We start from the raw sequence: 41594 nt of genomic DNA, 5'->3' as shown, positions 1-41594 counted from the left end.
GAGCCCACGGAAAGCGGAGTATTCTGCCGGAGCGGTATCTCAGCACTCCTTATGAAAAGAATGGAGGACAGTCTCTTTGGAAAAAATTCACTAGTACGCAGTTTGTATCTACTGTGTAAAATATCATTAAATCTGGAGAGGTGATTGGTTTGGTTAAGGGTAAATATATCTATTGAATGCAAAAAGAAGAGCCGATGACATATCTCATCGGCCAAAAGAAAAAGGGGCTATCATTTTGTGAGAAAGCAATCTTTGCAGCATTGCTCAATTTTAACACTTTTAATATATCAAATAAATGAAAAGCTGGTGTTAAGTATCAGTTAAGATCATGTAAAGTTTTTCCTGAATCTATGATAAATCGTTATAATGTTAGATAATAGTTTTAGAGGAGGAGTTAACATGAAGACAGTTTCGATTTGTGTAACAAGTGATGTGCATGGTCATATCATGCCAACGAATTATCGCAACAATCAAGAAGAACAGCTCGGTCTAGCAAAAGCAGCTACGATTTTGAAAAAAATAAGAGAGAAAAACAATACAATCTTAATAGATAATGGCGATTTTATTCAAGGAAGTCCATTCACCTATTATTTTGCCAAAAAGCAAGCAGATCAACCTAGTCCGATGATTAAGGTTGCCAACCAATTAAACTATGATCTAGCGGTAATTGGTAATCATGAATTTAATTATGGATTGCCATATTTACAAGAAGCTGTCGAAGCTTCTGATTTCCCTTGGCTCTCCGCTAATATAGTAGATAATAGTACGAATCAACCTTTTTTAGGTAAGCCTTATATCATCAAGGAAATTGCGGGAATACGTATTGCTATATTAGGATTAACCACACATTACATACCAAATTGGGAGGATCCCAATCATATTAAAAACCTTACTTTTGACGATGCTTGTAAGACTGCAAAAAAATGGGTAGCAAAAATTCGTGAAACAGAAGTACCAGATGTGATGGTCGTCAGTTATCACGGGGGATTAGAACGTGATCCTCAAACAGGTGAACCGACAGAAGACCTCACAGGAGAAAATCAAGGTTATCAAATTTGTCAGGAAGTAGAAGGAATAGATATCTGTATTACAGGTCATCAACATCGTTATTTAACAGAGAAGATTAATGGAGTAACAGTTGTTCAACCTGGTAATAATGGTCAAGCGATCGCAGAAATAAAGCTAGAATTCGATCAAACGATCCAATCGATTACATCTACTCTGCATCATGTAGATGAACAGACAGAAGTAGATCGCCAAGTGGAATATAGTATACGGGAAGAGGAAAGACAAGTTCAAGCTTTCTTAGATCAAACCATTACTACGGTAAAGGGTGATATGGAAATAAGCGATCCAATGAAAGTACGATTACATGGTCATCCTTTTATTAACTATATTAATCAATTGCAGATGAATGTAGCGGAAGCAGGTATTTCGTGTACCGCATTATTTCATGATCTGTCACCAGGATTTCCACAGCAAATAACAATGAGAGATATTGTATCGAATTATATTTATCCCAATACATTAAAAGTACTGAAATTAACAGGACAAGATATTAAAGACGCATTAGAAAAATCCGCTAGTTTCTTTCAGGTGGAAAATAATCAAATAGAGATTAATCCAGCTTATTTGAACCCAAAACCACAACCTTATAATTATGATATGTGGCAAGGTATTTACTACGAAGTGAAGCTGTCAAATCCAATTGGTGAACGAGTGATAAGGTTGGATTATCAAGGTGAGCCAATTGATTTAAATCAGGAATTTCAAGTCGTTATGAACAATTATCGTGCCAGTGGTGGCGGAGATTATTATATGTTTAAAAATAAAGAAGTGGTGAAAGATATCCCAATAGACATGACAGAATTGATTGCTGACGATCTTTTGAAACGGGACGAACTTGTTCCTGATCAAACTAGTTATTTTCGTATAATCGCATAATGATAGATTAAAAAAATAGTATAAAGATAGAAAAATATTACGAATTGACGTATAAAACATGCCATTGTTGCCCCATAATGACAAATGTGACAAGCATATGTAACATCGTAATTTTTGTTACAGACTCTTAAATTCACTGTAACCACAAAGGGTATTTCGATGTGTTATATTGGTGCTTGTCAACATTGAAAGGAGGCAACTATGATGCGAAGGTTTTTAGTGTCAGTAGGTTTTGTTACAACTAGCTTCTTTTTTGTGCTACCAATTTCGGCAGCAGAATACGAGGTAGAAAAAGGGGATAGTTTGTGGGACATTGCACAAGAACATAACACAACAGTTGCAGATCTAAAGGAGATTAACGAGCTAGATTCAGACTTAATTCTTCCAAAACAAATTTTAGAGATAGATAGAGAAATTAATTACACTGTCGAAAGAGGTGATTCATTAAGCGAAATCGCTCATGAGTATGACGTAACGGTTAGCGATTTAAAAGAATGGAATAACCTCGAAACAGATTTAATTATTATTGATGAAGAATTAATCATCAAGGATGTAAACAAAGAACAGTCTGAAGAACATCAGGATGAGGAAACGAAGGAAGTAAATCAGACAGAAGAAACGCCAGAAGCTACAGAGCCAAAGGTCGAAAAACAAGCGAATACAGCAAAGGAAGAATCTTCTAACGACCAAACTGGTGAAACTATCTCAGTAACAGCAACTGCATATACAGCAGAATGTGATGGTTGTTCAGGTGTTACTTCTACAGGGATTGATTTAATAGAAAATCCTAACATGAAAGTAATTGCAGTAGATCCTAACGTTATTCCACTTGGAAGTAGAGTACATGTAGAAGGTTATGGAGAAGCAATTGCTGGAGATACTGGTGGAGCAATCAAAGGGAACAAAATCGATATTCATGTTCCAACGAAAGACGAAGCCTACGACTGGGGCGTCCGCACTGTCGACGTCACTATATTAGACTAGTAAAGTAATTAGAAACTCTCTCGTTTTAATACGGGGGAGTTTTTTGTTGCTAAGAAAGTATAAAATTAGCACAATGACCGTGTTAAATGAAGATGTCTTGCTCCAAGCCACCAAAAACTAAGATACTTCTCGAAAGAGCCCTACGAAAAGTTATCATCGTTTCGCTTTTCTAACAATTTTGGACAAAAACAAATCAAATCAAAAACAATTAAAAAAAACCACAGATTAAGAGTTGCTATTTCAGGGTAAATATCTTATAATTTTAACAACGTTGTTATTATAAAACTGCAAGCGATTACAAAAATAACATTGGGAGTGTGCGAAGTGAAGAAAAAATATGTTTTAGTTGGAACCGGTGGCCGTGCAGAGTTTTTCTATGGAGCAATGGTGCGTGATTTTCAGGAAACATGTGAATTAGTAGCTTTTTGTGATACCAATCAAACACGATTAGACTATGCCAACAAACTATTAAAAGACAAATATGGAGTTTCAGAAATTAATACGTATACAGCTGATCAATTTGATGAAATGATTGCAACGGAAAAGCCAGACATTGTCATTGTTACCTCAATGGATAGAACGCATCATCGATATATAATCCGTGCAATGGAATTAGGCTGTGATGCGATTACGGAAAAACCGATGACAGTCGATGAAGAGAAAACACAAGCAATTATTGATGCAATTGAACGCACAGGTCAAAATGTTCGTGTTACATTCAATTATCGTTATGCACCACATAATACGAAGATCCGTGAGTTAATTCGCGATGATGTAATTGGTCAGGTTAATTCTGTTCATTTTGAGTGGGCATTGGATACACAGCATGGAGCAGATTATTTCCGTCGTTGGCATCGTGATAAACGTAACAGTGGTGGTTTACTCGTTCACAAATCGACACACCACTTTGACCTGGTTAACTTCTGGCTCAACACAGCACCAGATGTAGTTTATGCAACAGGCGGACTTCGTTTTTACGGAAAAGAAAATGCCGAAGAACGAGGCGTGACGAAATTCTATGAACGAGCACATGGAAGTGAGTATGCAAAAAATGATCCTTTTGCAATTGACTTAGAATCTAATGAACATTTGAAATCGATGTATTTAGATGCTGAAAAAGAAGACGGATATCACCGTGATCAAAGTGTGTTTGGTGATGGAATTAACATTGAAGACACATTAGGTGTAAATGTGACGTACAAAAACAAAGCGATTCTAACTTATTCCTTAAATGCATACTTACCGTGGGAAGGCTTCCAGATTGCCTTTAATGGTACAGAAGGACGAATTGAAGTACAGGTGCGTGAACAATCTTATATTAATTCAGGTGGTAATAAGAGTGATGAGGGAAAACTTAGCGGTAAATCAATCCGCGTATTACCGATGTTTGGTGAACCATATGAAGTAGAAGTGGAAGAAAAAGAAGGTGGCCATGGCGGGGGTGACCCAGAATTATTAAATGATTTATTTGGGGTACCAAAAGAGGATGAATTTAACCGTGCTGCATCACATATTGATGGTGCCATTTCGATTTTAACTGGCATTGCTGGAAATAAATCGTTAGCAACAGGGCAAGCAGTAAAAGTCGATGATCTAGTAGATTTGAAAAGGAAATAATAGATAAAAGGCTGTTGACTACACTTCGTCAACAGCTTTTTATCGATACACTGATCAAAGTCTTACTGTATATTTCTTCTATTGATCTTGCTCCATTTCAATTACATCATCATTTATAGACTGTTCGTTAGTAGAAAATCCAATCACACCGAAGCATGCGATTAATAGAAGAAATAACACTACTAATAATTTTCTCATCTGTTATCCCTCCTAATTTGTAAATCCAATCTATATTGTATATGATAATCGGTATAATAACTATGTAATTTCTGTGGAAAAACGCACAAAATTATGAATGGAGGATAAAAATTGGTAAATAACCTGCAAGAAGCAGAGGTAGTCCGGATAGAGAGTATAGGAGAAGGATCACGGGTCTGTCTAGATTTAGTGGATCATCTTGCCCCGACTGAAGGAATTTTGTTGGGAAATACAGGGCATGGCTACTTTTTAGTATTAGCGGAAAATCGGACAACCGATACATATCCAGCCAGACCATTTCGCATCAATAGTGGAGCCATTCATCATTATGTACTTAAAGAGGATGAAAAGACAGCTTATTTAGCGGAACTGAAACCGGGTGATGTCATCACGGTATATAATGAAAAAGAGGAAATGCGAAAAATTGCCATTGGTCGAGTAAAAATAGAAAAGCGTCCCCTTATGCGAGTGGTTGCAAAAGTTGGCGATACCGAGATTTCAGTGACTCTTCAAGAAGCAGACAGTGTTCATGTATTAACTCCTGAACACAAGGAAAAACCAGCCATCGCACTCCAAGAAGATGAACGAATTCTAGTAAAACTTGATCAACCTGGTCGGCATCTTGGTGAGAAAATAGAGGAAGAGATAATCGAGTTTTAATATTGTGTAAATTTTCCGAAAACTAAAAAGAAAGTTGTTGACAAAATATTAAGAGCGTACTATGATAGTAACAACATTTAAAAACGTGATGGCATTGACGAAGAGAAGTAGCTTATACTCAAGCACTAAAGAGAGCTGATGGTAGGTGCGAATCAGTGTGCAAGATAAGTGAATGGACTTCTGAGCCCCAAACCGAACGATCATCTAGTAGGCTTTGGCGAGATACCCACTCGTTGCAAAAGGGTAGCGTTGATCAGACGTGATAAGTGAGCTGTATGAATGTGCAGCTAATAAAGGTGGTACCACGGGTTTCCTCGTCCTTTTCGGATGTGGAAGCCCTTTTTGTATTGTTGGAAAAGTAAAGTGTCCAGCAAATCACGAAAAGTGTCCAGTAATTGAGTTAAAGTGTCCAGAAAACACCCGAAAGTGTCCAATAAATGAAAAAAGTGTCCAGTAAAACCACAAAAGTGTCCAATAAAATATAAAAGAAAAATCGAGGAAAAGGAAGAGTACAATTTCCCCGCTGTATGACAGAGAGCTGGAGATGCTGAGAATCCGGTATACACGGAAATTGGAATGGACCTTTGAGAGTGCCTTGGAAATGATAGTATAAGGCAACGGTTGATCCCCGTTAATGGATAAATGAGCGGAAGGCTAGAAAGTAGCCCTCAACAAAAGGTGGCACCGCGGTAACCAAACCGTCCTTATGCAGACTTGTAAAGTTTGTATAAGGACGGTTTTTTTATATTCGGATCATCAACTTTCAAAAAAAGGAGTCGAAACAAAATGGTTAACTATAAAAGCACGGAACTAAATGGAGATACGATCACACCGATTTCAATATTTAACAGAGTCAAAGGTAAGAAGAAATTTTTACTGGAGAGCTCTGGCAGTCACGATGAAAAGGGGAGATTTTCTTTTATCGGACTCAATCCTTACAAAGAAATTATTGGATCGGGAACCAACATAACTGTTACGAACTATACTGCTGGAACAACTGAAACGCTCCAGCAAAAGCCATTAGAAGTTGTTAAAGCACATATTCCAAATGAAGAATTACCATTATCATACGCCTTTTACAGTGGAGCAATTGGATATATCAGTTATGATGCGATTCGACAATATGAATACATTGGTGAACTGTTAGATGACGAAATGGATATGCCAGATGTTCACATGATGTTTTACCAGGATGTTATCGTTTTTGATCATATCAAACAAAAAGTTACCATCATGACAGTCAATTTAGATGGTTCAAGAGATGATGACCAATTAGAGGCCAACTTAGCTCAGCTACAAGATCAAATCTTAACACCAGAGCCGACAATACCTGATGAAGAGTTACTCGTTAGTTTCGAACCATCAATTGAAAAAGAAACATTCCTAAACATGGTCGAAACAGCTAAACAACATATTAAAGACGGCGATATATTCCAAGTGGTCTTATCACAACGGATGAAAGCAAGCTTCGATGCTGACCCGTTTACCTTTTATCGTAGGTTGAGGGTAGCGAATCCATCACCTTATATGTATTTTATCGATTTTGATGATTATATTGTGCTTGGCGCCTCACCAGAGAGTTTAATTAAAACAACCGGACGAAATGTTGTGACAAACCCGATTGCAGGTACAAGACCAAGAGGGAAAACAAAAGCAGAAGATCAGCAATTAGCAACAGAATTATTAGCAGATGATAAGGAATTAGCAGAACACAAAATGCTAGTAGATTTAAGCCGAAATGATCTTGGTCGCGTTTGTGAAATTGGTTCGATCACCATTCCGAAATACATGGTGATTGAACGTTATCAACATGTTATGCACATTGTCTCTGAAGTGCATGGTGAATTAACACAAGATTACACTGGATTAGATGCCCTAGTATCGACCCTGCCGGCAGGAACGGTTTCAGGAGCACCGAAAATTCGGGCGATGCAAATTATTAATGATCTCGAAGACAAAAAGCGAGGCGTCTACGCAGGGGCTGTCGGTTACATCAATATGAATGGTGATCTCGATTTAGCGTTAGCGATCCGTACGATGGTCATTAAAGGAAGCCAAGCTTATGTGCAAGCAGGAGCGGGGATCGTTTATGATTCTGATCCACAATCAGAATACCAGGAGACATTAAATAAGGCAAAATCGCTATTGGAGGTTAGTAAAAAATGATTTTATTAATTGATAACTATGATTCTTTCACCTACAACTTGTTTCAATATATGTCAGAGCTTGGCAAAGAAGTGAAAGTCGTCCGCAATGACAAAATAACCATTGATGAAATCAGACAATTAAAGCCGGAAGCGATTATTTTATCACCTGGACCTGGAATTCCAGAACAAGCTGGGATTTGTATCGATATAGTCAAAAGTTTATCAAGTGAGTTTCCGATTTTAGGTATTTGTCTAGGGCATCAGGCAATAGGTGCCGCGTATGGAGCAACTGTCACACATGCTGGACAGATTAAACATGGTAAAACCTCGATGATTCGTCATCAAAACGATGAAATCTTTAATTATTTGGAACAACCATTAGAGGTGATGCGTTATCACTCTCTTGTTATTGAAAAAGATACACTTCCTGACCAGCTGTTAATAACGGCAACGGCAATGGATGATCAGGAAATCATGGCGGTCAAACATACCTATTTACCTGTTTATGGTTTGCAGTTTCACCCAGAATCCATTGGAACAGGAAAAGGAAAGCAATTACTAAACAATTTTTTTGAGTCGATTAGAAAGGGGCAACAAGCATGAAAACATTTTTAAAAAAAGTGATGGAAAAAGAAGATTTGACATTAATGGAAATGGAAGAAGCAGCTAGGTATATTTTTTCAGAAGAAACAAGTGATATAGCGATTGGTGCCTTTTTATCAGCTTTGAAGACAAAAGGAGAAACAGTTGATGAAATTACTGGATTAGTCAACGTTTTGTTAGAGATTTCTCCACTTGCATTGCCCGATGACCTGACAGAGGCAATGGATAACTGTGGTACAGGAGGCGATGGTTCTCAAAGTTTTAATATCAGTACAACGTCTGCTTTTGTTATTGCAGGTGCAGGTATTACCGTTGCCAAACATGGGAATCGTAGTATTTCTAGTAAAACAGGAAGTGCAGATGTTTTAGAGCATCTCGGTGTACCATTAGAATTTACAAGACCAGAAACATATGAGATCTTAAAACAAAACGGTATTGCTTTCTTATTTGCACCGAATGTACATCCAGCAATGAAGCGTGCGATGAAAGTGAGAAGAGAATTAGGCGTGCCGACCATTTTTAATGTCATTGGGCCATTAACGAACCCTGTAAAACTAACATCGCAATTGATGGGGACTTATCGTCGTGATTCATTAGAAAAAATGGCAGCTGTTCTGCATAAATTAGGTCGCAGGCGAGCATTGGTTATCAATGGTGCTGGTTATATGGATGAAGCATCTTTAGCAGGTGAGAATCATTTGGTATTATTAGATCGAGGAGAAATCATGAAATTCACCCTTAAACCAGAAGAAGTGAACTTGCCAATGGTAGAAAATGATTTAATCAGAGGTGGCGATGCGAAAGAAAATGCCGAGATTTTACGCAGTGTATTAGAAGGAAATAAAGGACCACATCGAGACACTGTTTTATTAAACGCAGGGTTAGGTATTTTCGCTAATGGTAAGGCAGGTACGGTGCAAGAAGGGGTAGAATTAGCACGAGAGTCGATTGATTCAGGTGCGGCCTTAGCCAAATTGGAAAATCTTATTACCATAAGCAATAAGATGAAACAAGAGGTGTAATATGACTATTTTAGATAAGATTTTAGCAGAAAAGCAAAAGGAAGTAGCAGATTTAAAAGAAAGCTATCAGCCTGGAGAAATCCAAGCAAAACGAGTGAATGTTTCCTTATATGATAGCTTTATGAACGCAGACAAAATGAGTATTATAGCAGAAATGAAACGAGCTTCTCCGTCTAAAGGGTTAATCAATGATGGGGTCGAACCTAGTGCGCAAGGACGTATCTATGAAACGTGTGGAGCAGGTGCAATTTCGGTGTTAACCGATACACCTTTTTTTCAAGGAACAATGGAAGATATGCAAGAAGTTAGAGAAGTGGTTGACATTCCGGTATTAAATAAGGACTTCATTATTGATGAAATCCAAATTGATCGTGCGTATGATGCAGGTGCAAATTTAATCTTATTAATTGCAGCGGCACTTCCTGAACAAAGACTAGCGGAATTATATCAATATGCAAGTGAAAAAGGACTGGAAATATTATTCGAAGTACACAACGAAGCAGAATTAGCAGTTGCTCAAAGAATCGGTGCTCAAATTATCGGGATTAATAACCGTGATTTGAAAACATTTGAAGTCGATCTTGCTACAACGGAGAGACTGGCAGAAAAAATCGATACAACGAAGACGCTATTAATTAGTGAAAGTGGTATGAAGGAAAAATCAGACGTGGAACGGGTGCAAAAAGTTGGCGCAAGAGGAATTTTAGTTGGTGAAACGATGATGCGTTCTGTCGATTTAAAAGAAACATTCGATAGTTTACGAGTACCGTTAGGAGAATAAATATGGTTCAAGTAAAAATTTGCGGGTTACAAAATAAACAGGCAATTCAAACTGCGGCAGAAGCAGGTGCAGATTTTATCGGATTTGTTTTTGCCAAAAGTAAACGACGAGTGACGAAAGAACAGGCAGCAAATCTGGCACAATTTGTTCCGTCCAATGTGAAGAAAGTTGGTGTTTTTGTGAATGAAGATATCGAGGTGATTCGGGAAATCGCTCAAGATGTCGGCTTGGATTATGTGCAATTACATGGGGATGAATCGCCAGCCTTTTGTCAGGAAATTGGCTTACCGGTAATTAAGGCATTCGAGGTCCGCGGGGCGAGTGACCTGGATAAAATCAGTTCTTATGAATGTGCGTACTATTTACTGGATAGCCCGAGCGGTAAATACCGCGGTGGCTCAGGTGAAGCATTCGACTGGCAGGTAGCAAAAGAGTTTGACTTTTTAAATAAAAAGATCTTGCTTGCAGGTGGCCTTAAAGTAGAAAACATTGAAGAAGCAATCGCAGAAGTGGCTCCTGCAGGTGTTGATGTTTCCAGTGGAGTCGAAACAAGTGGAGAAAAGGATTTAGAAAAAATAAAAGCATTTATAGATGCAGCAAAGAAAGGTGATGGAAATGGCAAACTATCAGGCGCCAAATGAAACAGGCCATTATGGTGAATACGGTGGTCGTTTTGTACCGGAAACGTTAATGCCAGCCGTTTTAGAGCTGGAAAAAGCATATCAAGAAGCTATTAAAGATGAGCAATTTTTAGCAGAATTCGATTATTATTTAAAAGAATATGTAGGAAGAGAAACACCATTATATTATGCTGAACGTTTTTCCAAAAAATTAGGCGGACCAAAGATTTACTTGAAGCGAGAAGACTTAAATCATACCGGTGCTCACAAAATTAATAATGCATTAGGTCAGGCACTTTTAACATTACGAATGGGCAAGAAAAAAGTTGTCGCAGAAACAGGGGCAGGTCAACATGGTGTGGCAACAGCTACGGTATGTGCATTGCTTGGTTTAGAGTGTGTGATTTTCATGGGGAAAGAAGATGTGCGTCGTCAAAAATTGAACGTCTTCCGCATGGAGTTATTAGGTGCTCGTGTTGAAAGTGTTGATCAGGGTAGCGGTACGTTGAAGGATGCTGTAAACGAGGCATTGCGCTACTGGGTAAGTAATGTGGAAGATACCCATTATATTATTGGTTCTGTAGTAGGACCGCATCCGTTTCCGCAAATAGTAAGAGACTTTCAAAGCATGATTGGTACTGAAACGAAGAAACAAGTAAAAGAAAAAGAAGGAAGCCTACCAGACGCGGTAGTTGCCTGTATCGGTGGCGGCAGTAACTCAATGGGCATGTTCTTTCCATTTGTCGAGGATGAAGAAGTCAAGCTTTATGGAGTAGAAGCTGGTGGAAAAGGTGTCGATACTGATCAGCATGCTGTTACATTAAGTTATGGAAAAAAAGGTATCCTACACGGTACGATGACTTATTTATTACAAGACGAGAACGGGCAGATTCAAGAAGCACATTCGATTTCTGCTGGTCTTGATTATCCTGGAGTAGGCCCAGAGCATAGTCACTTACGCGATATTGGCCGTGTCAACTATGTGGATATTACCGACGAAGAAGCACTCGAGGGATTACAGGAATTATCCAGAACAGAAGGAATTATTCCAGCATTGGAAAGCTCCCATGCGATTGCATATGCGATGAAACTAGCCAAGGAAATGAACGAAGATGAGGTTATGGTTATTTGTTTATCAGGCCGTGGTGATAAAGATGTGGAAACAGTAAGAGATGCATTAGGTGGTGAAGCAAATGGGTAAGGTAAAAATAGATCAAGCATTTCATGACGTATTAGAACGAGGAGACAAAGCCTTTGTACCATATATTATGGCTGGTGATGGCGGTTTAGACAAATTAGATGAACAATTAGCCTTTTTAGAAGAAGCAGGTGCAACGGTCATTGAATTAGGGATTGCCTTTTCCGACCCAGTAGCAGATGGCCCTACCATTCAAGAATCAGGCCTTCGAGCATTAGCAAATGGTGTATCACTCCGTGCTGTATTAGATAAATTAAAAGAAGGGAAGGAAGAGCGAAATATCCCGATTGTATTGATGACCTATATTAATCCAATTCATGCATATGGTGTGGATAACTTCGCTAAATCCTGTGCAGAAGCGGGAGTAGACGGATTAATTATTCCCGATTTACCTTTAGAAGAAGAAGGAATCGTTGTTCCTGCTTTAATGGAAAACGACATTGCTCTTATTCGCTTAGCAGCACTAACCAGTACAGAAGAACGCTTAGCAGAAATCGCTAAACGAACGGAAGGTTTTCTCTATGCGGTAACAGTAACGGGAACTACTGGTGTACGATCTTCCTTCAAAGACTATCTCGGAACTCATTTAGAGACTTTACGAGGAAAAAGTAATGTTCCTGTTCTTGCAGGATTCGGTGTATCCAGTCCAGAGCATGTCCGCTCATTAACCGAGCATTGTGATGGAGTCGTAGTCGGAAGTAAAATTGTTGATTCGTTATATAAAAATGATCGAGCTGCAATCCGTGAATTAATCGGTTCCGCCCGCCTATCAAAACAGTAACCCTGAAAAAAGTCGCTTGAGGTGCCCGCACCTCAAGCGCTTTTTTTAGATGCAAATAAAATCCCGAAGATGCAAATAAAATCCCGAAGATGCAAATAAAATCCCGAAGATGCAAATAAAATCCCGAAGTTGCAAATAAAATCCGGAAGATGCAAATAAAATCCCGAAGATGCAAATAAAATCCCGAAGATGCAAATAAAATCCCGAAGATGCAAATAAAATCCCGAAGATGCAAATAAAATCCTCAAATTGCAAATAAACCCGCGAAATCTAATCAGTAAAGCATCAAAATTTGTAAGCACAAATTTTTTACATGAACGTATCTTCTTATCCAAACAACTTTTTTAGTCTATCTATGCTCCTCGTGTTTAGTTAGTATATTCATTAATCAAACGAACTGAAATTATAAAAAGATTAGAGTTGAATCTAAAAAAAGGATATGTTTTCATAAAAAAAGTGAATTCACACACCTTGTATATAATGGCATACTGTAAATAAGTTCTATTGCAATAGATCGAAAATATGTACGAACAAGAAATGAAGATATTTATTTATTATCTAAATGTTGTAAGCGATATCATAAATTATTTAATTTATCAGGGAGAGGTGGCGAATGTTTAAGTAATATTATGTGCTTTTCCATTATGTACATTTGTATACTCTTTAAAAACTTTGAAAAATATGTGTATCAATTTGTTTAGCAGTGAAGAATGAATGAGGGGGAATTAGGTGTGAAGAACAAAATAATTTTATTTATCACAATTTGTTTGATGCTTATATTAGCAGCTTGTAGTAATGACGAAACAAGTAATGAGCCCGAAGAAACAGAGGATGGAAAGGTTGTATTAACAGGACTGATAACAAAGCATCCACTGACCAAAGACCTTGAAGACATGGAATGGTTAGCAGAAGTGGAAGAACGAGCAGGTGTAGAAATTAAATGGGAAGAAGTTACCGCTGACTGGGATCAGAAGAAAGGTGCCATGTTAGCAGGTGGTGATATCCCTGATATAATTGTCGGTCCAAATGCGATCACAGATGCAGACTTTGCACAGTTCCCTGGTTTATTTGAAAACTTAAAACCATTGATAGAAGAACATGGACCAAATATCCAAGCTATGTTTGATGAGCAACCAGAAACGGAATTACTTTCAACACAAACGGATGGAGAAATTTATGGCTTATCCAAATATCAACAGTTCTGGCCAGAAACAGCTACCATGCAATTTATTAATCAACAATGGCTAGACAATCTTGGATTAGATACCCCGACGAATTGGGATGAATTGTTTGATGTATTAATGGCTTTTAAAGAAGAGGATGCCAATGGAAATGGTGATCCAAATGATGAAATTCCAATGGACTTTGCCCCAGTAGCTGAAACAGGATTTGGTTATTTCCATCCAACTGTATTACTTGGCAGTATGGGAATGACAGTAACTGGTGGTGGTGGCCAAGGTTACTTCCTGGAAGACGGTGAAGTGAAAAACTTCTTTGTCGATGAAAGATACAAAACATTCGTTTCCTTTTTAAATAAATTATATGAAAACGGTTTAATAAATGATGAAGCTTTTACACAAGATTATTCACAATATCAGGCTTTAGCACGTGGTGAAGGTGAAGATGCCAAAATAGGTTATACCTTTGGTTGGGAAAAAACAGACAGATTCGGTTTAGGTGTTGCAGATCAATACGAAACGTTTGATCCGATGAAGGTCTCAGCTGATTATGATGGTGAAGTAAGCTGGTCCTATGACTATAATGAATTGAACTTCGGTGTTAACTTCATTCAAATGTCATCAGCGACAAGCAATAAAGAAGCAGCCATGAAGTTTATCAATGAACTATACGACCCTGAAGTCAGCCTACAAGTGCTATTTGGCTCTATCGGCCCTAATATTGAAAAGACTGGAGATAACTCCTACAAGGTTCTCGAACCTCAAGATGAAGAAATGGATCCAGGCACATGGAAATGGACTTCTACTTGGGCAGATAACGGTCCAATGTTCATCTCTGATCAATTAGATGTTGAATTACCTGTGGATATGCAGGCAGTAGATGAACAACAAGCACCATTTAATGATGTATTTGAATCATTGGATCGTGAAAATGATGTGTTCCCGGGAATGATGCTGAAATACTCCGAAGAGGACCATAACCAAATGACGCTTGTTAATACAGACTTTATGAATATTGCAATCTCCAAGTTTGGCGAGTGGATCACCTCAGGTGGTATTGAAGATGAGTGGGATAGCTATGTGCAACAAGTAGAACAGATGGGATTACCATCCAACATTGAGATTATCCAAGGTTACTATGATGATTACAAGGAACAATTAAATTAGAAAACTAGAAGGAGAGATATTAGCTAAAGGCTGATATCTCTCTATAAAAAAGGAGAGTCATATCATGGCCTTGACCCAAGGAACGAATACGGAGACTTTGCCCACGGCGAAGAAAGCAACTATTCTTAATACGTTAAGAAGAGACTATCAATTGTGGCTAATGATTCTACCTGCAATCATCTGTGTAATTATATTTAATTATATTCCGATGTATGGGATTCAATTAGCATTTCGGGAATATGATTTCACGGCTGGTTTGACGGGTGGAGATTGGGCAGGACTTAAATATTTTGAACAGTTTATCAATAGTCACCTTTTTTGGGATCTGATTCGTAATACGTTACTCATCAGTATCACGACGATTGTTGTAGGTTTCCCGGCACCAATTGCGCTCGCATTATTAGTAAACCAAATCAGATGGAAAAGAGGAAAACGGATCTTACAAACGACTGTTTATTTGCCTCATTTTATTTCCATCGTTGTATTAGTAGGGTTATTAAATGTAATGTTATCTCCAAATACTGGAGTTATCGGTTTATTATTAGCAAAACTAGGTGTGGAAGGCAACCTGTTAGCGTCTGTGAAAGCATTTGTTCCTATCTATGTATTATCAGATGTGTGGCAGCATGTCGGATGGAACAGTATTATTTATCTGGCCGCGTTGGCTGCTGTTGATCCACAACTATATGATGCAGCCAAAATTGATGGGGCGAATAAATGGCAAATTATTAGAAATGTAGAGATACCGGCTATCATTCCGACCATCATCATTTTATTAATACTAAACATGGGGACAGTTATCAGTACAGGATTTGAAAAAATATTCCTGATGCAAAATTCTCTCAACTTACCAATATCAGAAGTGATTGAAACATATGTCTATAAAACTGGTATCGTATCCAATCAATTTAGCTATGCCGCTGCGATTGGTCTGTTTAATACGATGATTAATTTTATGATGCTAGTTATTGTTAATACCATTGCAAAGAAAGTGGCTCGCATTAGTTTGTGGTAAGTTAGCTCAAATCAATTTGAAGGAGGAAGTGCAATGCCTTCTATCACAATGAATAGAATAAGAAATAAAAAACCAACTGATTTACTATTCGATGCTACTGTAGTGGCGATATGCATTTTAATATTCTTTATTGTAGCCTATCCAATTTATTTTATCGTGATTGCTTCGATTAGTGATCCTACTTATGTTTCGACCGGAAAAGTACTTTTTGTTCCGAAAGGTTTTAGTTTATTTGGATATGAACAGATTTTTTCCGATTCGAGAGTTTGGATTGGCTATCGCAATACATTGTTCTACGCCCTTTTTGGGACGTTCGTTAATTTATTGTTAACTTTACCGGCAGCATATGTGTTGTCACGCCATGAGTTTAAAGCTCGAAGATTTTTGATGTTTTTCTTTATCTTCACAATGTTTTTTAATGGTGGGTTAATTCCTACCTATATGTTAATGAGAGATTTAAGTTTAATTGATACGCCGTGGGTGTTTATCTTTAATCCACTTACGGTGAATGTATTTAATTTAATTATTACAAGAACATTCTTTGAGAACAACATACCGCACGAGATGTTTGAAGCTGCAACAATGGATGGCTGCTCACATTTTAAGTTTTTCTCATCGATCGTATTGCCATTGTCCAAAGCTGTAACTGCTGTAATCGGACTTTATTATCTAGTGTGGCACTGGAATGACTTCTTTACTGGGTTAATTTATATCCGTAATTACGATTTACAGCCATTGCAGATTGTGTTGCGAGATATTCTTTTATCCAATCAAGTGTTTGCCGAAGGTGCGGGGAGCGGTGGAACAGGTGGAGGTTATGCACAACGTTATGCCGATCAGGTTAAATATGGTGTTATTATCGTATCTTCGCTGCCAGTGCTAATTTTGTATCCGTTTATCCAGAAATACTTTGAAAAAGGTGTACTAATCGGATCTGTAAAAGGATAAAACTAGTCTACTTACGAGATAAATTAATCTGTTGGCGAGATAAGTTTAGAATCTCGCCAACAAATAACATCTTATATTTAATTATAAAAATCGTTAAAATAATCAACTACATAATCTCGAAATGTACAAGCTGCCTTGGCTAGATAACGATCTTCAAGCCATGCGATTTGATAGGTTCGCTGACATACGGGTTCATCGATATGCACTAAGTGGTATGGTGGATTTTTATCTTCAAAGAAGGTTTGCGGTAAAAAGGCAACACCAATACCTGTGCGAAGGAAGTGACTGATGGCAGAAAGTTCGTCAACTTCACAAACTATATTCGGCGTAAAATCTGCTTCTTTACAAAAAGAGTCCGTCATTGCTCGAAAAGGATTCCCTTCTTTCATATTTATAAATGAATCGTCTGCCAGTTCTTTCAGATGGATACTTTTTCGATTAGCAAATCGGTGTGTAGAAGGAACAGCTAATAATATTTCTTCAGTGAGAAAGGATTTTCCTTTGATTCCCTCCTCTTCTAATGGTGGGAAAGTAATACAAAAATCAATCTCACGATTTCTTAATTGTTTTACCTTTTCTTGAGTTGTGGCTTGGCTGATTTGAAGTTTTATATCAGGATACTTAGATAGGAAAGAGCCAATAATGTCAGAAAAGCATTTATGAGTGGAAGTGGATAAAAAGACTCGCATCTGTTCCATTCCTGCAAGGTCTGCTATTTCTTTTCGCCCTTCTTCAAGAGCTCCCAGTGCCATTTCGACTTTCTTCAAAAATACTTTCCCAAATGAGTTCAGTTTGATGTTCCTTCCCTTACGCTCGAATAAAGGTACGCCTAAATCCTCTTCTAACCGGGCAATCGTTTTACTAAGAGCTGGTTGCGCAATGCGAATTTCTTCTGCTACTTTACTCATATGTTCAAGTTTGGCAACTGTTCGGAAATAATATAACTGCAACATTTCCATTCATATCCCTCCATTATTCATATACTCAAGTATATATATTAATGAATAAATATATATTATCATTTATCTAATTATGATATTAAAATAAATACTGTAAGTTGACAACAAAAATAGCGGTCAACAGAAATCTAGAAATGGAGTGTTATGTATGAAGTTAAACCATATTAACTTAACTGTTACTGATGTTAACGCTACTCGATTGTTTTTAGAAAAATATTTCGATGTACAAACTAGGAGCACTTATAAAGATTCCTTTGCCTTGTTGGTAGATGATGATGGACTATTGCTTGCTTTAACGAAGGGTTCTAAAGTCAACTATCCTAATTCCTTTCATATCGGATTTGAGCAGGAGAGTGAAGAACAGGTAAATGAAATCAATCAACGTATGAAAAATGATGGATTTGATGTAAAGGCTCCTAAAAGAGCACATCGTTGGACATTTTATATGAAAACACCAGGAGGCTTTACAGTCGAGGTCTTTAAATGATTATTGTCATATAAATAAACACTAACAAAGGATGAGAGGTATATGAAAGTAGCAGCGTTTTCTAATTATGGACCTGCAGAGGTTTTGCATGTAATGGAAGTTGATGACCCACAAGCAACTAACGATAAAGTACGCGTTCGGGTCAAATCCGCTGGCATTCAACCATTTGACTGTGCTGTGCGAAAGGGAGACTGGACACCTCCAGGGTTGACGGTGAAATTTCCGCAAGTTCTTGGTAACGAGTTTTCAGGAGTGATTGATCAAGTCGGTAAAGAAGTCTTAGGATTTGAAGTGGGAGACGAGGTTTTAGGCTGGGAGTTAATGGCTTGTTATGCAGAATATGTAGTAGTTAAAGCAGATCAAATCGTGAAAAAGCCACAGCAGATGACTTGGGAAGAAGCAGGTGTCATAACAGCATCAGGTCAAACAGCTCACACCGCGTTACAAGAACTTGGTGTTGGTAAGGGAGACACCATATTGATTCACGCGGCAGCAGGGGGAGTTGGTACCTTCGCAGCACAAATAGCTCAAGCATGGGGAGCAACCGTCATCGGCACTGCAAGTGAATACAATCATGATTACCTGCGATCACTTGGGGTAGTTCCTGTCACTTATGGAGATGGACTTGTTAACAGAGTGCGTTCTCTCGCATTGGACGGAATAGACGTAGCTCTTGATGCCGCGGGAAGTGAGGCTCTGATCGCTTCGATAGACATTGTTGAAAACAAAGATCGTATTGGGACAATTGTTGCATTCGACCTAGTAGAGGAACTTGGAGTTCGCCCTATAAGAAGTCGACGTTCAACGGAGCGCCTTTCCGAACTAGTTAACCTTTATATGAAAGGAAAATTAACTATTCATATTAGAAAATCATTTCCGATTGACAAAGTGGTCGAGGCGCACCGGGAAGTAGAAACAGGACACGGATACGGAAAAGTGGTTCTTACCATTGATTAAGCATATTCTATTGTTCAGGTGTTGCAAAAAAAGAATAAGCCGTCCGCATAATAATATAAGCTAGTAAACTAATTCCTAAAGCAGGTATAAAACCTGGTACTAAATAATAAAGGTAAAAAGTCGCCGCAATTAACACGAGCATGGCAATCGTATGCAGTGGTTTACCAATAACCAATATAGCAGAATATTTAAGATAACCAAGTACGGAAAATTGATAATGCACATAGATTGGGAAAATGAACACAGCAACAAGTGCAATAATAGCTAATAAAATATAGGTCATCACCATTAATGTAGAGTTTAATAGTGAACTGTCTAACTGTCCTAAGATTTGAATGTTCAACAGTAAAATAGCTGTGGCGATAGCGAGTATATACCCAAGGATATTAGCTTTGATAAACTCCTGTTTGTAATAGTGAATAAATTCGCGAAAAAGTTTGATATCATCCTCTGATTTGATATCTTGCCTGATTGTTGCAAACAAGGCTGCGGTAGCAGGGAAAATTCCAACTATAAATAATCCGAGTACCGAAAAGATGAACCAATACAGGTTTAACAGCAGAATCTTAAAAATCCACTCTCCAACCGTTATATAAACTGAAATACTTTTATTCATAGCAAGGAACCTCCCATACTCATATATCTATCTATTAAGCATACACAAAAATATTAGAATGGTAAATTTCATAGGAGGAATTTAAAAGAAAAGATATGGATTCTAAAAATAGGATAAAGAGATTCAAAGAGGTTTCGCAATAATCAAAGCGAATTTCGCAATAAAGCAGGCCGAATTCGCAATAATCGAGCAGGGTTTCGCAACAAAGAGCTGCAATTCGCAATAATCAAACTAATTTTCCGCAATGAAAAAGCTACCTCTAAAAAAGAGATAGCTTCCATATTATGCGTACATCGCACTAATTTCCTTTTGTAACTTCTGATCTGCTACATACTCATCATAACTAATTTCTTTATCGACAATTCCTTTAGGTGTAATCTCGATCAGGCGATTGGCGATACTGTTAATGAATTGATGGTCATGTGATGTGAACAGAATCGATCCTTTAAATTTAATTAAACCATTGTTCAACGCAGTGATTGATTCTAGGTCTAAGTGGTTTGTCGGTTCATCCAATACCAGCACATTGGCATTCGATAGCATCATTTTTGATAACATACAACGTACTTTTTCCCCACCAGATAAAACATTCGCTTTCTTCAATGCTTCTTCCCCTGAGAACAACATACGGCCAAGGAAACCACGTAAGAAAGTTTCGGTTTGATCTTCTGGTGAATATTGACGCAACCATTCTACTAAGGTCATGTCATTGCCATCGAAAAATGCTGAGTTATCTTTCGGGAAGTAAGACTGGGAAGTGGTAACACCCCAAGTATAGCTTCCTTCGTCAGGTTCCATTTCACCCATTAGGATATCAAATAGCACGGTTTTAGCATTTTCATTTGGTCCGATAAATGCCACTTTGTCATACGGTTTTAATGTAAAACTTACATTATCTAACACCTTTACGCCATCAATTGTTTTCGAAATACCTTCGACGCGCAATAAATCATTACCAATGTCACGACCAGGTTGAAAGGCTACATACGGATAACGACGGGAAGATGGTTTAATATCGTCCAGTGTAATGTTATCGAGCATTTTTTTACGCGAAGTCGCTTGCTTTGATTTCGATGCATTGGCACTAAAGCGAGCGATAAAGTTTTGTAATTCTTTAATCTTCTCTTCTTTTTTCTTGTTTTGATCCTTAGCCATTTGTAAGGCTAGTTGACTGGATTCATACCAGAAATCATAGTTTCCGACGTACATTTCAATTTTGCCATAGTCGACATCAGCGATATGTGTACATACTTTATTTAAAAAGTGACGATCGTGGGAAACAACAATAACGGTATTTTCAAAGTTAATTAAAAATTCTTCTAACCATTGAATCGCTTGAATATCCAAGTGGTTTGTCGGCTCATCTAATAATAAAATATCTGGATTACCGAACAAAGCTTGTGCTAATAATACTTTTACCTTTTCAGAACCTGTTAAATCAGCCATTTTTTTCGTGTGGAGATCTTCACCTATACCAAGACCTTTTAACAGAATTGCAGCATCTGATTCTGCTTCCCAACCGTTCATCTCGGCAAATTCGCCTTCCAATTCGGCAGCACGCATGCCATCTTCTTCTGTGAATTCCCCTTTAGCATAAATAGCGTCTTTTTCCTGCATTACTTCATATAAACGAGTGTGTCCCATGACAACAGTCTTTAACACTTCGTATTCTTCATAGGCGAAGTGATCCTGTTTTAATACAGCAAGGCGTTCACCTTTTCCAAGTGAAACGTGGCCAGTCTGTGGTTCGATCTCACCTGACAATATTTTAAGAAAAGTAGATTTACCAGCACCATTAGCACCGATCAAACCATAGCAATTTCCAGCAGTAAACTTAATATTAACGTCTTCAAATAACTTCTTATCACCAAAACGTAAACTTACATTAGTTGCTTGTAGCATACTTCAAAATTCCTCCATTATCTCATATCATAAAGCAAGCTTAAGCGATTTGGGATAGGAAGTCAATCAAGGAATGACATTCTGAGGAAATTCGGTATGATAGTAGTAAGGAGGAAAGATCTCATGCAGACATATTCTAAACATCAGTCATACGGTTTTCGTTTAAAAGGAGATTATCAAGAACGTGTTGCAGGTCTTCATTCAATCGGCAGGGAGTCACGGACTGAGCATACTTATATTTGGGATGGATTAAAAAGAGGAGAAGAAGGAAGAGTGGTTTTCCAATATACGTTAGGAGGTAAAGGAGCAATTAGAATTGGAAACGATATCTATCCATTAACGAAAGGGAATGCTTTTTTTGTGAAAATTCCTAGCGATCATTGTTACTACTTACCGCAAGAATCAACAAACTGGGATTTTATCTATATGACCGTTTATGGAAATGAAGCCATTCGTCACTTTCAGTATTTATCAGAAAAACATGGTCATATCCTTCAACTCCCAGACCATTCCAGACCAATTAAACACATATGGCGAGTATTGCAGAAAATTGAAGCAACTGGTATTAAGCATGGTTATGAAGCTTCAGGTTATGCCTATAGCTTTTTGATGGAATGCTCGCAATATTTTGAACATGAGCAAATTCAAGAGAATCAGTTACCTGTCGCGATCGCTACGGCAGTCTCATTTATTGAAAAAAATTATAGAGAGGATATCTCATTAGATGATATGGTTGCCGTCTCTGGTTTATCCAAATATCATTTCACGAGACTATTTGCTACTTCTATCAATCAAACTCCAGTTCAATATTTAACGAAAGTACGCATTCAGCACGCTTTAGACCTTTTGCAAAATAATGAGAAGACAATAGAAGAAATTGCCCAAGAAACCGGATTTTCTTCCAGTAATTATTTTAGTAAAGTGTTTAAGAAATTATTGAATGAGACGCCAAGTGAATACCGTCAAAATAAATATGTGATGCCGGTTGATCGATTATTCATTGATTAATAACCGCAATATTTTACTCTTATTAAAAATATTTACGATTGTAAACGTTTCAAAATCCTCATAAGATGATAGTAAGTAATAGCAATTTAGTACGAATTAGGAGGAGAAGGATGTCTAAAATTACATTTCTAGGAGCAGGAAGTACGGTTTTCGCCAAAAATGTTCTAGGTGATTGTATGACAGTTGATGCATTAAAAGGTTTCGAATTTGCCTTGTTTGATATTGATCATGAGCGTTTGAATGATTCGGAAATGATGTTAAACAATTTAAAGAAAAGCTTAAACGCGAATGTGAAAGTAACAGCATACCATGATCGCAAAGAGGCGCTGAGGGATGCCAAATATGTGATTAATGCTATACAAGTTGGTGGTTACGACCCGTGTACAATTACTGACTTTGAAGTGCCAAAGAAATACGGATTACGCCAGACAATTGCAGATACACTAGGGATAGGCGGGATCTTCCGAAACTTAAGAACGATTCCTGTAATGCAGGAATTCGCCCGTGATATGAAAGAAGTTTGTCCTGATGCATGGTTTTTAAATTATACAAATCCAATGGCAGTATTAACCAATGTGATGCTGAAAGAAGGGATTAAAACTGTTGGATTGTGCCACAGTGTTCAAGTATGTGCTAGCCATTTATTAGATTCTTTAGACATGCCGAAAGATAATGTACAGTGGAAGATTGCTGGCATTAATCATATGGCATGGTTACTTGAAATAACAAGGAACGGGGAAGATCTCTATCCAGAAATAAAAAAACGTGCAAAGGAAAAACAACAAGAAAAGCATGACGACATGGTGCGTTTTGAATTAATGGATAAGTTTGGTTACTATGTGACAGAGTCATCAGAGCATAATGCCGAATACCATCCGTACTTTATTAAGAGCAAATATCCGGAATTAATCGAGAAATATAATATTCCATTAGATGAATATCCACGTCGCTGTGTGAACCAAATTGAAGGCTGGAAGAAAATGCGGGATGACCTTGTCAATGATCAAAACTTACAACATGAGCGTACACATGAATATGGTTCATACATCATTGAAGCAATGGAAACAAATCAGCCATTTAAAATTGGCGGTAATGTACTAAATACGGGAGGACTAATCAGCAACTTGCCGGAAATTGCTGTCGTTGAAGTCCCTTGTTTAGTGGATGCCAGTGGGGTAACACCTACCTATGTTGGTGATTTACCAGAACAATTGGCAGCACTGAACAGGACCAACATTAATACACAACTATTAACGATCGAAGCGGCACTCACGAAGAAAAAAGAAAACATTTATCAGGCAGCACTGCTCGATCCACATACTGCAGCAGAATTATCCATCGATGATATTATCGCTTTATGTGACGATTTAATCGAAGAACATGGAGATTGGTTGCCGGAATATTATTAAGGTAAGGAGTATTTATACGGCAATAACTTATAATGAACAACTCGGACATCTCTATTATGGCAAAAAAAATGAAACATAAAGCTTCTTTTCAACATTATCTGTAATCGAACATCATGGATTTCAGTATCGGATGATAAGTCGAAGGCAATAGCTGCTGACTATCCAGGCTTCAAACGATTGTTACTGAAAGGATTAGCCCCCCAGAGGCTCATCATGAACACGAAATAGCCGGGGACTTCTATTCTCGCTTATTTGTACTTCCAAGAAATAATAAAAAAGGATCTCTGCTTTGCTAGTAGAGATCCTTTTTTATATTAGATAATATTTGCGTAAGGAAATTAAAATATTCCTTTACAGGAATATTCTCTTAGTGGTATATTGTAAATATGGAAAAGATATTGAGTGCAATTGCCGAACCAAATAGACTAAACATCATTGAACTATTGCGCGATGGCCCTTGTACAGTAGGGGAAATCGCTGAACATCTTCGTCTTCGCCAGCCTCAAGTTTCCAAACACCTTCGGGTACTGTGTGAAGCAAAGCTCGTAGAAGTTCATCCAATGGCCAATCGTCGTATTTATAAGTTACACGTCCAAGGATTGAAAGAAATAGACAGTTGGCTTGATTCCTTTAGACATTTGTGGGAAGACAGATTGGATCAATTGGACGATTACCTAAAGGAACTGCAACGGAAGGAAAAGGACGAATAAAAAGCGTATCTGAGACAATATGCTTTTAGTAACTATGAGGGAGGATCGGTTATCGAGAAGAAAAATGTCTCAAAATAAGGAGGGAAATAAATGTCTGAAAAAAATGCAGCAAATCGTTTGAATTCGTATGTGAATGGGAAGAAACTTGTGTTGGAGAGAATGTTTGAGGCACCAAGGGAACTCGTCTTTAAAACATTCTCAGAATCAGAGCATTTAGCAAACTGGTGGGGGCCTACCGGCTGGACAACAGAGAATAAATCATTCGATTTTAAGCCTGGAGGAGTTTGGCATTTTTGTATGACTTGTGAAGATAAAAACCAAAAAGATTTTTATGGCCAAAAATCTTGGGGAAAGGTTACTTACCACGAAATTATTGCACCGGAGAAGATTGTATATACTGATACATTCTCTGATGAAGAGGGTAATGTTAGTTCGAATGCCCCTAAACAATTAATTACTATCAACTTTGAAGAGCAGTCTGGGAAGACAAAGCTAATTATACAAAGCCAATTTGAATCAGAAGAAGCACTTAAAGCCGTTATAGAAATGGGCTTAAAGGAAGGAATGGCCTCACAATTTAATGATCTAGATGAATATCTTAAACAGTTATCTAATTAATCAGTTCAAATGAAGTTTAAATTAAAGAAACGACCAAAATTAAACTTTTAAAAAATCCATTATAAATCTGTAAAGAGAATCCATTTTGGTCGAACTTTTCCCAAAATGGATTCTTCCTATTTGTAGTAAGGGGTAGGTTTGAAAGGTGTTTTATCAAATTAAACCTTATTTCAAACTTGCAGCAACAGCTGGTGCTTTCTCATGAGCGAGCATTGGTTCAGCTACATGCTTACGGAAAAATTGGATAAGAGGTCCAGTAAAAAAGGCGAATATAACGGTAGCAACACCGACTATCGCTCCAAATGAAAATCCAATCGCAACACATAAAATATCTGTCGTAATCCGCGCAATAGGAAAAGGAATTTTGTTTTTTGATACTTTTTCAACAACAAAAGCTAATGCATCATAGGGTGAAATGCCTAAATTCGGCGTAATATATAAAGCAACACCTAGACTTGCAAAAATAACTGCTGCTGCCATCATCACTATTCGAATGGCAAGAATAGACATATCATCAAAGAAGAAGTTATAACCAAAGACTATAAAATCAGAAATAAAACCGATTCCAACCATATTCACGATAGTTCCGATTCCAATTAAACTTCGATAATAAATAAATACAATAACTAGCAGAAAAGGGTTAAATATCAATTGATAAACACCAAATGATATACCAAGAAACCCACTTATTCCTAAGTTTAATGTTGAAAAGGGATCTGTCCCTAAAGCGCTAATTCGTAACAGTGCTACAGCAACCCCGATAAACAGGTTTCCAATAAGCACCATATTAAACCTTTTCCATGTCATCGCTTTCATGTTATGTCCCCTTGTATCTCTTTTATTTTTAGTTTAATAATGCCCCCTAGATATTATATCCGAAATGTTTCGATATGGATAGAATAAACTGATGAATGTTAATGGAAGTAAAACCCATACGCAAAAGGAGTGTTGACATTTTGTCAACACTCCTTTATCTTAAATATAGATTTTAAAAAGAAGGAGCACACCTATGTCACCAAATGATGTTGTGTTAATAAAAGAAGCATTACGTGAAAGTAATAAAAGTATGCGTCAATTGGCAAAAGAAACAGGGATTAACGTTTCCACTATCTCTAGAATTCTCAACGGGAAGAGAAAAGCAAATTTAGATCATCTAAAAGCAATTTCAACAAGCTTACATATTCCTTTATCAGACTTGGTAAGTTCTGAAGAAAGTGGTGAGCCAACACAGCCAGTATCTTTTAATCATGTTCGTGCCATTATCTCGGAAATGAATCTACCTGTAAAAGATTTTTCAGCTGACAGCTTGAAAGAAAATATACAAAAGTATCAGAAAAAAAGTAACACAGAAGAGGGAAGAGCTACCATTTTAGATCAATTCAAATCTAAAATGGCTGCTTTAGGGGGACAAGGTCCGTATATACAACAGTTAGAGTCTATGTATCAAACCTTTAAGGAAAAGAAAGCATCTAAAAAAGAGCTTTTATTAATGGGAAGCGCATTGTTTTATTTTATTGCATCAATGGATATGATTCCCGACTATTTATTTCCTGTAGGGTATTTAGATGATGCATTAGTAATACAATACGTTATGCAATCTTTATCAATGAAGCATTAAACAAAGGAAGAGACAAATGACAAAGAAACCTACACTTGATTATCTAATGCTTCTTATTTTAATTGGTCTATTAATGTTTAGTTTGTTAGCTGTTTACAGTGGAACAGGTCAATACACGGATGGGCAATCCTTTTATTTCGCTAGGAGACAACTTATTTGGTACATCGTCAGTATCGCTATGATGATTGGTATTGCTTATTTTGATTATGACTTACTTGAAACGTGGGCCGTTTATTTATATATTTTGGGGATTTTGTTACTTATTTATGTTCGTTATTTTGGTATTGAAAGAAATGGTTCCCAAAGGTGGATAGATCTGGGGTTTATGGATCTGCAACCATCGGAATTAATGAAAATATTTTTAGTAATTTATCTGGCAGCTATATATAAAAGATATGGTACAGAAAAATTAACCTTTATCAAAAGTATTCCACTTGTTTTAAAAACTGTCGTTGTATTGGTAATTCCGTTTATTTTGATTCTTAAACAACCAGATTTAGGCTCTGCCCTTTTAATTGCGGTGGCAACACTAGGTTTATTATTGATGTCTAATATAAGTTATAAGATGATTGCCTGTGTTATGTCAGTATTGAGCTCCGGCGTAATATTAGTAATCTATTTATTTACGTATCATGAAGAATGGATATCAAGATTTTTTGAGCCACATCAGTTAGGCCGTATATACAGCTGGATTAACCCAGCTGAGTATACGATGAATTTCGGCTATCAATTAAGACAGGCGATGTTAGGGATAGGTGCAGGTCAGTTGACAGGATCAGGGTTTAACCAAGGGTATCAAGTCCAAAGTGGGCGTGTGCCTGAAGCACATACTGATTTTGTGTTCGCTGTGATTGGGGAGGAATTTGGCTTCATAGGAGGAAGTATCTTAATTGTCCTCTATTTCTTACTAATTTATCGCATCATAGTGATTGCGTTAAAAACAGACGATTTATTTGGTGTTTATATTTGTGTTGGTATTATTACACTTCTCTCCTTCCAAATCTTCCAAAATATCGCGATGACAATAGGATTAATGCCTGTAACAGGAATTGCGCTACCTTTTATTAGTTATGGTGGAAGTGCGTTAATTACCAATATGCTTGCATTAGGCTTAGTTCAAAGTATTTATGTGCGCTCTAAAGATTATATGTTTGCATCAGAGAATGATATGGCTGCATAAGGGGAGTATATGATGAAGCGTATGAGAAATATAGACTTAACATTGTTAATGGTACTTTTGTTGTTTGTTACCTTTGGTGTCGTAATGGTTTATAGTGCAAGCTACCCTTATGCATATATCCAGTATGATAGTGCAACATACTATTTTCACAGACAGTTATTTTGGGCTTTTATTAGCAGTTTGTTTTTAATAGGTGCTATGTTATTACCATATCAGATATATGGAAAGTTAAGTCCATTGCTTGTTTTGTTTACATTGGCCGCCTTAATTCTCGTTTTAATACCTGGAGTTGGAGTGGAACGGAATTTTTCAACTAGATGGATTGCAATCGGTGGATTTCTATTTCAGCCAGTTGAATTTGCGAAACTAGCAATGCTGATTTATTTTGCTTACTTTTATAGTAGAAAAGAAGCCTATATTGGTCATTTTGGTAAAGGAGTCATTCCACCACTTATTATCTTGGCAATTATATTTGGTTTGTTGTTGAAACAACCAGATTTAGGGTCTGCAACATTAATATTATTTTCATGTGGGATCATTTTGTTTTTTACAAAAATTCGATTTCGCCACTTATTTTTATTAGGAAGTGTTGCGGTCTCGATATTTATTTTCTTCGCAATGATGTCCCCTTATCGACTCGAGCGAATTACATCATTCATTGATCCCTTTGCAGATGCTCAAGGATCAGGTTATCAGTTAGTTAATTCTTATATCTCGATACATACAGGAGGTATTACTGGAAATGGATTAGGAGGAAGTGTTCAGAAGCTTGGCTATTTACCAGAGGCACATACAGACTTTATTATGTCGATTATAACGGAAGAATTAGGTCTGTTTGGAGTCATAGCTGTGTTAAGCTTCTATTTCTTTCTTTTTGTGAAAGGGATCCGTATTGCAATGCAGGCAAGCGATGAATTTGGTAAGCTGTTAGCCATTGGGATTACCTTTCAAATCATTATCCAAGCGTTTGTTAATTTAGGTGCGATTTTAGGAATGCTGCCCATTACTGGTATTACCTTACCTTTTATTAGTTATGGTGGTTCGTCATTAATAGTTACCATGGTTTCGGCAGGAATATTATTAAATATTTCTGCCTATTCTAAATTATAAGGAAAATATAATGCGCGTCATGATAGTGTTTTTGTATCATAGGTGGTCATTTTGAAATGATATGTAGACGGAAAGCATCGCTCCGGCTGCCCGCTTCCCTTTCCGTGGGGTTTTACCTTCAGCTAACTTTTCCAAGCAAAAACCGCTTGAAAAAGTGGATCTTCAGGTAAAACCGTTTCCACAGGAGTTGAAGCGGGCGGCCTCCGCTATAAAGCAGCTCTAAAACGTATGTGACAGCTCACTTTTTGAGGTTTTATACAATGTGAAATAAAAGAACGTAACGTCCGTACGTTAAAGCCATGTAGAACGTTATTTAGCGTAGGCGTCCACTTCGACTCCTGTGGGATCAGCGTGATCTGAAGATCCACTTTTGTAAAGCGATCTTCTTTACAAAAATTAGCTAAAGACACGCCCCAAGGAAAGTGAAGTGGGCGCCGCAGCGGTTGTTGTGCCTATTATTCATGTCAAAATAACTACTTTGGACAGGAATAGGTGGGCTTTCCCGGTTTTTCTTATATGATAAGAAAGTATAAATTTTGCGCAGATGTCTAGCTCCGAGCGCCCAGAAACTAGGCGACTTCACGAATCGCCCTACGATAAAGAAGACTTGCCGATTGGTGAAACCAGAGGCTTAGTCGCACTTATGCCTTTAGGTGAAAGTCATCATCGGTTCGTAAACTCACCGTGATTCCTTTATCTCAGTTAATTCGTTCCAGTCGCTACGTTTCTAATCGGGCGCACTAAGCTTTTCATAGTAAGCATGTGGAAAAATAAATGGTATTTCCCTATCAACTTCTCTCCCAATCGATATATAATAGAGGATGGAGGTGGGGACATGCCTCAAGCTTGGTTGCTTGGCCCGTTCGTGATAAAGGTTGATCTGGTTCTAATCATTATTGGTTTTGTACTAGCCTTTCTTTTCTTTTACTGGATTAGCCCATATCAAAAGGAAAAAACGAAGAACTTAATCGATACGGTTTCTAATATTTTCATTACATTTGTGATTTCCATTTGGATTGGAAAAATAGTGCTTCAATTCCAAACGTTTTTGTCAGACCCTGTTGCTATCTTAGCTTATCCAGCTAATACGAATGCATTTTACCTAGGGGTTATCATAACCATTCTGTTCAGTAAGTGGAGATGGATCAAGACGATCGATCAATATTATGACAATCTTTATGTATTTAGCACAGTATTTCTTAGTGCTAGTTTCATTTATTCTTTTTCAGATCATATATTGTACCATGAGAACTGGTTATATCTGATAGCTTTAATCACACTCTTATTATTTATCATCTATTCCAGTGATAAAAAGCCACCGATCATCATTGCAAATATAACATTGATAGGATGGGGATTACTGCAAATCGTGATATCAACATCGATTTTTCAATTTACACCACATCTAATCTTTTATATCTTTTTAGTCATGATTGGCGTTCTCCAAGGATATACATATTACCGTAACAGGGGGAGTCTGTGATGAAAAAATGGATCATTAGTGCCGTTTTACTAGCAATGGTGGTATGGGCTGTTATCGACATGGTGACAGATAACAAGGTAACTGAAGCAGATAATATTGGTTTGGAAATAGGAAATATTGCGCCAGATTTTGAACTGGAAACATTGGATGGTGAAACGGTGAAATTATCTGATTACCGTGGTGAGCCGGTAATGCTTAACTTTTGGGCAACATGGTGTCCTCCATGCCGATCGGAAATGCCAGATATGCAACGGTTTTATCAGGATACAGACATGAACATTTTAGCGATTAATTTAACGGATACGGAAGCTAATGTTGAAGATGTTAATCAGTTTGTAGAAGAATATGATCTGACATTTACGATTCCGTTAGATCAGGGGAATATTGTGGGCAATCGCTATCAAATTCGTCCTATTCCTACCACCTATATGTTAGATTCCAATGGTATCATCCAGTTTAATGTATTTGGTCCGCTTAACTACGACCAGATGATGTTGGAATATAATAAATTGCAATAGTAGGCGGACATTTAATCTGCTATTTGTGACAAAATTGTTGTTTTGAAGGTATTCGCGGACATCTATTCCGTTATTTCACATAAATAGAACTTATTTATGGCTAAAGTCGTCAAATAAGGGATTAAATGTCCGCTCACTGCTAAAAAAGGGCAAGATTTAACCAAATAACGGAACGAATGTCCGCGCAATAATATTCCCGAGTCTAGTTTTTTTGCTTATCCCTAACAAGGTAATAGGCAGTCATCCCCGAAGCGATTGGGATAACAATCGCAACTCCCATTCCCGCAGTAAAGATGGTAATCATTTCGTCACTAAATACTTTAGAATTAATAATCTCCCCGAATGAATAAGATAAATCTTTGAACCACATTAAGAGCCCCATATACCCACCGAAAAAGGCGAAGAACAATGTGTTGGTACTTGTATTGAGTATATCTCTCCCGATTCGGATTCCAGCCAGAAATAACTCTTTTCTACTAATTGTTGGATTATGGTAATGAATTTCACGCATCGGTGAAGTAATCGAAATAGCTGTATCAACAATTGCCCCGATGGTACTCATAATAATTACCGAAGTGGCCACTTTTACAAAGTCAATCCCAATATTTAAGGAAAAAGCCATCATTTCTTCTCTTTCTTCCTCACCGAAACCTTGGATCATGGATTGATCCGTGATGATAATGATGAAAAGTAACAATATCACTAACGTTACAATCGTAGATAAGAAGGCCATCATTGTTTTACTGTTGACCTCGTTAATATAGAACAGACTGATAGCACTAATGAAGGCACATGCCAAAAGCGTTAGCCAAATCGGATTGGCATTTGGATCGTTCATCACTAAAACCGTGGCGATAACGATGGCAAAATTTAAGAATAAAGCGATGAATGATTTTATTCCTTTTTTTCCTCCGACAATTGCCATCAACGTAAATAAGATGATCGACAATAACACTAATACATTCATGTTCTAGCCCTCTTTCTTCGAATAAAGAAAATCGATGTATAGATAGCAATCGGAATAGTCAGTACAATTCCGATACCACCAGCTAAGGCACGTGCCAATTCAATAGATAAATTCATGGATAGTGTGAACCGTATTGGTGATGCATTTTTAAAATATAAAAGTAGCATCGGGATTGATCCACTTACATAGGCAAAAAATAATACATTAATCATCGTCCCCATAATATCTTTGCCTATATCGATGCCAGATGCTTTAAGCTTCTTTAGACTTATCTGGTTATTTTTATCATATAGCTCAAAGATAGATGACGACATGGTGATGGCGACATCCATTACCGCCCCTAAGGAGCCAATTAAAAGCCCTGCCATAAAAACAATTTGTGGATTTCTGCTTAGAAAGGACATTTCTTCATAACGTAGTCCTTGTTCTCCTGTCACAGATAAGGCAAAGTAGGCAATCAAGAGTGAACTTAACGTACCAAGTAAGGTGGCGACAATCGCTGTATATGTTTTTTCATTGAAACCATTGACCAACAGTAGTGATATCACGGTAAAAAGAACAATGCTAATACCGCAAATGATCACTAGACTAAGGTCTGAATTTTGCAGGTAGATATCGAGTGCCAGCGATAAGATTCCGGCATTTACTGCTAAGCTGATAACCGATAGAGCCCCTTGTTTCTTACCGACAGCCAGCAAAATAATGATAAAAATCCAAGCTACCAAGATTAGATACTTATCACGTTTGACATCTTCAATGGTTCCGGAAGAAGTGGATTCATCGATGGTGACAAACACTTCATCTCCTGTATTAAATACTTGATCAACCGCCTGTGATCCGGAGTATTGATTCGTTATTTCGATCATTTCCCCTTTGTTGGAACCGTTTTGTATTTCAGCGGTGATTTCCTGGGTAACCCGATAATCTTGATTTTGATGCTGATCAACCGTTTCTGCTTTATCTGTTTCTACTGTATTGGTAATTTTAGCAATTGGTCTGTCATAGAATTCGTGATTGTGATTGACGAAAATAATCGAACTGATAAAGCCTACCGTAATAAGGATGTATATTAAAAGTTGCTGCCTTGATAACCCTTTTATCCATGCTTTCAAGCTGGTTCACTCCATTATATAGATTAAAGACACTAATGTCAGATAAATGTATAATTTGTTCTCCAAATCTCTTGTATAGGTGCAAAAGAGTAGGGAATCGATTAAACGCCTTTTGAATCTTTTAAGAACTTGTTTCCTACATATAATACCATCCCTTTAAACCTTCTGCATACAGATAGGGTGATTCATCATTAAGGTTTGTATAAATGTACCACCAATAGACAATACTGGTTAATAACTGTATGAACTATGGAGGTGGGATATATGGAGGGTATTAGGATTTCATCGATTCAAGCTTTAATGCTGGCGATTGCTAGTATTACTGTTACAGGACATTTATTGTTTATCCCCGTTATTATTAATCATGCCGGGAGAGACAGTTGGATATCTTTACTCTTTGCTATCATTCCTGCTGTTCTGATTGGATTTGTGATAGCTTTACTTGCACAGCGTTATCCTGAACAATCATTAATTGAATATTCTCAGACTATTCTTGGTAAATGGATTGGAAAGATAGTAGCCATTATATTTCTTTTTTATTTTTTTCATGAGGCAAGTTTATCATTAAGAGGTTTTAGCGAATTTTACAATTCTGCGATTACTCCTCGAACACCACTGATGATTTATATGGTGGCAATGTTAATTCTGGCCACATATGCGATTCGAAATCGGTTAGAAATATTAGCAAGAACAAATCAAACGTTTCTTATATTAATGATACCGATTGGTATATTGGCATCATTTTTAACGCACAAAGATAAAGACTATCAAAATTTACTCCCTATCCTTGAGGATGGTTTCAGTCCTGTCGTGATGAGGGCATTTAACATCACCTCACTATATAGTTCATTTATTGTTTTGGCTATGGTTTTTCCGTTTGTTTCTAATAAGAAAAAATTAAAGAGGTTTAGTATTCTGACGATGCTGATTTTGATCGTTATGTTCTTGGGCCCTGTTACAGGTGTAGTTACCGTTTTCGGAGAGGAGCGTTCGATGGGGCTCTACTTTCCGACCTTTCAAACATTAAGAGATATCGAGATTGGTGCACTGCAAAGGTTGGATATTCTTGGCGTTTTATTATGGTCATTAGGGTCCTTTTCTAAAATTGCCTTATTTTTCTACGCAATTGTGTTAGGGGTGGCACAATTATTTCATTTAGATGATTACAAAATTTTAACGATTCCAACAGCTGCTTTATTAGCTATTTTTTCTTTAATTACAAGTGATGACTTAATTGGGATATATCGATTTCTCATGCATATTTATCCCTACTTTGCAACGTTTATAGCATTAGTTATTCCCTTACTGTTACTCCTAATCAGTCAATTTAAGCAGTTAAAAAGAGGATGAATGATATGTTTAGAAGGAAACCAAAGTTAAATAAGAAACAGAACAGGAAACTAGAAGATCTTTGCTTTCAAGGTAACCTAAATGATGATATCAAAATCATCAAAGATATGTTTGGGGATAGTTCTGATTTAGTTGTTCGTTTTATTGACAGTGAAAAGGAGAGATCTGTTGCTGTTTTGTATCTGGAAAGTTTAGTCGAAAGGGAATCGATTGAAGAATATGTAATCAGTGAACTAAACGAAAACTATAAACAGGATCAAAATTTAAAAGAACTTCATTTCGCTACGATAAAAAAAGAAGCTACATCGTCTATAAAGGACTCCCTTACATACTTGTTACAAGGACATTCCCTTGTATTAGGAGAAAATCAAACAAGTGGAATTGCACTCGATACAGCAGGTGGGGAGAGACGTCAAGTTTCTGAATCTGAAGTGGAGACAGTTGTTCGTGGCCCAAGAGAGTCTTTCAATGAATCGTTACAAACCAACATCGGTTTAGTCAGAAGACGTCTGCATACGCATAAATTAAAGGTTCATGAGATGAAGATTGGCGAGTTATCCCAAACCCCAGTTGCTATATTAGGCATTGATGGTGTTGTGAAACCAGAAATGTATGAGGAAGTTAAAAGCCGTTTGGAGAAAATCGAAATAGATGGCATTCTTGATTCTTTATATTTAGAAGAAATTATTGAAGACCCAAATGGATATACGCCATTTCCAACCATTTTTAATTCAGAAAGACCTGACCGAATTGCAGCTGGTTTGTTAGAAGGTAGAATTGCCATTTTGTTAGAGGGTAGCCCAGGTACTTTATTGGTGCCAGCTACAATTGGCTTATTTTTGACATCGAATGAAGATTATTATCAACGATATGATTTTGCAAGTTTTCTTAAAATGCTAAGAGGTTTTGCGTTTTTTTTATCCGTTGTTTTACCAGGTTTTTACGTAGCGTTGCTTACTTATCATCAGGAAATGATACCGACACCACTACTTATTGCCTTAACCGGGCAACGGGAAGGGGTACCATTTGCAATAGCTATTGAGGTGCTTTTTATGGAGATAACGTTTGAAATATTAAGGGAAGCAGGTCTCAGGCTCCCTAAAACAATTGGTGCAGCAGTATCCATCGTGGGTGGATTAGTGTTAGGACAAGCAGCAGTAGAAGCTGGTCTAGTTGGGCAAGCCACCGTTATTACGGTTTCCTTAACGGCAATAGGTTCTTTTACGACGCCATCCTATAACTTAGCGATATCGGCACGGTTGATAAGGTTTGCGCTGATAACATTAGCTGCCGTCCTTGGAGCTTTTGGTTTAATTTTTGGGCTGATATTTATGTATATTCACTTGACTACACTGCGCTCCTTTGGTGTCCCATACTTAACTCCTATCGTACCTTTTCATAAAGACAATTGGGGAGATTTATTGATAAGAACACCATGGTGGGCAATGAGAGAACGGCCAAATGAGGTTGCAGGTGAAAATCAGAAAAGGATGTCTGATTCAAGAGATAATAACCATTTAAATAGGAGACAAAAAAAGTGAAAATAATAAGATTAGCTTTGCTATTTGTTTGTATTGTACTTTTAAGTGGTTGCTGGGATAAGAAAGAATTAAATGAAGTTGCTGTTGTAATTGGAGTAGGTATTGATAAAGTTAGTGAAAAAGAGGGTGTTTATGAAATAACAGCACAGGTAATTAAACCTCAAGAAGGTGATCAACAAGGAGCAGAATTACCAACATGGAGTGTAACAGCTCAAGGTGAAACGATCATGGATGCGATTAAAAATTTAAATAGGCTTTCCCCACGACGGTTATACTGGTCCCATCTTCAGATTATCATTTTTAGTGAGGGATTAGCTAGAGAAGGTGTTGCGCCAATTATCACATGGTTTGAACGAGATAGAGATAGTCGTGCAGGTTCCTATGTAGTAGTAACCCGGGGCAGTGCCCAAGATTTATTAAATCAAAAAATAGAGCTTGGCAGTATTCCGGCAAAAGCAATGAGTGATCTTTTAGATTCAGCCGAACAGCGACAAATTATTGCCAGGAAAGTTAAACTGCGTGACTTTACTACAGTACTAACAACACCAGGAATTGATCCATCTCTTGATGTAATACAACCGAAAAACAGGTGGAAAAGGAAATAGGTGAAGTGATTACCTCACGGATTGAGAATGAATTTGAACTTGCAAAAGAGATGGGTTCAGATATTTATGGGATTGGGCAGAAATTGAGAAGAGTCTACCCGGATGCTTGGAAAACAGCTCAAGATCAACCTGAAGAAATGCTAGCAAAAGTGACATTTGATATTCAAGTGGAAGCAAATATTCGAAGGTCAGGATTAATTATCGAACCAACTCAAACGGAGATGGAGTGAAAGGATGCTAAAAGATGTGGTTTGCTGGATTATCACTTCTATTTATAGTGCTTATTATTATAGATGCTAAACAGTTATGGAAAAGAAAAAATAAAAGAGAGTTAATTCTTTATTTTTCTTTTTTAACAACAGCTTATTTTTTGTTCATCGTCAACAGACTCCACCTGTTCTCGCTAGAATCATTTAGTTCCATTCAAATAATCACGGATTTTGTTCAACTATTCTTACCAATGGACCATAAAATTTAGTTTACCTTCGTGATTTGCTGTAAAATATGGAAGATAGCCTCTTAGAAATAAGATCACAATATAGTGAAAAGCGCCTTAACATTGTTAGGGCGTTTTTTTGTAATAAGACAAGAAAGGGTAGAATCTGTGCAATGATCCACTTTAGTGGTCAAACAGTCAATTTCATAATTGGCTACTAGGAATCGCAGATCTACTTAGCATTTAAAATTGTTTAAATGGATCGCAAACCTAAATTAATCCTTTGACATCAAGACAACTTGCCATTATGATAATAAAAGCAAATCCCAGTAAATTAATAAGAAAAGAGTGATTTAGATGGAAACAACAGCGAAAGTTCAATCTGCAAATGCAGTAAAAGATTCCATACAACAAAAAAATTCGAATTTAAATAAACCACAAATACCACTTATAATTGGTGGATTAGCGGTTGGTTTCATATTAATGGTTTATTTAATGTTCACCCAAAATAGTGTTCAACCGTTATTATTAGTAATTGGTCTGTTACTTGGTTATACCTTGTTTCATGCACGCTTTGGTTTTACTTCTGCATTCCGCAGATTTATGTCTGTTGGAAATGGGCAGGCGTTACGGTCTCATATGTTAATGTTGGCAGTTGCTGTTACACTATTTGCTCCTATTCTAGCATTTGGCTTTTCATTCTTTGGAGGAGAAGTTGCTGGTTATGTGTCACCAGTTGGAGTAAGCCTCGTTGTAGGAGCCTTCATGTTTGGGATAGGGATGCAATTAGGGGGTGGATGTGCATCTGGTACTCTATATGCAGTCGGTGGTGGTCGTTCTGTTATGTTTATCACACTATTATTCTTTATAGTAGGTTCAACGATAGGTGCTTATCATCTACCATTTTGGACTGAAGATTTACCAGCCTTTGAACCTGTGTCTCTAGCAACATCTACAGGACTTGGTTATGGTGGCGCTTGGGTCTTATCAATTGTATTATTTGGATTAATAGCTTGGATATCCTTAGTTGTAGAGAAAAAGAAACGTGCACCTAAAATGGCGCCATTACCTTCTGAAAAAGGATGGCGGAGGATTTTCCGAGGATCATGGCCATTATTTGCTGCAGCAATTGTTTTGGCAGTTCTTAATGCCTTAACATTAATGACTCGTGGTGCTCCGTGGGGGATTACCTCTGCTTTTGCTTTATGGGGTTCAAAAGTAGCACAATTCTTCGGAGTCGATGTAGCTAGTTGGGGATATTGGCAAGGCGCAAACGCGTCAGCATTAGAGGCATCTATTTTCGCTGACTCTACTACTGTATTAAATTTAGGCGTTATTCTTGGGGCATTCCTCGCATCAGCAGCGGGTGGACTTTTCAAGTTTTCTAAAATAACTGGAAAAAATGCGCTAGCATCTGTTATAGGAGGCCTACTGATGGGCTATGGTGCCCGTCTTGCATTCGGATGTAATATCGGTGCTTATTTTGGCGGAATTGCCTCCTTTAGTCTTCACGGTTATGTTTGGGGGATCTTAGCATTAGCAGGCACTTTTGTGGCACTATATCTCAGACCTTTGTTTGGATTGTCTGTACCGAAACCAAAAGATTCATTTTGTTGATATGGAAAGAAAAAATCACCATGTGGAATATACCCATGGTGATTTTTGTATTTGGATAGACCCTATTATAACTATGATAAGATGTTTGTACCCATTTAAATGTCAGTAAAGTCGCTAATATGTTATATTAAAGTGTAATGATTATGGAAAGGATGTTCCTTCATGAAGAAAACCGTAGTGTTAGCGGAAAAGCCTTCTGTTGCTCGGGATATAGCTCGAGTATTACAGTGTAATAAGAAAGGAAATGGCTTTTTAGAAGGTCAAAAATATATCGTTACTTGGGCGTTAGGACATTTAGTTACTCTAGCAGATCCCGAGGTTTACGATGATAAATATAAAACATGGAAACTGGATGAATTGCCGATGTTACCAGAGCGTTTGAAATTAGTAGTAATTAAGAAAACCGGCAAACAGTTTCAATCAGTAAAAAGTCAGCTTGTTCGAAAAGATGTGCAGGATATCGTGATTGCTACGGATGCTGGACGAGAAGGGGAACTAGTGGCGCGTTGGATTTTGGAAAAGGTTCGTGTGAACAAACCTGTCAAAAGATTATGGATCTCTTCTGTAACAGATCAAGCGATTAAACAAGGTTTTCAAAACTTAAAACCAGCCAAACAATACGATAACCTCTATGCCTCAGCAGTTGCTCGCTCAGAAGCTGACTGGTATGTTGGATTGAATGCAACGAGAGCGCTAACGACGAAATTTAATGCGCAACTATCAAGTGGTCGTGTACAAACCCCAACTCTGGCGATGATTGCATCAAGAGAGAAGGAAATTAAACAATTCCAGCCGAAAAAGTATTTTCAAATCAAGGCGCGAACAAAGGACGGCATTACCTTAACTTGGCGAAATGCTAAAGGAGAAACACGCCTGTTTGATCAATCAACAGCAAAAGAGCTTCAATCCAGATTGCAAAATAAACCGTTAACCGTTACTCAGATCGACAAAAAGAATAAAAAAAGCTATGCACCTAGCCTTTATGACTTAACTGATTTGCAGCGAGATGCAAACCGTATTTTCGGTTTCTCCGGAAAACAAACATTATCGATCATGCAGAAGCTATATGAACAGCATAAAGTATTGACTTATCCAAGAACTGATTCTAAATATATTTCTACGGATATTGTACCTACATTAAAGGAACGGGTGACAAGCTGTGGAGTAGGTCCGTATGCGAAGACAGCAAACAAAATAAAAAAACAGCCGATTAAAGCTCATAAATCGTTTGTTGATAATAGCAAAGTTTCCGACCACCATGCGATTATCCCAACAGAAGAGCCAGTGTATCTATCGAAATTATCTGATCAGGAACAGAAAATATATGATCTCGTAATCAAACGTTTCTTGGCAGTTTTATTGCCGCCATTTCAATATGAGAAGATTGAGTTACAGGCAGAAATAGCTGGTGAAATATTTACTGCTAGTGGCAAAAATGTGATTGACCAAGGCTTTAAAGCGGTGTATAACCATGACAATGACGATGATGATGAACAAAAAATCAGTGAAATCCAAGAAAAGCATGTCTGGGAAAAACCAACCTTAACCTTGAACGAAGGGGAGACAAAACCGCCAGAACGCTTAACAGAGGGTACATTACTACAAGCGATGGAAAATCCAGCGAAGTTTTTAGAACAAAATGAAAAACACGCATCCAAAACGCTACAAGCTACTGGTGGATTAGGAACTGTTGCAACGAGAGCGGATATTATCGAGAAATTGTTCAATACCTTTTACATCGAGAAAAAAGGAAAATATCTTCACCTTACTTCAAAAGGTAAACAGCTACTGGAGCTTGTACCAGCTGATTTACGTTCTCCGTTGTTAACAGCAGAGTGGGAGAAAAAGCTGAACCAGATTGCAAATGGTCAACTGAAAAAAACAGCCTTTATCAGTGAAATTAAAGGATATACCAAGGAAATCGTGCACCAGGTGAAAACGACTGATGCCAAATATAAACACGACAACATGACCGGTACGAAATGTCCGAAATGCGGAAAGCTTATGTTAGAAGTAAATGGAAAGAAAGGTCGCATGCTAGTCTGCCAAGATAGAGAGTGTGGGGAGCGTAAGCCGATCGCCAAGAAAACAAATGCACGTTGCCCAAATTGCCATAAAAGAATGGAACTACGCGGACAAGGTGAAGGACAAACCTTTTCTTGTGTATGTGGATATCGTGAAAAGTTATCTTCATTTCAAAAACGAAAAGAAAAACAAGGAAAGAATAAAGCAACGAAACGAGATGTAAACAAATATATGAAACAGCAGGACGACGAATTTACCAACACTGCATTGGCAGATGCACTTGCGAAATTAAAGAAGAAATAAAAGAAAAAACAACGTGATGGTTAGCTCCGTCACGTTGTTTTTTCTTACTTGTTAGGAAATTATATAATACGCGGCATGATAGTGTATTTGTATCATAGGTGGTCATTTTGAAATGATATGTAGACGGAAAGCAACGCTCCGGCTGCCCGCTTCCCTTTCCATGGGGTTTTACCTTCAGGTGCGGCCGAGCATAGGTCGTA

General features: G+C 37.5%; 39 protein-coding genes and 2 other annotated features. Of the genes, 33 read left to right on the top strand and 6 right to left on the bottom strand.

All coding sequences use genetic code 11. The features are described 5' to 3' along the window. The first annotated feature begins 176 nt into the window (after positions 1–176). The 15 genes from GH715_RS21830 to GH715_RS17095 all read left to right on the top strand — a co-directional run bounded on the left by GH715_RS21830 (position 177) and on the right by GH715_RS17095 (position 16863). Positions 177–299 (top strand): hypothetical protein, encoded by a 123-nt coding sequence (locus GH715_RS21830; RefSeq protein WP_276208126.1) that lies wholly within the window; start codon positions 177–179, stop codon positions 297–299. A gap of 100 nt (positions 300–399) precedes the next feature. Then, positions 400–1944, top strand: coding sequence for a bifunctional metallophosphatase/5'-nucleotidase (locus GH715_RS17160; protein ID WP_153837009.1), 1545 nt, complete (start codon positions 400–402; stop codon positions 1942–1944). A 204-nt stretch (positions 1945–2148) separates the two neighbouring features. Beyond that, positions 2149–2928 carry a 3D domain-containing protein gene (locus GH715_RS17155; protein ID WP_153837008.1) on the top strand — a complete coding sequence of 260 codons (780 nt, stop codon included), beginning with the start codon at positions 2149–2151 and terminating at the stop codon, positions 2926–2928. Between the two features lie 324 nt (positions 2929–3252). Continuing rightward, a complete protein-coding gene (locus tag GH715_RS17150) occupies positions 3253–4545 on the top strand; it encodes a Gfo/Idh/MocA family protein (RefSeq protein ID WP_163578732.1) in 1293 nt (430 codons plus the stop codon). A 309-nt stretch (positions 4546–4854) separates the two neighbouring features. After that, a complete protein-coding gene (locus tag GH715_RS17145; RefSeq protein WP_153837006.1) occupies positions 4855–5403 on the top strand; it encodes a 3-dehydroquinate synthase II domain-containing protein in 549 nt (182 codons plus the stop codon). A gap of 85 nt (positions 5404–5488) precedes the next feature. Then, positions 5489–5728: a binding site (T-box leader), on the top strand. A gap of 162 nt (positions 5729–5890) precedes the next feature. Beyond that, positions 5891–6112, top strand: a binding site (T-box leader). Positions 6113–6189: 77 nt separating this feature from the next. Further along, positions 6190–7569: an anthranilate synthase component I gene (gene trpE, locus GH715_RS17140; RefSeq protein ID WP_153837005.1), complete on the top strand. Its 1380-nt coding sequence runs from the start codon at positions 6190–6192 to the stop codon at positions 7567–7569. Next, positions 7566–8153, top strand: coding sequence for an anthranilate synthase component II (locus GH715_RS17135; RefSeq protein WP_018933436.1), 588 nt, complete (start codon positions 7566–7568; stop codon positions 8151–8153). The genes trpE and GH715_RS17135 overlap by 4 nt, the downstream gene beginning before the upstream one ends. Beyond that, entirely contained in the window at positions 8150–9175 is a 1026-nt protein-coding gene (trpD, locus tag GH715_RS17130; RefSeq protein ID WP_153837004.1) for an anthranilate phosphoribosyltransferase, read from the top strand. Before GH715_RS17135 ends, trpD begins: the two co-directional genes overlap by 4 nt. Before the next feature lies 1 nt (position 9176). Beyond that, positions 9177–9956: an indole-3-glycerol phosphate synthase TrpC gene (trpC, locus tag GH715_RS17125; protein WP_153837003.1), complete on the top strand. Its 780-nt coding sequence runs from the start codon at positions 9177–9179 to the stop codon at positions 9954–9956. 2 nt (positions 9957–9958) lie between these two features. Further along, on the top strand, positions 9959–10597 hold the full coding sequence (locus GH715_RS17120) for a phosphoribosylanthranilate isomerase (RefSeq protein ID WP_153837002.1): 639 nt from the start codon (positions 9959–9961) through the stop codon (positions 10595–10597). Continuing rightward, entirely contained in the window at positions 10572–11777 is a 1206-nt protein-coding gene (gene trpB, locus GH715_RS17115; RefSeq protein ID WP_153837001.1) for a tryptophan synthase subunit beta, read from the top strand. The genes GH715_RS17120 and trpB overlap by 26 nt, the downstream gene beginning before the upstream one ends. Next, complete coding sequence (gene trpA, locus GH715_RS17110) at positions 11770–12555, top strand: tryptophan synthase subunit alpha (protein ID WP_153837000.1); 786 nt, start codon at positions 11770–11772, stop codon at positions 12553–12555. The genes trpB and trpA overlap by 8 nt, the downstream gene beginning before the upstream one ends. A 731-nt stretch (positions 12556–13286) precedes the next feature. Then, positions 13287–14900: an extracellular solute-binding protein gene (locus tag GH715_RS17105; RefSeq protein WP_163578731.1), complete on the top strand. Its 1614-nt coding sequence runs from the start codon at positions 13287–13289 to the stop codon at positions 14898–14900. Between the two features lie 64 nt (positions 14901–14964). Continuing rightward, complete coding sequence (locus GH715_RS17100; RefSeq protein ID WP_153836607.1) at positions 14965–15915, top strand: ABC transporter permease; 951 nt, start codon at positions 14965–14967, stop codon at positions 15913–15915. A gap of 33 nt (positions 15916–15948) precedes the next feature. Further along, positions 15949–16863 (top strand): carbohydrate ABC transporter permease, encoded by a 915-nt coding sequence (locus tag GH715_RS17095; protein WP_153836608.1) that lies wholly within the window; start codon positions 15949–15951, stop codon positions 16861–16863. A 77-nt stretch (positions 16864–16940) separates the two neighbouring features. Here the strand turns inward: GH715_RS17095 and GH715_RS17090 are convergent, their stop codons facing one another. After that, entirely contained in the window at positions 16941–17822 is an 882-nt protein-coding gene (locus GH715_RS17090) for a LysR family transcriptional regulator (protein WP_153836609.1), read from the bottom strand. Positions 17823–17970: 148 nt separating this feature from the next. Here GH715_RS17090 and GH715_RS17085 point away from each other — a divergent pair, with 148 nt between their 5' ends. Then, positions 17971–18309, top strand: a complete 339-nt coding sequence (locus GH715_RS17085) for a VOC family protein (RefSeq protein ID WP_153836610.1) — start codon at positions 17971–17973, stop codon at positions 18307–18309. A gap of 42 nt (positions 18310–18351) precedes the next feature. After that, positions 18352–19266 carry an NADP-dependent oxidoreductase gene (locus tag GH715_RS17080; RefSeq protein WP_153836611.1) on the top strand — a complete coding sequence of 305 codons (915 nt, stop codon included), beginning with the start codon at positions 18352–18354 and terminating at the stop codon, positions 19264–19266. Between the two features lie 7 nt (positions 19267–19273). Here GH715_RS17080 and GH715_RS17075 read toward each other — a convergent pair whose 3' ends face one another. Together GH715_RS17075 and GH715_RS17070 are read right to left on the bottom strand one after the other, a co-directional pair. Then, positions 19274–19882, bottom strand: coding sequence for a YesL family protein (locus GH715_RS17075; protein WP_153836612.1), 609 nt, complete (start codon positions 19880–19882; stop codon positions 19274–19276). A 282-nt stretch (positions 19883–20164) separates the two neighbouring features. Further along, the gene (locus GH715_RS17070) at positions 20165–21784 is read right to left on the bottom strand and encodes an ABC-F family ATP-binding cassette domain-containing protein (RefSeq protein WP_153836613.1); all 1620 of its coding nucleotides are present in this window, start codon (positions 21782–21784) and stop codon (positions 20165–20167) included. Positions 21785–21907: 123 nt separating this feature from the next. On the opposite strand from GH715_RS17070, the gene GH715_RS17065 reads away from it, so the two are divergent. The 4 genes from GH715_RS17065 to GH715_RS17050 all read left to right on the top strand — a co-directional run bounded on the left by GH715_RS17065 (position 21908) and on the right by GH715_RS17050 (position 25529). Next, the gene (locus GH715_RS17065; protein ID WP_153836614.1) at positions 21908–22792 is read left to right on the top strand and encodes a helix-turn-helix domain-containing protein; all 885 of its coding nucleotides are present in this window, start codon (positions 21908–21910) and stop codon (positions 22790–22792) included. 110 nt (positions 22793–22902) lie between these two features. Further along, on the top strand, positions 22903–24201 hold the full coding sequence (melA, locus tag GH715_RS17060) for an alpha-glucosidase/alpha-galactosidase (RefSeq protein ID WP_153836615.1): 1299 nt from the start codon (positions 22903–22905) through the stop codon (positions 24199–24201). Positions 24202–24587: 386 nt separating this feature from the next. Then, complete coding sequence (locus GH715_RS17055) at positions 24588–24911, top strand: ArsR/SmtB family transcription factor (RefSeq protein ID WP_153836616.1); 324 nt, start codon at positions 24588–24590, stop codon at positions 24909–24911. 90 nt (positions 24912–25001) lie between these two features. After that, a complete protein-coding gene (locus GH715_RS17050; RefSeq protein ID WP_153836617.1) occupies positions 25002–25529 on the top strand; it encodes an SRPBCC domain-containing protein in 528 nt (175 codons plus the stop codon). A 165-nt stretch (positions 25530–25694) separates the two neighbouring features. On the opposite strand, the gene GH715_RS17045 is transcribed toward GH715_RS17050, so the two are convergent. Then, the gene (locus tag GH715_RS17045; RefSeq protein WP_153836618.1) at positions 25695–26345 is read right to left on the bottom strand and encodes a YczE/YyaS/YitT family protein; all 651 of its coding nucleotides are present in this window, start codon (positions 26343–26345) and stop codon (positions 25695–25697) included. A 193-nt stretch (positions 26346–26538) separates the two neighbouring features. Between GH715_RS17045 and GH715_RS17040 the strand changes: the two genes are divergently transcribed. From GH715_RS17040 to GH715_RS17020, 5 genes are all read left to right on the top strand, one after another. After that, entirely contained in the window at positions 26539–27147 is a 609-nt protein-coding gene (locus GH715_RS17040) for a helix-turn-helix domain-containing protein (RefSeq protein ID WP_153836619.1), read from the top strand. Positions 27148–27163: 16 nt separating this feature from the next. Continuing rightward, positions 27164–28327: a rod shape-determining protein RodA gene (gene rodA / locus GH715_RS17035; protein WP_153836620.1), complete on the top strand. Its 1164-nt coding sequence runs from the start codon at positions 27164–27166 to the stop codon at positions 28325–28327. A gap of 12 nt (positions 28328–28339) precedes the next feature. Next, positions 28340–29437, top strand: a complete 1098-nt coding sequence (gene ftsW, locus GH715_RS17030) for a putative lipid II flippase FtsW (RefSeq protein WP_153836621.1) — start codon at positions 28340–28342, stop codon at positions 29435–29437. A gap of 835 nt (positions 29438–30272) precedes the next feature. Further along, positions 30273–30920 (top strand): hypothetical protein, encoded by a 648-nt coding sequence (locus GH715_RS17025; RefSeq protein WP_153836622.1) that lies wholly within the window; start codon positions 30273–30275, stop codon positions 30918–30920. Continuing rightward, positions 30920–31438: a redoxin domain-containing protein gene (locus GH715_RS17020; protein WP_153836623.1), complete on the top strand. Its 519-nt coding sequence runs from the start codon at positions 30920–30922 to the stop codon at positions 31436–31438. Before GH715_RS17025 ends, GH715_RS17020 begins: the two co-directional genes overlap by 1 nt. 202 nt (positions 31439–31640) lie before the next feature. Here GH715_RS17020 and GH715_RS17015 read toward each other — a convergent pair whose 3' ends face one another. Together GH715_RS17015 and GH715_RS17010 are read right to left on the bottom strand one after the other, a co-directional pair. After that, complete coding sequence (locus GH715_RS17015) at positions 31641–32405, bottom strand: YibE/F family protein (protein ID WP_153836624.1); 765 nt, start codon at positions 32403–32405, stop codon at positions 31641–31643. Beyond that, complete coding sequence (locus GH715_RS17010; RefSeq protein ID WP_153836625.1) at positions 32402–33517, bottom strand: YibE/F family protein; 1116 nt, start codon at positions 33515–33517, stop codon at positions 32402–32404. The genes GH715_RS17015 and GH715_RS17010 overlap by 4 nt, the downstream gene beginning before the upstream one ends. 264 nt (positions 33518–33781) lie before the next feature. Between GH715_RS17010 and GH715_RS17005 the strand changes: the two genes are divergently transcribed. The 7 genes from GH715_RS17005 to GH715_RS16980 all read left to right on the top strand — a co-directional run bounded on the left by GH715_RS17005 (position 33782) and on the right by GH715_RS16980 (position 41394). Beyond that, a complete protein-coding gene (locus GH715_RS17005) occupies positions 33782–34867 on the top strand; it encodes a GerAB/ArcD/ProY family transporter (RefSeq protein WP_153836626.1) in 1086 nt (361 codons plus the stop codon). A gap of 5 nt (positions 34868–34872) precedes the next feature. Further along, positions 34873–36408, top strand: a complete 1536-nt coding sequence (locus GH715_RS17000; protein ID WP_153836627.1) for a spore germination protein — start codon at positions 34873–34875, stop codon at positions 36406–36408. Continuing rightward, positions 36405–37013 carry a Ger(x)C family spore germination protein gene (locus GH715_RS16995; RefSeq protein WP_240469409.1) on the top strand — a complete coding sequence of 203 codons (609 nt, stop codon included), beginning with the start codon at positions 36405–36407 and terminating at the stop codon, positions 37011–37013. The genes GH715_RS17000 and GH715_RS16995 overlap by 4 nt, the downstream gene beginning before the upstream one ends. After that, a complete protein-coding gene (locus GH715_RS21625) occupies positions 36998–37243 on the top strand; it encodes a Ger(x)C family spore germination C-terminal domain-containing protein (RefSeq protein ID WP_240469408.1) in 246 nt (81 codons plus the stop codon). Before GH715_RS16995 ends, GH715_RS21625 begins: the two co-directional genes overlap by 16 nt. 14 nt (positions 37244–37257) lie before the next feature. Further along, positions 37258–37491: a hypothetical protein gene (locus GH715_RS16990; RefSeq protein WP_153836628.1), complete on the top strand. Its 234-nt coding sequence runs from the start codon at positions 37258–37260 to the stop codon at positions 37489–37491. Between the two features lie 315 nt (positions 37492–37806). Continuing rightward, on the top strand, positions 37807–39066 hold the full coding sequence (locus GH715_RS16985) for a YeeE/YedE family protein (RefSeq protein ID WP_153836629.1): 1260 nt from the start codon (positions 37807–37809) through the stop codon (positions 39064–39066). Between the two features lie 162 nt (positions 39067–39228). Further along, positions 39229–41394 (top strand): DNA topoisomerase III, encoded by a 2166-nt coding sequence (locus GH715_RS16980; protein WP_153836630.1) that lies wholly within the window; start codon positions 39229–39231, stop codon positions 41392–41394. The last annotated feature ends 200 nt before the right edge of the window (positions 41395–41594 follow it).

Source organism: Gracilibacillus thailandensis (assembly GCF_010994055.1).
GTDB classification, from domain to species: Bacteria; Bacillota; Bacilli; order Bacillales; family Amphibacillaceae; genus Gracilibacillus; species Gracilibacillus lacisalsi.
This window is presented reverse-complemented; position numbering and strand designations above follow the sequence as displayed.

Bases quoted from the DNA above. Each gene is read 5' to 3' on its own strand.
- GH715_RS17120 (WP_153837002.1), top strand. From the start codon at position 9,959: ATGGTTCAAGTAAAAATTTGCGGGTTACAAAATAAACAGGCAATTCAA.
- GH715_RS17075 (WP_153836612.1), bottom strand. From the start codon at position 19,882: ATGAATAAAAGTATTTCAGTTTATATAACGGTTGGAGAGTGGATTTTT.
- GH715_RS16985 (WP_153836629.1), top strand. From the start codon at position 37,807: ATGGAAACAACAGCGAAAGTTCAATCTGCAAATGCAGTAAAAGATTCC.
- GH715_RS17080 (WP_153836611.1), top strand. From the start codon at position 18,352: ATGAAAGTAGCAGCGTTTTCTAATTATGGACCTGCAGAGGTTTTGCAT.
- trpA (WP_153837000.1), top strand. From the start codon at position 11,770: ATGGGTAAGGTAAAAATAGATCAAGCATTTCATGACGTATTAGAACGA.
- GH715_RS17015 (WP_153836624.1), bottom strand. From the start codon at position 32,405: ATGAATGTATTAGTGTTATTGTCGATCATCTTATTTACGTTGATGGCA.
- GH715_RS17135 (WP_018933436.1), top strand. From the start codon at position 7,566: ATGATTTTATTAATTGATAACTATGATTCTTTCACCTACAACTTGTTT.
- melA (WP_153836615.1), top strand. From the start codon at position 22,903: ATGTCTAAAATTACATTTCTAGGAGCAGGAAGTACGGTTTTCGCCAAA.
- GH715_RS17005 (WP_153836626.1), top strand. From the start codon at position 33,782: ATGGAGGGTATTAGGATTTCATCGATTCAAGCTTTAATGCTGGCGATT.
- GH715_RS17025 (WP_153836622.1), top strand. From the start codon at position 30,273: ATGCCTCAAGCTTGGTTGCTTGGCCCGTTCGTGATAAAGGTTGATCTG.
- GH715_RS17090 (WP_153836609.1), bottom strand. From the start codon at position 17,822: ATGGAAATGTTGCAGTTATATTATTTCCGAACAGTTGCCAAACTTGAA.
- GH715_RS17100 (WP_153836607.1), top strand. From the start codon at position 14,965: ATGGCCTTGACCCAAGGAACGAATACGGAGACTTTGCCCACGGCGAAG.
- GH715_RS17055 (WP_153836616.1), top strand. From the start codon at position 24,588: ATGGAAAAGATATTGAGTGCAATTGCCGAACCAAATAGACTAAACATC.
- GH715_RS17000 (WP_153836627.1), top strand. From the start codon at position 34,873: ATGTTTAGAAGGAAACCAAAGTTAAATAAGAAACAGAACAGGAAACTA.
- GH715_RS17065 (WP_153836614.1), top strand. From the start codon at position 21,908: ATGCAGACATATTCTAAACATCAGTCATACGGTTTTCGTTTAAAAGGA.
- GH715_RS17070 (WP_153836613.1), bottom strand. From the start codon at position 21,784: ATGCTACAAGCAACTAATGTAAGTTTACGTTTTGGTGATAAGAAGTTA.
- trpD (WP_153837004.1), top strand. From the start codon at position 8,150: ATGAAAACATTTTTAAAAAAAGTGATGGAAAAAGAAGATTTGACATTA.
- GH715_RS17085 (WP_153836610.1), top strand. From the start codon at position 17,971: ATGAAGTTAAACCATATTAACTTAACTGTTACTGATGTTAACGCTACT.
- GH715_RS17160 (WP_153837009.1), top strand. From the start codon at position 400: ATGAAGACAGTTTCGATTTGTGTAACAAGTGATGTGCATGGTCATATC.
- GH715_RS17050 (WP_153836617.1), top strand. From the start codon at position 25,002: ATGTCTGAAAAAAATGCAGCAAATCGTTTGAATTCGTATGTGAATGGG.
- GH715_RS17020 (WP_153836623.1), top strand. From the start codon at position 30,920: ATGAAAAAATGGATCATTAGTGCCGTTTTACTAGCAATGGTGGTATGG.
- trpB (WP_153837001.1), top strand. From the start codon at position 10,572: ATGGCAAACTATCAGGCGCCAAATGAAACAGGCCATTATGGTGAATAC.
- GH715_RS16980 (WP_153836630.1), top strand. From the start codon at position 39,229: ATGAAGAAAACCGTAGTGTTAGCGGAAAAGCCTTCTGTTGCTCGGGAT.
- GH715_RS21830 (WP_276208126.1), top strand. From the start codon at position 177: ATGCAAAAAGAAGAGCCGATGACATATCTCATCGGCCAAAAGAAAAAG.
- trpC (WP_153837003.1), top strand. From the start codon at position 9,177: ATGACTATTTTAGATAAGATTTTAGCAGAAAAGCAAAAGGAAGTAGCA.
- GH715_RS17155 (WP_153837008.1), top strand. From the start codon at position 2,149: ATGCGAAGGTTTTTAGTGTCAGTAGGTTTTGTTACAACTAGCTTCTTT.
- GH715_RS17040 (WP_153836619.1), top strand. From the start codon at position 26,539: ATGTCACCAAATGATGTTGTGTTAATAAAAGAAGCATTACGTGAAAGT.
- GH715_RS17095 (WP_153836608.1), top strand. From the start codon at position 15,949: ATGCCTTCTATCACAATGAATAGAATAAGAAATAAAAAACCAACTGAT.
- GH715_RS16990 (WP_153836628.1), top strand. From the start codon at position 37,258: ATGTGGTTTGCTGGATTATCACTTCTATTTATAGTGCTTATTATTATA.
- trpE (WP_153837005.1), top strand. From the start codon at position 6,190: ATGGTTAACTATAAAAGCACGGAACTAAATGGAGATACGATCACACCG.
- rodA (WP_153836620.1), top strand. From the start codon at position 27,164: ATGACAAAGAAACCTACACTTGATTATCTAATGCTTCTTATTTTAATT.
- GH715_RS17045 (WP_153836618.1), bottom strand. From the start codon at position 26,345: ATGAAAGCGATGACATGGAAAAGGTTTAATATGGTGCTTATTGGAAAC.
- ftsW (WP_153836621.1), top strand. From the start codon at position 28,340: ATGAAGCGTATGAGAAATATAGACTTAACATTGTTAATGGTACTTTTG.